55 protein-coding genes (2 of these 55 cut by a window edge) are annotated in these 57,671 nt (G+C 62.5%); 16 read left to right on the forward strand and 39 right to left on the reverse strand.

Going from position 1 to position 57,671, the window contains the following annotated elements:
- Positions 1-1,556 carry the 5' portion of a phosphoglucomutase (alpha-D-glucose-1,6-bisphosphate-dependent) gene (pgm, locus tag YWU_RS0103285; protein ID WP_027019340.1) on the reverse strand. 112 nt of this gene lie to the left of the window's left edge, so 1,556 of the gene's 1,668 nt are visible here — the first part of the coding sequence; it begins with the start codon at positions 1,554-1,556; the stop codon falls past the left edge of the window.
- A 92-nt stretch (positions 1,557-1,648) separates the two neighbouring features.
- Here pgm and YWU_RS14915 point away from each other — a divergent pair, with 92 nt between their 5' ends.
- The 3 genes from YWU_RS14915 to YWU_RS14925 all read left to right on the forward strand — a co-directional run bounded on the left by YWU_RS14915 (position 1,649) and on the right by YWU_RS14925 (position 3,859).
- Complete coding sequence (locus YWU_RS14915) at positions 1,649-2,014, forward strand: fluoride efflux transporter FluC (RefSeq protein WP_051259972.1); 366 nt, start codon at positions 1,649-1,651, stop codon at positions 2,012-2,014.
- Positions 2,014-2,358: a fluoride efflux transporter FluC gene (locus YWU_RS14920; protein ID WP_051259973.1), complete on the forward strand. Its 345-nt coding sequence runs from the start codon at positions 2,014-2,016 to the stop codon at positions 2,356-2,358. The genes YWU_RS14915 and YWU_RS14920 overlap by 1 nt, the downstream gene beginning before the upstream one ends.
- Before the next feature lie 67 nt (positions 2,359-2,425).
- Positions 2,426-3,859 (forward strand): alanine/glycine:cation symporter family protein, encoded by a 1,434-nt coding sequence (locus YWU_RS14925; RefSeq protein ID WP_051259974.1) that lies wholly within the window; start codon positions 2,426-2,428, stop codon positions 3,857-3,859.
- Positions 3,860-4,130: 271 nt separating this feature from the next.
- On the opposite strand, the gene YWU_RS0103310 is transcribed toward YWU_RS14925, so the two are convergent.
- Complete coding sequence (locus tag YWU_RS0103310) at positions 4,131-5,159, reverse strand: YlbL family protein (protein ID WP_027019341.1); 1,029 nt, start codon at positions 5,157-5,159, stop codon at positions 4,131-4,133.
- 159 nt (positions 5,160-5,318) lie between these two features.
- Between YWU_RS0103310 and YWU_RS0103315 the strand changes: the two genes are divergently transcribed.
- The gene (locus YWU_RS0103315) at positions 5,319-6,758 is read left to right on the forward strand and encodes a zinc-dependent metalloprotease (RefSeq protein WP_027019342.1); all 1,440 of its coding nucleotides are present in this window, start codon (positions 5,319-5,321) and stop codon (positions 6,756-6,758) included.
- Between the two features lie 33 nt (positions 6,759-6,791).
- Here YWU_RS0103315 and YWU_RS0103320 read toward each other — a convergent pair whose 3' ends face one another.
- A complete protein-coding gene (locus tag YWU_RS0103320) occupies positions 6,792-7,316 on the reverse strand; it encodes a SprT-like domain-containing protein (RefSeq protein WP_027019343.1) in 525 nt (174 codons plus the stop codon).
- Between the two features lie 87 nt (positions 7,317-7,403).
- On the opposite strand from YWU_RS0103320, the gene YWU_RS0103325 reads away from it, so the two are divergent.
- Positions 7,404-8,285 carry a hypothetical protein gene (locus YWU_RS0103325; protein ID WP_027019344.1) on the forward strand — a complete coding sequence of 294 codons (882 nt, stop codon included), beginning with the start codon at positions 7,404-7,406 and terminating at the stop codon, positions 8,283-8,285.
- A gap of 46 nt (positions 8,286-8,331) precedes the next feature.
- Here YWU_RS0103325 and YWU_RS0103330 read toward each other — a convergent pair whose 3' ends face one another.
- From YWU_RS0103330 to YWU_RS0103365, 8 genes are all read right to left on the reverse strand, one after another.
- Positions 8,332-9,207, reverse strand: a complete 876-nt coding sequence (locus YWU_RS0103330) for a GDSL-type esterase/lipase family protein (protein ID WP_027019345.1) — start codon at positions 9,205-9,207, stop codon at positions 8,332-8,334.
- A gap of 151 nt (positions 9,208-9,358) precedes the next feature.
- Positions 9,359-10,024 (reverse strand): NAD(P)H-binding protein, encoded by a 666-nt coding sequence (locus tag YWU_RS0103335; RefSeq protein ID WP_027019346.1) that lies wholly within the window; start codon positions 10,022-10,024, stop codon positions 9,359-9,361.
- Positions 10,025-10,042: 18 nt separating this feature from the next.
- Positions 10,043-12,151, reverse strand: a complete 2,109-nt coding sequence (locus tag YWU_RS14930; protein ID WP_051260003.1) for an ATP-dependent DNA helicase UvrD2 — start codon at positions 12,149-12,151, stop codon at positions 10,043-10,045.
- Positions 12,152-12,173: 22 nt separating this feature from the next.
- Positions 12,174-15,548, reverse strand: coding sequence for an ATP-dependent helicase (locus YWU_RS0103345; RefSeq protein WP_051259975.1), 3,375 nt, complete (start codon positions 15,546-15,548; stop codon positions 12,174-12,176).
- Positions 15,545-18,739, reverse strand: a complete 3,195-nt coding sequence (locus tag YWU_RS0103350) for an ATP-dependent helicase (protein WP_169718873.1) — start codon at positions 18,737-18,739, stop codon at positions 15,545-15,547. The genes YWU_RS0103345 and YWU_RS0103350 overlap by 4 nt, the downstream gene beginning before the upstream one ends.
- A gap of 90 nt (positions 18,740-18,829) precedes the next feature.
- Positions 18,830-19,672, reverse strand: coding sequence for a TIGR02569 family protein (locus tag YWU_RS0103355; RefSeq protein WP_027019349.1), 843 nt, complete (start codon positions 19,670-19,672; stop codon positions 18,830-18,832).
- Positions 19,673-19,681: 9 nt separating this feature from the next.
- Entirely contained in the window at positions 19,682-20,647 is a 966-nt protein-coding gene (locus YWU_RS0103360) for a DUF3152 domain-containing protein (RefSeq protein ID WP_084141685.1), read from the reverse strand.
- A gap of 44 nt (positions 20,648-20,691) precedes the next feature.
- A complete protein-coding gene (locus tag YWU_RS0103365) occupies positions 20,692-20,913 on the reverse strand; it encodes a DUF3107 domain-containing protein (RefSeq protein ID WP_027019351.1) in 222 nt (73 codons plus the stop codon).
- A gap of 105 nt (positions 20,914-21,018) precedes the next feature.
- Between YWU_RS0103365 and YWU_RS0103370 the strand changes: the two genes are divergently transcribed.
- Positions 21,019-22,338 (forward strand): DEAD/DEAH box helicase, encoded by a 1,320-nt coding sequence (locus tag YWU_RS0103370; RefSeq protein ID WP_027019352.1) that lies wholly within the window; start codon positions 21,019-21,021, stop codon positions 22,336-22,338.
- Positions 22,335-23,546, forward strand: coding sequence for an Rv3212 family protein (locus tag YWU_RS0103375; RefSeq protein ID WP_027019353.1), 1,212 nt, complete (start codon positions 22,335-22,337; stop codon positions 23,544-23,546). The genes YWU_RS0103370 and YWU_RS0103375 overlap by 4 nt, the downstream gene beginning before the upstream one ends.
- 8 nt (positions 23,547-23,554) lie before the next feature.
- Here YWU_RS0103375 and YWU_RS0103380 read toward each other — a convergent pair whose 3' ends face one another.
- The 3 genes from YWU_RS0103380 to YWU_RS0103390 form a co-directional block, all read right to left on the reverse strand.
- Positions 23,555-23,983, reverse strand: a complete 429-nt coding sequence (locus YWU_RS0103380; RefSeq protein ID WP_156892696.1) for a hypothetical protein — start codon at positions 23,981-23,983, stop codon at positions 23,555-23,557.
- Positions 23,984-24,076: 93 nt separating this feature from the next.
- Positions 24,077-24,283 (reverse strand): hypothetical protein, encoded by a 207-nt coding sequence (locus YWU_RS0103385; protein WP_027019355.1) that lies wholly within the window; start codon positions 24,281-24,283, stop codon positions 24,077-24,079.
- The gene (locus YWU_RS0103390) at positions 24,283-24,765 is read right to left on the reverse strand and encodes a hypothetical protein (protein ID WP_240484043.1); all 483 of its coding nucleotides are present in this window, start codon (positions 24,763-24,765) and stop codon (positions 24,283-24,285) included. The genes YWU_RS0103385 and YWU_RS0103390 overlap by 1 nt, the downstream gene beginning before the upstream one ends.
- Before the next feature lie 587 nt (positions 24,766-25,352).
- On the opposite strand from YWU_RS0103390, the gene whcE reads away from it, so the two are divergent.
- Both whcE and YWU_RS18900 read left to right on the forward strand, forming a co-directional pair.
- A complete protein-coding gene (gene whcE / locus YWU_RS0103395) occupies positions 25,353-25,616 on the forward strand; it encodes a WhiB family transcriptional regulator WhcE (protein WP_027019357.1) in 264 nt (87 codons plus the stop codon).
- A gap of 66 nt (positions 25,617-25,682) precedes the next feature.
- A complete protein-coding gene (locus tag YWU_RS18900) occupies positions 25,683-25,757 on the forward strand; it encodes a 50S ribosomal protein bL37 (RefSeq protein WP_374957137.1) in 75 nt (24 codons plus the stop codon).
- 412 nt (positions 25,758-26,169) lie between these two features.
- Here the strand turns inward: YWU_RS18900 and YWU_RS14935 are convergent, their stop codons facing one another.
- Entirely contained in the window at positions 26,170-26,451 is a 282-nt protein-coding gene (locus YWU_RS14935; RefSeq protein ID WP_051259979.1) for a hypothetical protein, read from the reverse strand.
- Positions 26,448-27,080, reverse strand: coding sequence for a sigma-70 family RNA polymerase sigma factor (locus YWU_RS0103405; protein ID WP_027019358.1), 633 nt, complete (start codon positions 27,078-27,080; stop codon positions 26,448-26,450). The genes YWU_RS14935 and YWU_RS0103405 overlap by 4 nt, the downstream gene beginning before the upstream one ends.
- Before the next feature lie 37 nt (positions 27,081-27,117).
- Between YWU_RS0103405 and ybaK the strand changes: the two genes are divergently transcribed.
- Positions 27,118-27,636: a Cys-tRNA(Pro) deacylase gene (gene ybaK / locus YWU_RS0103410; protein WP_027019359.1), complete on the forward strand. Its 519-nt coding sequence runs from the start codon at positions 27,118-27,120 to the stop codon at positions 27,634-27,636.
- A gap of 5 nt (positions 27,637-27,641) precedes the next feature.
- Here ybaK and YWU_RS0103415 read toward each other — a convergent pair whose 3' ends face one another.
- A complete protein-coding gene (locus YWU_RS0103415) occupies positions 27,642-28,352 on the reverse strand; it encodes an SOS response-associated peptidase (protein ID WP_027019360.1) in 711 nt (236 codons plus the stop codon).
- 46 nt (positions 28,353-28,398) lie between these two features.
- Here YWU_RS0103415 and aroA point away from each other — a divergent pair, with 46 nt between their 5' ends.
- Together aroA and rsgA are read left to right on the forward strand one after the other, a co-directional pair.
- Positions 28,399-29,709: a 3-phosphoshikimate 1-carboxyvinyltransferase gene (aroA, locus tag YWU_RS0103420; RefSeq protein WP_027019361.1), complete on the forward strand. Its 1,311-nt coding sequence runs from the start codon at positions 28,399-28,401 to the stop codon at positions 29,707-29,709.
- Complete coding sequence (gene rsgA / locus YWU_RS0103425; protein ID WP_027019362.1) at positions 29,706-30,749, forward strand: ribosome small subunit-dependent GTPase A; 1,044 nt, start codon at positions 29,706-29,708, stop codon at positions 30,747-30,749. Before aroA ends, rsgA begins: the two co-directional genes overlap by 4 nt.
- 99 nt (positions 30,750-30,848) lie before the next feature.
- On the opposite strand, the gene YWU_RS0103430 is transcribed toward rsgA, so the two are convergent.
- The 4 genes from YWU_RS0103430 to YWU_RS0103445 all read right to left on the reverse strand — a co-directional run bounded on the left by YWU_RS0103430 (position 30,849) and on the right by YWU_RS0103445 (position 34,259).
- Positions 30,849-32,138: a fatty acid desaturase family protein gene (locus YWU_RS0103430; RefSeq protein WP_027019363.1), complete on the reverse strand. Its 1,290-nt coding sequence runs from the start codon at positions 32,136-32,138 to the stop codon at positions 30,849-30,851.
- Positions 32,139-32,168: 30 nt separating this feature from the next.
- Complete coding sequence (locus tag YWU_RS0103435; protein ID WP_027019364.1) at positions 32,169-33,215, reverse strand: ferredoxin reductase; 1,047 nt, start codon at positions 33,213-33,215, stop codon at positions 32,169-32,171.
- A gap of 133 nt (positions 33,216-33,348) precedes the next feature.
- Entirely contained in the window at positions 33,349-33,849 is a 501-nt protein-coding gene (locus tag YWU_RS0103440; RefSeq protein ID WP_027019365.1) for a DUF6912 family protein, read from the reverse strand.
- Positions 33,849-34,259, reverse strand: a complete 411-nt coding sequence (locus YWU_RS0103445) for an HAD-IA family hydrolase (protein ID WP_027019366.1) — start codon at positions 34,257-34,259, stop codon at positions 33,849-33,851. Before YWU_RS0103445 ends, YWU_RS0103440 begins: the two co-directional genes overlap by 1 nt.
- Positions 34,260-34,366: 107 nt before the next feature.
- On the opposite strand from YWU_RS0103445, the gene YWU_RS18100 reads away from it, so the two are divergent.
- Positions 34,367-34,828: a PDDEXK family nuclease gene (locus YWU_RS18100; protein ID WP_156892698.1), complete on the forward strand. Its 462-nt coding sequence runs from the start codon at positions 34,367-34,369 to the stop codon at positions 34,826-34,828.
- A gap of 23 nt (positions 34,829-34,851) precedes the next feature.
- Here YWU_RS18100 and secA read toward each other — a convergent pair whose 3' ends face one another.
- From secA to YWU_RS0103495, 9 genes are all read right to left on the reverse strand, one after another.
- Positions 34,852-37,566, reverse strand: coding sequence for a preprotein translocase subunit SecA (gene secA, locus YWU_RS0103455; RefSeq protein WP_027019368.1), 2,715 nt, complete (start codon positions 37,564-37,566; stop codon positions 34,852-34,854).
- A 119-nt stretch (positions 37,567-37,685) separates the two neighbouring features.
- Entirely contained in the window at positions 37,686-38,348 is a 663-nt protein-coding gene (hpf, locus tag YWU_RS0103460) for a ribosome hibernation-promoting factor, HPF/YfiA family (RefSeq protein WP_027019369.1), read from the reverse strand.
- Between the two features lie 151 nt (positions 38,349-38,499).
- On the reverse strand, positions 38,500-39,081 hold the full coding sequence (locus YWU_RS0103465; protein WP_156892699.1) for a ComF family protein: 582 nt from the start codon (positions 39,079-39,081) through the stop codon (positions 38,500-38,502).
- Between the two features lie 126 nt (positions 39,082-39,207).
- Positions 39,208-40,971, reverse strand: a complete 1,764-nt coding sequence (locus YWU_RS14940; protein ID WP_051259982.1) for an LpqB family beta-propeller domain-containing protein — start codon at positions 40,969-40,971, stop codon at positions 39,208-39,210.
- Positions 40,971-42,563 (reverse strand): MtrAB system histidine kinase MtrB, encoded by a 1,593-nt coding sequence (gene mtrB / locus YWU_RS14945; RefSeq protein ID WP_051259983.1) that lies wholly within the window; start codon positions 42,561-42,563, stop codon positions 40,971-40,973. The genes YWU_RS14940 and mtrB overlap by 1 nt, the downstream gene beginning before the upstream one ends.
- Before the next feature lie 3 nt (positions 42,564-42,566).
- Entirely contained in the window at positions 42,567-43,241 is a 675-nt protein-coding gene (gene mtrA, locus YWU_RS0103480) for an MtrAB system response regulator MtrA (protein WP_027019371.1), read from the reverse strand.
- 63 nt (positions 43,242-43,304) lie between these two features.
- Positions 43,305-43,940, reverse strand: a complete 636-nt coding sequence (locus YWU_RS0103485) for a dTMP kinase (protein WP_027019372.1) — start codon at positions 43,938-43,940, stop codon at positions 43,305-43,307.
- A gap of 27 nt (positions 43,941-43,967) precedes the next feature.
- Positions 43,968-45,437, reverse strand: a complete 1,470-nt coding sequence (gene ahcY, locus YWU_RS0103490; RefSeq protein WP_027019373.1) for an adenosylhomocysteinase — start codon at positions 45,435-45,437, stop codon at positions 43,968-43,970.
- A 69-nt stretch (positions 45,438-45,506) separates the two neighbouring features.
- Positions 45,507-45,869: a hypothetical protein gene (locus tag YWU_RS0103495; protein WP_027019374.1), complete on the reverse strand. Its 363-nt coding sequence runs from the start codon at positions 45,867-45,869 to the stop codon at positions 45,507-45,509.
- A 217-nt stretch (positions 45,870-46,086) separates the two neighbouring features.
- Here YWU_RS0103495 and YWU_RS0103500 point away from each other — a divergent pair, with 217 nt between their 5' ends.
- Positions 46,087-46,752 (forward strand): hypothetical protein, encoded by a 666-nt coding sequence (locus YWU_RS0103500; RefSeq protein WP_156892700.1) that lies wholly within the window; start codon positions 46,087-46,089, stop codon positions 46,750-46,752.
- Here the strand turns inward: YWU_RS0103500 and manA are convergent.
- Genes manA through YWU_RS0103520 form a run of 4 tightly spaced genes read right to left on the reverse strand, consistent with a single transcriptional unit; the run spans position 46,749 to position 50,779 of the window.
- Positions 46,749-47,894 (reverse strand): mannose-6-phosphate isomerase, class I, encoded by a 1,146-nt coding sequence (manA, locus tag YWU_RS0103505; RefSeq protein WP_027019376.1) that lies wholly within the window; start codon positions 47,892-47,894, stop codon positions 46,749-46,751. The two genes, YWU_RS0103500 and manA, sit on opposite strands and share 4 nt — an antisense overlap.
- 6 nt (positions 47,895-47,900) lie before the next feature.
- Positions 47,901-48,887, reverse strand: coding sequence for a hypothetical protein (locus YWU_RS14950; RefSeq protein ID WP_156892701.1), 987 nt, complete (start codon positions 48,885-48,887; stop codon positions 47,901-47,903).
- Between the two features lie 38 nt (positions 48,888-48,925).
- Positions 48,926-50,305 (reverse strand): phosphomannomutase/phosphoglucomutase, encoded by a 1,380-nt coding sequence (locus tag YWU_RS0103515; protein WP_027019377.1) that lies wholly within the window; start codon positions 50,303-50,305, stop codon positions 48,926-48,928.
- Positions 50,306-50,362: 57 nt separating this feature from the next.
- Positions 50,363-50,779 (reverse strand): DUF3499 domain-containing protein, encoded by a 417-nt coding sequence (locus YWU_RS0103520; protein ID WP_027019378.1) that lies wholly within the window; start codon positions 50,777-50,779, stop codon positions 50,363-50,365.
- Positions 50,780-50,860: 81 nt separating this feature from the next.
- On the opposite strand from YWU_RS0103520, the gene YWU_RS0103525 reads away from it, so the two are divergent.
- Positions 50,861-51,325 carry a metallopeptidase family protein gene (locus tag YWU_RS0103525; RefSeq protein ID WP_027019379.1) on the forward strand — a complete coding sequence of 155 codons (465 nt, stop codon included), beginning with the start codon at positions 50,861-50,863 and terminating at the stop codon, positions 51,323-51,325.
- Between the two features lie 34 nt (positions 51,326-51,359).
- Here the strand turns inward: YWU_RS0103525 and YWU_RS14955 are convergent, their stop codons facing one another.
- The 4 genes from YWU_RS14955 to rfbD all read right to left on the reverse strand — a co-directional run bounded on the left by YWU_RS14955 (position 51,360) and on the right by rfbD (position 54,852).
- Positions 51,360-51,692 (reverse strand): WhiB family transcriptional regulator, encoded by a 333-nt coding sequence (locus YWU_RS14955; protein ID WP_034646925.1) that lies wholly within the window; start codon positions 51,690-51,692, stop codon positions 51,360-51,362.
- Positions 51,693-51,915: 223 nt separating this feature from the next.
- The gene (gene manB, locus YWU_RS0103535) at positions 51,916-52,998 is read right to left on the reverse strand and encodes a mannose-1-phosphate guanylyltransferase (protein ID WP_027019381.1); all 1,083 of its coding nucleotides are present in this window, start codon (positions 52,996-52,998) and stop codon (positions 51,916-51,918) included.
- 110 nt (positions 52,999-53,108) lie between these two features.
- Entirely contained in the window at positions 53,109-54,011 is a 903-nt protein-coding gene (locus YWU_RS0103540; RefSeq protein ID WP_051259985.1) for a glycosyltransferase family 2 protein, read from the reverse strand.
- A gap of 10 nt (positions 54,012-54,021) precedes the next feature.
- Complete coding sequence (rfbD, locus tag YWU_RS0103545; protein ID WP_027019383.1) at positions 54,022-54,852, reverse strand: dTDP-4-dehydrorhamnose reductase; 831 nt, start codon at positions 54,850-54,852, stop codon at positions 54,022-54,024.
- Positions 54,853-54,944: 92 nt separating this feature from the next.
- Between rfbD and YWU_RS0103550 the strand changes: the two genes are divergently transcribed.
- Positions 54,945-56,543, forward strand: a complete 1,599-nt coding sequence (locus YWU_RS0103550; RefSeq protein WP_034646927.1) for an LCP family protein — start codon at positions 54,945-54,947, stop codon at positions 56,541-56,543.
- Positions 56,544-56,666: 123 nt separating this feature from the next.
- On the opposite strand, the gene YWU_RS0103555 is transcribed toward YWU_RS0103550, so the two are convergent.
- Positions 56,667-57,671, reverse strand: partial view of an acetyl-CoA C-acetyltransferase gene (locus YWU_RS0103555; RefSeq protein ID WP_027019385.1) — the 3' portion only. The gene runs 201 nt beyond the window's last position; the window shows 1,005 of its 1,206 coding nt (coding positions 202-1,206); its start codon lies off the right edge, out of view — the gene reads right to left on this strand; it ends in the stop codon at positions 56,667-56,669.

Consider the following 57,671-nt stretch of genomic DNA (forward strand, 5'->3'; position numbering starts at 1 on the left):
GACGGGCGAATCGCACACCAGGCGTTATCGGTAACGAGCTTCAGCCCGCCGATGGCTGCATCATTGCCCGGCGCGCGGGTCAGCTTCGCGGTAATGGCCTCCCCTGCCAGTGAATCGACCTTCACCTGCTCCGGGGACAGCGCCTTGAGCACAGCGCGCTGTTCGCGGTTCGCCTCCGCGTCAGTCCGTGAGTAGTACGGAGTGCCGAATCGGTCGGTCAGTTCGGCATAGCGCTGCGAGGGGGTCTTACCGCTAGTGGCGAGGATCTCTGCGGCGAGCAGGTCCATGATGATGCCGTCCTTGTCGGTGGACCACACTGTGCCGTCTTTACGTAGGAAGGAGGCACCAGCGGATTCTTCGCCGCCGAAGCCGAGGGATCCGTCGAAAAGCCCATCGACGAACCACTTGAAGCCGACGGGCACCTCCACGAGGCGTCGACCAAGGTCACCAACAACTCGGTCGATCATCGACGAGGACACCAAAGTCTTGCCCACCCCGGTGTCCTGCGCCCAACCCGGACGGTTGCTGAACAGGTGCTCGATCGCCACTGCCAAGTAGTGGTTCGCGTTCATCAGCCCGTGGTCGGGGGTGACGATGCCGTGGCGGTCAGCGTCGGCATCGTTGCCGGTCGCGATGTCGTACATATCGCGCTGCTGCACCAGAGACGCCATCGAATTCGCCGAGGAGCAATCCATACGGATGCGTCCATCGGTGTCGAGGGTCATGAAACGCCAGGTGGCGTCGACAAGCGGGTTCACAACCGTCAGATCTAGGTTGTGCGCGTCCGAGATCGCCCCCCAGTAATCGACCGACGCTCCACCCATCGGGTCTGCGCCGATCCGCACTCCTGCGGAGCGGATCGCGTCAAGGTCCACCACGTTCGGCAGGTCAGCGACGTAGTTGCCCATGTAGTCATGCTTTACGACGCCCCCTTCTCCCCCTCCCGTCACACTCCCAACGGAGTTCCTCTCCACACCAGCGAGTCCGTCCGCGATGTACGCATTGGCTCGTTCTGCAATCCAGTCGGTGGCGCCGGCGTCCGCCGGGCCGCCATTGGGCGGGTTGTACTTGAAGCCGCCGTCACGGGGCGGGTTATGAGACGGGGTGATGACGAGGCCGTCGGCACGCGATTTATCGCCGCCAGTAGGACCTCCCGGAAGCTTCGCGTTGTGGGTAAGGATCGCGTGGCTAACTGCGGGGGTTGGGGTGAAGCGGCCGTCGGCGTCAACAAGCGCGGTGAGGCCATTACCGGTGAGAACCTCCAGTGCGGAGATCATCGCCGGCTCGGACAGCGCGTGCGGATCACGGCCGACATACACCGGCCCCTCGATCCCCTGATTTTTCCGGTAATCAACGATGGCCTGGGTAGTTGCCAGGATGTGGGCCTCATTGAACGAGGTGTCCAGGGAGGAACCACGGTGCCCGGATGTACCGAACACCACTGCCTGATCAGGGTTCTCCACATCCGGAGTCCGGGTGTAATACGCGGTGACCAGTTCTGCGATGTCGATGAGATCGTCGGGAAGCGCGGTCTGTCCTGCACGTTCGTGAGCCATGGTTCCTCCTCGTTCAGCCGGGGCCTGTCGCGCCGGCGCCTGCTACCAGTGTTCCCGGATTTGCCCGACCGCGCAGGGGTAGCCTCTTGCCCATGAAACGAAGTGGTGCGATCGCGCTGGTCGCCATCGGAGGTGCAGCGGGCACGACCGCACGGTTTCTGCTGACTGAAGGCCCGTGGGATGCGGTCTGGGCGACCGTCGCCATCAATCTCATTGGCTGCGCATTGATGGGGGTAGCGGCATCGGCGTTAGCGCCCTCCGGTCCTTGGTGGCCGCTAGTCGGGCCTGGATTCCTCGGCGGTTTCACTACGTTCTCTGCCTTCGAGCTTCATGCCTCCGAGAGCTGGTCGGCGGTCATCGTCACAGTTCTGTTCGCTCCGTTGGTGTACTGCACGATGAAGGTAGCCACTGACAACACACGTGCTCGATCCGGCCCCTCACCGAAGGTGGCCCCCTGATGTCGTGGTCCCTTGTTCTCCTCGTTGCCGTGGCCGGTGCGGTCGGCTCGGTGCTGCGGCTTCTGGTCTCCGGGTGGGGTCGTCCTGGAGTTTTCGCGGCCAACACGGTCGCCTGTCTAGTCGCAGGTCTGGCTACTGGATGGCTTGACTCTGGCTCGGCGCTGACTGTCGTGATCGTGGTCGGTCTGGCGGGCGGTCTATCGACCTGGTCGACGCTCGCAGCTCAAGTCGGCGAGAGTTGGCTAGACCGCAAATACGGGACAGCACTGGGGTATTTGGGGGCAACACTGCTCGCGGGCGTAACCGCCATCACCGTGGGATACACAATCGGAACCGTTCTTTAACCTGAATTTTTCGGGTTTCAGTGGGTTTATTCACGGCGAAATCTCAGGAAGACAGTATGGTTCTCTCATGGCTGAGTTTTTCAACTGGCTCGACGGTTTCGTCTGGAGCCCATTCCTCCTCATTCCGGTGCTGCTCGGCACCGGCCTCTGGCTCACGTTCCGTCTGGGATTCCTCCAGTTCCGGAAGCTGGGCGCTGGTCTGCGTCTGGGGCTGGTCCAGCGCAACGACGACGGTGGCGAGGGTGACATCTCCCAGTATCAGGCGCTCTCGACCGCACTGGCGGCGACCGTAGGCGTCGGCAACATCGTGGGTGTCGCCACCGCCATAGGTATTGGTGGCCCCGGGGCGCTGTTCTGGATGTGGATAACCGGCCTCGTCGGCATGGCTTCCAAGTACGCGGAAGCTTTCCTGGGGGTCAAGTACCGCACCAAGGATGACGCCGGTGAGCAGTCCGGTGGTCCGCAGTACTACTTGAAGAAAGCCATCCCGAACGGCTTCGGCAAGGCACTCGCGCTGATCTTCGCGATCTTCGCCGCCATCGCCGCATTCGGCATCGGCAACATGACTCAGGCGAACGCCGTGGCGACCAACCTGGAATCATCTTTCGGCGTTGATCCGGTCGTATCCGGCATCATCATGTTCGTCGGTGTCGGCGCTGTCCTGCTCGGCGGCATCAAGTCCATCGGCCGCGTCACCGCAGCTTTCGTCCCCATGATGATCGTGCTGTACGTTGGCGCCGCTGTGTGGGTGCTCATCGCCAACGTCGACGCACTTCCTGCCGCCCTTGCCCTCATCTTCACCGACGCCTTCACCGGTAGCGCCGCCACCGGTGGGTTCCTCGGCGCTGGGATCATCCTCGCGATCCAAATGGGTGTCGCCCGCGGTTTGTTCTCCAATGAGTCCGGCATGGGCTCTGCGGCCATCGCCGCCGCCGCCGCGAAGACCACCCACCCGGTGCGTCAAGGCCTGGTCTCCATGACCCAGACGTTCATCGACACCATCATCGTCGTGTCCATGACCGGCCTAGTCATCATCACCACCGGGGCCTGGCGCGAAGGTGCCGAAGACGTCGGCTCGATGACTTCCAATGCATTCTCCAACGGCCTACCAGGCCACTGGGGCGGGTCGATCGTGGCTCTGTCCATCGTGTTCTTCGCCTTCTCTACGATGCTGGGATGGTCCTACTACGGCGAGCGTTCGTTTGAGTCCCTCGTCGGCCGCAGGGGCACCATTCCTTACCGGCTGGTCTTCACCTTCGTTGTCCTCATCGGTGCCACCCTGGAGCTTGAGACCGTCTGGGCGTTCGCCTCCGCATTGAACGGCCTGATGGCGCTGCCGAACCTCATCGGCCTGGTGATCCTCTCCGGACTCATTGCCCGCGAGACGAAGGCCTACCTGTCCTTCGACCCGCAGCTGCGTGCCACCGCCGCTCAGGTCGAAGAGTGGCAGCGCACCCAGATTCTCGTCGGAGACGACATGTCTAAGGCTCCGAAGAAATAGTACTCGGCCAGCTCTTGCGCTCAGCGCAACGAATGCCCTGCGGTTCCATTGGAATCGCGGGGCATTTTCTGTCGTTCAACGTTTGCGCCACACCGGACAGCCCCAGGCTTCCCGGTAGCCCCTGCCATCGGAGGAATCCAGGAATCAGCGACCTGCACAAACGCCGACGAGATTCCTCCCGTCACGGGGTGCACCGATACGGGGTGCACGGCAGAAAGAACTCGCCGCCACTTACAGGTGCTCTCTCACGCCCCTTCGGGCTAGTCCGTGATTATTCGGAGCAGGTCGGTGCCGACTCCGGGTCGTCCAATGCGACGAGTGCCTCGTCGAGGGTGCTGACGTCGTACAGCGTCATGTCACCGGCGTCCGCCGTGGTCGCCTCTGCACAGTTGCCAGAGGGAACCAGGAACATTTCAATGCCAGCGTCCCGGGCAGCGGTGATCTTGTGCGTGATGCCACCGATCTCTCCGACGGAGCCCGAGGCATCAATCGTGCCGGTTCCAGCGACAGCGTTGCCACCGGTGAGGTCGCCTTCGCTAAGCTTGTCGATGACGCCAAGCGTGATGATCAGGCCGGCGCTCGGCCCGCCGATTCCGGTGACGTTGTAGTTAATCTGCATGCCGTCGCCTGGCTGGGTGGACATGCCGATGCCGAGGAAGCCTGCGTCGGAATCGTCAGGGTTCTCCCCCAGAACGATCTCCTTCTGCTCCTCATTGCCATCCCGGTTGATGACGACGGGAAGAGAGTTTCCCGGCGCCATCCCCATCACTCGGTCGCGGACGCTGTCCGGGCCGGTGACATCCTCGTCACCAACACGCACGAGGACGTCGCCTTTTTCTAGCTCCCCTGCTGCCACACCGTCTTCTTGGACGAATGCGACGACAACTTCCATCGGCAGCTGCAAGTGATCCAACGCCGCGGCAGTTGCATTGGCCTCAGAATCGGTGAAGGCCTGCAGGTTGCGTTCTTGCACCTCGTCCTGGCTCATGCCAGACGGGAAGATCGTCTCAATCGGCACGATGCGCTGTTCGGGATCCGCCCATTTCGCGATGGCCGCCGGCAGGTTAAGCCCGTGGGTAACAGCCACGGTAGTCAGGTCGAACTGCCCCTCCGAGGCGATGTCGACCTCTGCGCCGGTGATCTCGATTGCAGGTTCGCCCTCCACGTCTTCCAGCACGTTGACCAGCGGCCCCGGCCCTTCAGAGGCGAACGGAACGGTCCCCAGCGGCGAGGCGATCAGCGCTGCCAGGCCCACTACGGGGACAGCGCCGACGATCAGTGTTTGAAGTCGGCGATTCACACTGGCTAACGATACCGGTTCGCCCCCTGCGCGTCGGTACCCGCCCGTGGTGGCCTGGCGGTGTGTGCGGCCCCAGTCTCAGGGAATTCCCGTGTTCGCCCTTAGCGAGGATTTCCTCTGACTGCCTCTCCCCTCAGCTCGCGCCGGTACCCTTGCGGTATGAGTAACCAGGGTTTCGGATTCTCCTCCAACGACGACGATGACGAGCGCAAGGACGACAACCAGAACAACCCGAACAACCCGTTCGGCATGTTCGGATTTCCCCTGGGCGGCTTCGGCTTCGGCGGCCAGCCCGGCGGCAACGCAGGTAACGGCGACCAGCAGGGTGGGCCGAATGGTCCAGGTGGTCTCGGGGACATCCTCAACCAGTTTGGGCAGATGCTGTCCGGCTTCAGCCAGCAGATGGACAACCCGCAGGGTGGAGCCGTCGATCACGGCGCCGCCGAGCGCATCGCCCTGCAGAAGATCGGCAACCCTGCCCCGATCCGCGAGTCACAGCGAACGGCGCTGACGGATTCTCTCCGTCTGGTCGAACTGTGGCTGGACGATTCCACGGTGCTGCCGGTTGGCGCCGACCGGGCAGAGGGCTGGAACACCCGCCAGTGGCTGGAAAACACCATGCCAACGTGGAAGCGCGTGGTTGATCCGGTGGCCTCGAAGATGAACGATGCTTCGCTCGCAGGCCTGCCAGAAGAAGCCCGTCAGATGATGGGCCCGATGCTGGGGATGCTCAACCGCGTCAACTCCATGAACTTCGGCGCGCAGCTCGGCAACGCTCTGTCAGATTTGGCGAAGTCCTCCCTCACCGGATCGGACCTCGGCCTTCCGCTGACCATGAGCGGTGCCGCTGTACTGCTGCCCACCAACATCACCGCGTTGGCGGAGGAGCTCGAGCAGCCTAACCGCGAGCTGACTGTCTACCTCACCGCCCGCGAGGCCGCCCACCAGCGCCTGTTCCACCGCGTCCCGTGGCTCGCCGAGCGGATGATTGCCGCGATCGAGGAATACGCCAATGGCCTGACCATGGACTTCTCCTCCATCGAAGAGGCTGCCCGCGGATTCGACCTGGAGTCACTGCAGGACCCGTCGAAGATCCAGGAGGCAATGCAGAGCTTCCAGAACATCGACATGACTCCAAAGGTCACCTCCTCTAACCAGCACGCCCGTACTCGTCTGGAGACGATGCTCGCTCTGGTCGAAGGCTGGGTCGATGTGGTTGTCATGGATTCGCTCGGAGAGCGTCTCCCAGACGCCATGCAGATCGACGAAGCCTGGCGTCGCCGCCGCGCCACCGATGGCGCGCAGAAGGCACTGGAGAAGGCCACTGGCATCGACCTGGCTGCCCCGAAGACTCGCGAGGCTGGTGTCCTGTGGCGCCGTCTCACGGACGCGGTTGGCATCGAGCGCCGTGACGCCGTGTGGGATCACCCGGACTTCCTCCCGGTCGCCGACGACCTAGACAACCCGGCTTCCTTCATCGACGGCATTCTCGGCAGCGCCGACAACGATGACTTCGACCCGATCGCAGCGCTAGAAGAGCAGCTGCGCAAGGAAGCCGAAGAAGGCCGCGACGCACCGGATGACGACGACAACAAGTAGCCCCCCGCCGCGGCCGGTTCTTCCCGGTCCGGCCTAGTGCGCACCCCAGCGCTGATAGGCCTCCAGATAGCCCCTCGCCCTTTCGTGGTGAGGGGCTTTTTGCGCCCAGCCCCAGAACTCATCGGAATGGCCGGTGGCGATGAAGGTGTGGACGAGCTCGTGGACGATGACGTCGTCAAGCACGTATTCAGGCACTTCTGCCAGCCGGTGGGATACGCGGATTCGCACGTTGCCCTTCTCCAGGCTCACCGAGGCCCAGCGCCGCGACATATTCTTCACCCACCGAATCGAGTCGAACTGCGGCCGTCCCTCCAGCACAACCCTGGCTAGGCGCCGGGCCTTCTTCTCCAGTGCGGTGTTGTCCAGCGATGTAGTGATTCGGTTGTGGAGTTGCTCCACCATCTGCGCGACCTGGCGTTTTTCGTCCTCGGGATCCATCCCTGCGGGGACCATGATGACCGTCCGGCGCCCTTCGACCCTGGCTTGGAGGGTCTTGCGCCGTCGGTTCGATCGCCGGATCTCGATGTCCGGGCCGTAATCAGGCGTCTGGGCGGTCATACCCCCAGCGTAGACATATAGCCCCGTTCAGGTGGAGCAATCCGAGTGGGTGTGTTTTGCTCAGTTCATCAGCGAACGGGGGTTGCGATGGTGAATTCTGTCCGGTTACTGGCTGGAACGCAGGTGCTCTTGCGTCCGGGCGGGCGCATCCAATTCGGCGTGCACCCGGCACGGGCACTGGTGTTGGAACTGCCGGAGGGGGTGCAGCCTGGTGCAGTGCTCACGCCGCTCCTGGCGGACCTGCGGTCGCCAGAGGAAAAAACATCGCTTTACGACGCCCTGATCCACTCCGGCCTCCCCACCTCCGTCATCACCGACCTGTTGCGTGACCTTGTCGACGCTGGATTCGCAGCAACCCGAAATGGAGCGAAATGGCCGGCTGTCTTGGTGATCGGCAAAGGCGGGGCGATCGCATTGCGCGGAGCTGTCGCCGCCGCATTGAGATCCCGTGGAGGCCGCGTTGCAGAACGGGCAACAGGCCCGCGCACGACCAGATGGGCCACCAAATTGGCTAATGGTGATGTCTCCGAGGCAGCAGAGATTCCGGACCTGGTCATATTGGTGGGAATGGAGATCCCAGACACCGAATTGCTGCGGCTATTGCGTCGGGCGGCGGTGCCGTTTGTGGGCCTACGGATGCGCGATGGCCGGGGTGTGCTCGGGCCGTGGTGTGCTGCGCGTTTTGAGTCACGCTGCCCCAGTTGTGTCGAAGCCGAGAGGATCCGGGCTGATCCGGCACGGGCTGCACTGGCAATTCAATTGCAGTCGACTAACCCGACCGCTTCCCGACCGGTCGTGGACGCGACCATTGCCGTCCTCATGGCGCATGTACCCACAGACGGCCGAGCGCTGGCTGGGGTCGAGGTCGAGATTTGTCCGGAGAGTCTCACCTCTGTGTTCCACCGGATCATCCCGGATGAGAGGTGCCCGGTGTGTCGACTAGCGGCAGCCGAACCTGCCCGAATATGACGAAGACCCCTTCCTGAAGGAAGGGGTCTATCGCAGAGATGAAGACTTAGGCGTCCTTGATCATCTGAGCGATGGCCTGGTTGGCCGTGTGAGTCAGGTGCAGCGGGAACTGTGCGCCGGTGTTGGTGGTGTCGATGACACCGGTGACGTAACGGTCAGCATCCGAGGCACACATGTGGTTGCCCTGAGTCTGTGCAGCGATATTCACGAACTGGCCGCCGGTGTTAGCTGCCGCCCGGGTGAGCATGTCGTTGCTCCAGTTTTCCATGGCGGTTGCTGCAGCGAAGGGGATACGGGTCTGTGCTCCCGGGACAACGTTAGCCGGGCAGATGTTGTCCGTACCCGGCTCGGTGATCTGCGGGTAACCGACAAACTTAACCTCGCCATCAAAACCGGCCTGGCGCAGGGTATTTACGGCGTGCTCAGCTGCACCAACCGATACGGTGGTCTTGCGGCCCCAGTCGGTGGAGGCGGCCGGGTCAGCCAGAGCCACACCCATGTCCATCTCCTTGTAGGAGTCATTGAAGCCGGCCATGATGATGACCTCGGTGGCGTCTGCAATCTGGTTCTCAGCGATAGCGCGGTCGACCTGGGCCTGGATGCTGTTCGGGTGGAACTCAGCGGCCATGACGGCGCCCGGGCAGGAGTAGTCCACGATCGTATTACCGGTGAGCTCGCCCAGGCGCTGCGGGATGCCGTGGGCATCGCGGCCACAGCCCTCGGTGCCAACGTTGTCCGGCAGGTCCATGCCCTCGGTGGCCACCTGCGACAGCAGGTAGGCCGGAATGTCCGGGTTCGCCATGAACGAGTCACCCAGAGCGATGGTCTTGCCCGGGTTGGCAGTCGCGGTGCCAACACCGACGATGCCGACGCCAACCATGAGTGCTGCCGCGGCGGACGCGACGATGGACTTCAAACGCACGAGGAATCTCCTGAAAGTTCGGGTTGTTCTCCGGGCTTACTGAAGCCCTGCCAACACATACGTCTTGTATGTCGGCCCTGACTGCTCAACGTTACAACGAATCCATAACGTTTGTCACCCGAACGTTATGGATTCTCTCAGGTGTCGTGTGTCACTTGGCTGCAGCCTTGACTGCGTCCGCAACATGCTCGTCCCCATCAAGAACACCGAGCTCGGCTGCACTGAAGGAATCGATGTTGTTGACGATCTCTTCGATCACCGCAGCAACCAACTCACGAGCGGTTTCCCGCTTAGTTCCCTCAGGGACCTCAACGTCATCGCTACCGATGAAGACACCAGTCGCGGGCTGCTCGGTGAGCGAGCCAGGCTTAATGATCACGTACTTCAGTCCGGACTCACGAAGATGCTCATCGGCCGCGGCCTTTGCATCGGCGTAGTGGACGAAGGTCTCGGAGTCAGGGATACCGTGATCTGCACGGGAGCCCCAGTAAGAGATCATGATGAACGCTGCGTTCTTCGGGGTCGCGTCCATTGAGGCCTTCGCCCCGATCTCATCAACGGCGCGGGTCCGATCCGGGTTGCCGCCGCCGGCGCCGGCGGCCCAGATGACCACGTCGGCGTCGGAAAGCAAGTCTTTCCAACCAGATGCGTCTAGCCCCTCAATATCAACGGCGATGGGCTCAGCGCCCCGTGCCTCAACATCGAAGGAGTGGTTCGGGTTGCGGAAGATACCAACGACGTCCGCGCCGTTAGCCGTCAACCTCGGTAGGGTCTGCAGGGCAATTTTTCCGTGGGCTCCAATTACGTAGATCTTCATGTCCCCAGGCTAGGGACGTTAGCTGCCCGCGTCCACGTCCGCAGCCCCGCCAGATCCCTGCGAGCCCTTCCAGCTCTGCACCAAACGGGCGATCCCTTCACCGAATCGATTGGCCTTCACCTCTCCGATTCCAGGGACCCGCATAAGTTCACCTGGTGTGCTCGGCTGCATCTCCGCGATGCCCACCAGCGTCGCGTCAGAGAACACCACAAACGCCGGCACCGACATCTCCCGGGCAGTCTCAGATCGCCAGCCGCGCAATGCGTCCACCAGAGCGGGGTCCGCCGTGGACGGGCAGTTCTCGCAGCGACCAATGATCTTCTCCGCGGGGGTGGCCAATGGCTTGCCGCAATTGCGGCAGACGGTCGGTCGTTTCTTGCTGGATCCGGCCGGACGAACCTCTGGCAATCCGACGCCATCTAGGAACCTCGAACGCCTCCGAATTTTCCTGCCCCCTTCCTGCCGTGCCAGGGACCAAGAGAGCTCCAGGTGTTCCCGGGCGCGAGTGACACCGACATACATCAGGCGCCGCTCCTCCTCCACTTCCTCGGAGCTCTCGCCCTTCTTCAGCGCGTGCTGGATAGGAAGAGTGCCGTCGACAAGACCGACGAGGAACACCGCGTCCCACTCCAAACCCTTCGCAGCGTGGAGGCTGGCCAAGGTGACGCCGCGCAATGTCGGCGGCTGCTTGGCGTCCTGGCGGGTGCGCAGTTGCCCAAGAAGTCCATTGACGTCCAAGTCTGGGTTTACATGGACCAGTTCGTCGACCAGGTCAGCCAAGGCACCGAGGGACTGCCAACGCTCGCGGGCTTGGACACCCTCTGGCTCTTCAGCGGTCAGACCCAGCGGGGCGAGGGTCTCGCGGACGGCAACGGCGAGCTGGGCTCCACGGCCCTTTTCTTCCAGATCCCCAGTGCGGGCGAAACGGATGATGGCGGTAATGGCCTCACGAATCTCCCGGCGCTGGTAGAAACCCTCGCCACCGCGAACCTGGTACGGCACTCCCGCCTCGGACAGTGCCTGCTCGAACACAGCCGACTGCGCATTGATGCGGTACAGGACCGCGATCTCCGAGGGCTCCACTCCGCCGTCCATCAGACGGCGAATTCGCTTTGCGACGACATTTGCTTCCGTCGGCTCATCGTCATATTCGGTAAATGTCGGCTCCGGTCCTTCTGGACGCTGTCCGATCAGTGTCAGCCTCGAACCGGCGAGCCGCCCGGTGGCCTGGTCGATGACCTTGTTCGCAAGGTCCACGACCTGAGGAGTCGAGCGGTAGTCCCGCTGAAGTCGCACAACAGTCGCCTCAGGGTACTTCCGAGAGAAATCCAGCAGGTAGCGGGGACTTGCTCCGGTGAAGGAGTAAATCGTCTGGTTGGGATCGCCGACGACGGTGAGGTCATCGCGGTCGCCGAGCCATGCCTCCAAAACCCGCTGCTGCAGCGGGGTGACATCCTGGTACTCGTCGACGACAAAACTGCGGTACTGCGCCCGGAACTCCTCTGAGACAGCACGGGAATTCTCCATCGCACCGGCGGTATGCAGGAGGAGGTCGTCGAAGTCGAGGAGCATGCCCTCCTCGGAGGATTTAGAGCTCTCGTAGGCGCGGTATGCCTTAGAAATCCGCTCCGGCGGGAACGGCGAGGGTCGGCCGCGTTCAGCCACCGCCTGGGCGTAACCGTCCGGGGAGATGAGCATCGCTTTGGCCCATTCGATCTCACCTAGTACATCGCGGACCGCTTCAGTGGAGTTGTCGATCCCCGCGGCGCGGGTAGCCCGGCCAACCAGCGGGAACTTGTTGTCCAATAGCCGCCACTGAAGATCCCCGGCCACTTGTGGCCAGAAGTAGCGCAACTGCCTCAGCGCAGCGGCGTGGAAGGTACGAGCCTGGACACCAGGAGTGCCCATCCGCTGGAGGCGGTCTCGCATCTCACCGGCAGCGCGGGAGGTGAATGTCACCGCCAGAACTTTGTTCTGACTGACGAACCCCTGGTCGATAAGATGATGGATCCGGTGGGTGATCGTGCGGGTCTTACCGGTACCAGCACCGGCGAGAATGCACACCGGTCCCAACGGGGCCGTGGCGGCCTCACGCTGGTCTGCGTCGAGTCCGGCCAAGTCGGCTATCGACATTCCTTCACACCTCTACTCATCTGTTCTGATCATCGCTCCGGTCTCGTGCAGCCCCGACTGCCTCGGGCTCGGTCGGTTCCATCCCAACCTCCTGCAGCGCCTCTGCCAGCGCGTCACGGCTCGGCAGGGACTCTGGTTCAACCGTCTCCCCGGATGCCACGTAATGAAACGCCACCCGCACATCGTCCGGTCCGAGGTTCTCCCCCACCGCCGCACGACGATCCATCCACGCCAACCGGTACACCGCCAACTGCAGTGCCGCCAGTTCAGCGGATCGCCCGGTGGGCTTTCGTCCAGTTTTCCAGTCTACGACGACCCATCGTCCGTCGACCTTGAAGATGGCGTCAATACGCCCGACTACTCGGAGCCCACCGATACCGATGTCGAACGGGACCTCCACAAATTCCGGCACCCGATTAGCCCATTGGCTCTGCTCGAACTTCTCTTTGAGTTTCTCCAGGGGTACGTCTTCCGGAGTGTCCTGGCCGGCCAACATCGCCAGCTCCTCTTCATCGAGGAACATCACCGAATCAACGCGACGCTCCAACCATGCGTGGAAAGCGGTTCCGCGGCGCGCGAATCGGTTCGGCTGGAATGGCACCGGGCGGGCCCGCCTGCGCGCAAATACTTCCGGATCCGCTTGCATCGACTGATATTCACTGGTGGAGAGCTGCACCGGCATCGGCACGTCAAGAGTCTCAGCGATCCGTCGGCGCCTCTCCTCTATCAACAAGTCCACCTCATCTGCCCAGACTCGGGACAGATCACCGGTGATCGGTTCTGCGCCCTCACCGCGGGCGGCCTCTTCCATGAAGGAGACGGCGTCTTCGTACCGGTGGCGTACTCCGGTGAGTGGGTCGGTGGGCCAGGGGACGGAGCCGTCGGGAAGCAGTTCTTCTTGCTTTTCAGGTGCCTCAGGCACCTGCTCCGCCCAGGTGCCAACGGCCTCCGGGAAACGCGTCCCGAGCGCCGTCAGGTGCGCAGATGGCTTCTCCAACGCCTTCTTCGAGGGGTTCAGCACCAAGCAACCAGAGACCAGCAGCCGGCGCGCGGCACGGGTGACTGCGACGTAGAAGAGCCGCTCCGATTCGGCGAGCTCCACTGCCTTGAGGTCGGCCTTGTGCGCCTTGATTGCTGCAGAGAGCTGACCCTGATCCTCTGCTCCGGCAGCATCTAGAATCGGAGAGCCATCGAGCGCTTCATCCTCCTCGCCAATTAATTCCGGCAACAGGCGATCCGGGTTGGTGAGCCAAGTCTTCGACATCGTGGTGTCGTACACCGAATGGGTCACGTGCGGCACCGCCACCACGTCCCACTCCAATCCCTTGGACTTGTGGACGGTGAGGATCTCCACGCGATTGCCGTGGACCCTCACCCGGCCTGGCTCCAGTCCACGGTCCCGAGCCAAGGCGCGCTCGACATAACCAAGGAATCCAGCGAGATCCCCGTCCGAGCGATAGGCGTACTCCGCCGCGACATCCGCTAGGCGGTCCAAGTGAACCGGACCGGCACCTTCTGCGAGACCTTCAGCGACCTGCAATTCGATGCGCAGGCCGAACTCTTCCTCCACGTCAGAAATGATGTCCGGCAGCGGTTTACGCAGGGACCAACGGCGCAGTCGGCGCAGTTTTTCACCGAGTTCCGCGATGCGCTGGGCACCGGTCTCTGAGTAGAGGTCATCGCCAATCGCCGGGTCGGCCACGGCGTATCCGAGGCCGCTCGGAGGGGCGTCGTAGTCCTCAACGAGGCGGTCGAAATCATCGATCAGCGACTGCAGCGCACTGGCCTCTTCCGCTTCGTCATCGATGCCAGCGCGATTCCTGCCGTAGGACTCCAGCTGCCGCGAGCGCCGCGACAACGCCGCGATGTCCTTCGCACCGAGCCGCCACCTAGGACCGGTGAGAATCCGGAGCATCGCCTCATCATCGCCAGGGTCAACGAGGATGCGCAGGTGACAGAGCAGCTCCACCACCTCTGGGATTCGCAACAGTCCTCCGACGCCGATGATCTCGGAACGGACCCCGGCTGCAGTAAGTGCTTCGGCGACCGCCGTGCAGTCAGCATTGCGACGGACAAGGACAGCGGCCGAAAGCTCTCGGCCCTCCTCTTCTGCCGCTGCGAGCTCCTGAGCCATCTGCTGCGCGACCCACAACAGTTCATCTTCACGGGTCGGCAGCATCGCCAGATCGACCTCGCCAGCTGTGGCACCAGGGCGTGGGTCGAGAGGTTCCACGGTCCGCGCTTTGCCGTCGAAGGCTCGGTCAGAGACGTGGTTCGCCACGGCAAGGACCTCAGGTGGGTTACGCCAGGAGGTCGTCAGCTGCAGCGTCGGGGCTGCTTCGCCGTCGTGTGCCCGAAAGTCTTCGGGGAACTGAGTGAGGTTGGTAGCGGTGGCGCCGCGCCAGCCGTAAATGGCCTGCATGGGATCGCCGACTGCGGTGACTGCTGCGCCGGCAAACAGGGAACGCAACAGCAGGCGCTGAGCGTGGGAGGTGTCCTGGTATTCGTCGAGCATGACCACCCGGAATTTCGTGCGCTCGCGTTCGCCGACTTCTTCGACCGTCACCGCGAGCCGAGCAGCCAACGACATCTGGCGTCCGAAGGTGCGCGCATGGGCCTCGTCGAGGCGCTCCTGCAACACCGCGACCAGTGGCAGCAGCTCCAGGCGGTCCTTCTGAGCCTCGACGACCTTCACCAAATCCGAGTGCAGGTCCTTCTTCTGTCTTTTCGACGGCGGAGTCTGGCCCACCAGGTGCAGGAACGATGTTGCCTGTTCGCGCACCTCCACTGGGTCAACGAGGTTGCCGTCCATCTCGTCAGAGAGTCGTAACAGTCGTTCGGTGAGGTCATCCACGCCTCGGCGCGAATCCAGCCCGGCGCGATCGCGGACTACGTCGCGGGCGATGACCCACCGGGTCGCCTCATCGAGGATGTCGACGGCAGGTTCGGCCGGCAGCAGCAGGCCATACTCGGAGACAAGATCCCCTGCATAGGCGTCATAGGTCGACACGGTTGGTGCGATCGCTTCTAGGGCTTCGAGCACTTCGGGGGCGGCTACTCTTCGAAATGCCCTTGCTGAGGCGAGCTGGATAAGCCGGCGTCGGATGCGCTGGCCCAGCTCACGCGCTGCTTTCCTCGTGAAGGTCAGCCCGAGGACTCCCTCTGGGCGCACATGTCCGTTTGCGACGAGCCACACCACGCGAGCAGCCATCGTTTCGGTCTTGCCCGCACCGGCGCCTGCCACCACAAGAAGTGGTCCAGGGGCCGCACCAATAACCGCCGCTTGTTGGGCTGTTGGTGCGAACTTCTGCCCGAGCATCCGGGACAGGGTGATCGGGTCGATCTCCCTGCGTTCGGGCCGCTGTTGCTGGCCCGTCTCCGTCTCGGTCACATCATTCCCTTCGTTGTGGGGCACGCCAGGCGCACCATGCAGTTGTCGCACCAGGTGCCCGGTGTTGCCAGGGCGGTCGGGCCTCGTGATCCTTCGGCGGCAGCGTAAACGGTCTCCCGCCATTCCTCCAGCATCTCTGGAGTTTGTCCGGACTGCTCGCGCGTCTTTGGCGCTCCGGCAGACAGTCGGTCTCTCGGGAACACCAGATGTGCACCGCCAAGTGGCAGGCCGTCACCATCGGCGTCGGAGACAATCCGGACTGTGCCTGAGGCTTCTGTCAGCACCCGGCCCTTCGACAGCGCCAGTTGGTACGTCTTGAGCTGTGCATTGCCATCGGTCTCTTCTGCAGAGGGTGCGGAGGCACCGGTCTTGATGTCGATGATGACGTAGCGGCCATCAGCATCAGTCTGCAATCGGTCCATTCTGCCTCGAACGGTCACCCCATCGGCGACCATGACCTCCACCGGCACCTCGGTGCCGATCACAGTCTGCGCCTGCGCCCATGACCACCACGATTCCAAGGCCTCGGCCCATTCTTCCTGGATCACGGGCATGCGCCAGGCGGGTTCGTCGAGAAGCCGCGGCAATACAGATCGGAGCTCCTCCTCCACGTCTGCGTACCCCACTCCTTCATCAAGTGCCTGTGCTGCGCGGTGGAAGGTGCTGCCGAGCACAAGTGCGTCTCCGCGCGATGACTGTTCCAGCATGGTGCGCAACTGGCACTGCAACATCCTGTCGACGGTGGACGGACTTACGTTGAGCGTGCCCTCCTTGACCGGATCGTCAGTGCTCTGCTCCTCCAGTCCCCACCAGGAATCCGGGTCGGCCCCAGGGAATCCGGCCGCAGCCATCCGCTCGAGCTGAGCTGCAGCCCGGCGTCGTCTGCTTTCACCTGCGGTCGGATCCAAGGAGGCTGCGCGAAGTTCCGCAACGAGGGGTCCGTCGGACAGCACTCGCGGCGCAAGGTCTCGAGTCGCAGGCAGTTCGGGAATCTCCGAGATCTGCTCCACTGACGCAGCGGTGTCCTCGGCCGCATCGGTCACTGCAACCGCCTCGGCGTTCAGCTCCCCCAGGAAACGGCTCGGCTCACCCTCGTCATCCGGTGCGTCAACGGCAGTGACCAAAACGCTTCCCGACGATCTCGTCACCGCCACATAAAACAACCTCCGCTCCTCCGCGAGCCGTGCCGTGGTGTGCGAGACCGGTATGCCCGGAGCGATGTTTCGGTCGAGCAGATCGATCAGTTCTTGCTGACGCACCACAGTTCCGGTCGGAGACGTCGACGGCCACACGTCCTCTTGCACCCCAGCTACTGCCACGGCACGGAAGGTCCTGCCGAGCGAGGCGTGTGCAGAGATCACCGACACCGCGTCCCGGCGCACGCCACGCCGATCACGAGCACCTGTCGGCAGTTCTTGCTCCCGCACCTTCCCGATGAACGTCGGCACCGACATCATTGGTGCTTGCTCCACCAGGTCACCAGCGAAGTCGAAAAGTGTCATCACTGCATCTAAGTCACGGTCCGCAGAGGACCCCGCCGCACCGCCGCGCAACGATTCAGCCATCAGGTGATCCGCCAGGCCGGAGGCCTCCCACATCGCCCAGAGCACCATCTCCACGCCTTCGGGGATCGCCTTCCTCCCTGCGGCTAGGACTTCCAGGGGCCTCTCTAGGACCATGCGTTCGCGCTGGCCGAGCCTGGACAACAGGTCCTCATCGTCCTCGTCGAGACGCACGGCTGACAGCAGCGCGATGATTCGCTCGATTGCTCGGGTTCGTGGCTCCGCACGGCGCACGCCTCGCATCAGGCGCGTCATGGTCACCGGGTCAGCGTCACCAAAGGGTCCGGTCAGCACCGCCTCCCATTCGGATTCCTCCAGCGGTTCGGTGATCGCTCGCATCGCCAGCACCAATGCGGACACCAGGCGCTGCTCGGAGAGGATCACGTCTGTGGGATCAACCTGAACCGGCACTCCCGCACGGGCCAAGGACCGGTGCAAAGGCGAGTCCGCTGCACCAGAGCGCAACAGCACGGCCATCTCGCCCCACGGCACGCCGTCGACCACGTGCGCCCGCCGCAAGAAGTCGGCGACGGCAGCGCGTTCGGCCGTTCCGGTGGAGAACACCTCCACGCTTAACGACGCCCTCTTCTCCCCTTCTCCATCCTCCATCTCAGACCTATGGCGACCGATCGGGTTGCGATGCTCTCGCAGTCCCGGCAGTCGGTCCGCTACACCAGCGACTGCCCGCAGAACGTCACCATCGCACCGCAGCGAACGCCGAAGCAGTACCGTGCGTCCATTCGTGGCGATCGACTCGAGGTAGTCGTCAGTAGCGCCACGGAATCCTAGTACCGACTGATCCTGGTCACCGGAGACCACTGTCACACGGGCGCGGTCCGACACCGCGGTAAGCAGCCGGGCCGACTGTGGATCCAAGTGCTCAGCATCGTCGACCAACAAGACCTCGACTGCAAGGCGTTCGATCAGGCCGGGGTCACGGTCAATCTCTGCCAGTGCGGCGCTAACAAGTTCGGCAGCATTGAGGTCATTGTTGTGGGTCAGGCGAACTGCCTGCTGATAGCGGTTGAGGAATCGACCAACTGCGGTCCACTCCGGGACACGCTCGCTTTCGCCGAGTTCGGTCAGTTCGACCGCTCCAAGTCCTCGCTCCTGCGCACGCAAAATGAGGTCCCTGACCTGACGGGCAAAACCACGCATCCCAACGGCCGGGCGCAGCCGATCCGGCCACTCCTCCACGTCATCCTCGTTCTCACCCTCCAGCAGGGTCTGAATCCACGAGTCTTGCCGAGCACCAGGCATCAACTGTGGCTCGGGCTCACCTCGGCGTACCCGTGATTCACGGACCAATGCGAACGCCAACGAGTGCACCGCGCGCACCATGCCGCCAGCGCCGGCTGCCTCTTCCGGCAATCGTGCCGCCAGATCATCCCGGATCCGACCGGCAGACTCCTTCGACGGTGCGATGAACAGGACGCCGTCCGCAGGAGTACCGGCCGCCACATGTGCGATCGCAAGGTCAGTGAGCAGTGATGTTTTGCCCGTTCCCGGGCCGCCGAGCACCGCCCAGGGCGATCCCTCAAGATCAAGGCGACCATCGCCTGGAAACAGTGCTGCCGCAGGTCCGTCCCACTGCCTTGGTACGGGAGATCCCGCGGGTACCAACCGCACCCGCGGCATTCTTCGGCCGTCAGCAACATTCATGGGGCAATAATCGCACACGGGTACGACATTCCAGAGCCTGACTGGCCTCCGCCCGAATTACTCGAAGCGTGACCGGATCAGCTCCGCTGCGCGAGCGAGCCCCGCCCAGGATCCCTCGTCGGCGTCTGGGTGCACTGCATGCACGAACAACCTATACAGAACCGCGCGAACAAGAAGCTGGTTCCAGTTACGCAGATGGTCGAAACGATTCGGGAGGTCTTCGTCGGAGAGTCCCCAGGCGAGCGAATCCACCGTCGCCAGAGCTGGGGTCCAGCCCGCTGGAGCCCAGCGCGGCACGATGTCGGTGACCACTGGGGCGGCCGAGCCGTCGAAAAGCATCGTTGCTATCGGGTCACCGTGACAGACCTGCCAGTGGGTGTCCTCCAGAAGTTCACCACGCAACCGCGTGAGCTGTGCGGCCATCGACAACGACTCCGCCGCATGGGAAGTAGGCACAGACGTCATGTCCAGCACTCGCTCCAGCTCAGAGGCCGGATCCTCGGCCCACACTGCCCGATCGCAAATTCCGAACGGCTCATCAGCCGAGCGACTAAGGAAACGGGGCCGCTCCAAGCCTGCCAGTTCCTCCTCCAACCGAATGGAGGCGACAACAGCCTCATCGGCCCGAGCACTCACCACACCGGGTGTCCACTGACGTGCCTGCCAGCCACCGAGCACATGACGGCCGTCGCTGGTGCGCACCGGCTTTGCGACGGTCACTCCATACCCACCGAGCACCTCACGCACCTTCGCAGACCACGCCGCACGCTGGGCATCAGCCACCTGCGAAACCACCACATCTCCGTAGCGCACCCCGTCATCCCACACTGGGCCCGTTGGCTCCGGCTCCCCGTAGGCGCCGAAGCCTTCAACTACACGGTCTGGTGGGTGATTAGTCATACGGATAATCTACCCGGCCAAGCCCATCGGGTACGGCCACGAGTTCGCGATACAGACCGCGTCATCGTCCGGATACACCTCATTGGGATTCATCTCGTAAATCTCAGCATTCGACAGGCCGAGGGTCTGCTGCATCATCAGCGGTGCCAACACGCCATTCTCAGGGCAAGCTTCATGTTCGGCGAAGCCCAGGCGGTGGCCCATCTCGTGGTTCACCAGGTACTGGCGGTACATCCCCAGATCGCCCTGGAATGGCACCGCACCTCGAACCCAACGGGCAATATTGAGCACTACCTGGTCTGGCTCCGAGGCAGACGAGGAGGACAACCTGCAGCTGACCTCCATTTGGAACTGCTCAGCACCGCAGAGCTCACGGGCGGTGTCGGTAGAGACAAGACGGATCACAGTGTCTGGATCATCGTCCTCAGCGACGTGCTTGAAGGCGAAGGCGTCGCTGGCGGTCCATCCCCTGGGATCACCGAGCGTCGCATCAATCATCGAGGAGAACGCATCACCGCCACCGAAGGTCGAGGTGTCCACCACGTCTTCGATTTCGACGGTGTACCGAACGAAAATATCGTCACCGACGCCTACCTGTTCACCAGGAACACCGACGGTGTCAAAGTTGCCGGAGCCTTCCACAGCGAACTCAGGCCCCGGCGGCAAATCCACCAACTCCGGATCAAAGGACCCTGACGGGATCGGTGTGCCAGAAGACTGCGTCTGGGAAGTGCCGTTGACCGTAGTCGGGCCCTCCCCCCTAAACACGTCAACCAGCATCCATGCCGTAACTACGAGCAGCAAGGGCACGACGTAGGCACGCCAGCTGAGCCTCTTCAGTAGCCGGATAAATCCTGACTCCTGGCGAGGCTCTTGGTAGCTACTCCGGCGCCCACCGGCTCCACGCGTGCCGGATCCGCCGCGTGAGGATCGGTCCCCACCAGAAGGGCGGCGATGGCTGGAGTGCTGAGGCATGTCGACTATCCGAAGTTGGGGGTGACGGTCCGGCGATCCGGTTGTTAGGCGATGAAGCCAACCTTGCGCGGTGCGCTCTCGCCGAGCTGCACGTAGGCAATGTTCTCAACACGAGCGAGGTAGGTGCGGCCAGTGCCGTCGACAAGCTTGAGGACGCCAGCGCCCGACTCCAGCGCAGAAGTGATGTGTTCAGCGATGCCGTCATCCTCAACGTTGTTGATAGTGAGCTCGCGGGAAACGTCAACGAAACCAATGGTGATGTCCATGCGTGCAACTATAACCATTGGTGCAACCGGCCCGGGCACGCCTTGCGGTCTGCCCCCGGTAGAATTCGCCTGTACGCCGAAGAACCAACCGAACGGAGACTCTTCGTGGCAACGACATCGGGACCTTCATTTGCAGAATTGGGTGTGGCAGAGGAGATTTGCGACGCCCTGGACGCCCGGGGGATCCACCGCACGTTCGCCATCCAGGAGTTAACACTTCCCTTGGCGCTCGACGGCACAGACATCATCGGACAGGCCCGCACAGGTATGGGCAAAACCTTCGGTTTCGGAGTGCCTTTGTTGGATCGAGTCTTCGATGATTCGAGGGTCCCTGAGCCGGACGGCACACCCCGTGCCCTGGTGGTCGTTCCGACCCGTGAACTTGCCGGCCAGGTGCGCGAGGACCTAGAGCCAATTGCCACCGCACTGGGTCTTCGCACCGCAGTGATTTACGGCGGCCGACCGTACGACGAGCAGATCGAGACCCTGCAGAAGGGCGTCGACGTCATTGTTGGCACCCCGGGCCGCATCATCGACCTGCATCAGCGCGGCGACTTGGACCTGTCGCAGGTCGCGATCATGGTGCTCGATGAGGCGGACGAGATGCTCGATCTCGGCTTCTTGCCAGACATCGAGAAGATCCTCCTGGCAGTTCCTGACGACCGACAGACGATGCTGTTCTCCGCCACCATGCCGGGCCCGATCCTTACCCTCGCCCGCACCTTCATGAACCGGCCGATCCACATCCGTGCCGAGGCCGGAGACTCGGAGGCAGAGGTCCACGAGACCACCCGGCAGGTTGTCTTCCAGTCACATCAAATGGACAAGATCCCGGTTCTGGCCCGGATCCTTCAGGCCAAGGACCGCGGCCGGACGATCATCTTCACCCGCACTAAGCGCTCTACCGCTGCGGTCGCAGAGCAACTCGGCGAGAAGGGCTTCCTCGTCACCGCCGTTCATGGCGACATGGGCCAGCCCGCCCGTGAGCGGTCTCTCGCCGCGTTCCGAGAGGGAACGGTCGACGTGCTCGTGGCCACCGACGTTGCCGCTCGCGGCATCGACATCGATGACGTGACCCACGTAATCAACCACCAGGTTCCCGAAGATGAAATGACCTACGTGCACCGCATCGGCCGTACCGGCCGCGCTGGACATTCTGGCACCGCAGTGACATTGGTCGGCTGGGATGAACTGCCCAAGTGGCAGATGGTGAACTCCGCACTGAACCTCGGATTCCCCGAGCCGCCACAGTGGTTCTCCACCTCCCCGGAATTCCTCGAGGCACTCGATATTCCCGAAGACGCGCCAGAGACGGTCGGCCAGGCACGACCCGTGTTCGGCGCCCGCCCGCCGCGCAGCCGTGGCCCCCGCGGGGAGGGCTCCTCCCCCGCCACCCGGAAGTCCCGTCCGCCGCGCAAGCGATGAATCGCAATGTCGTAGCGGCCACCGCGGTCACGGCCGTCACCGCCCTGGTGATCGGCGTGACCTGGTACGACGCGCCCGCACGACACACCGACCAGGTGTCCACGGACCATGCGCTGCCTAAGCTGGGGCAGGCAGGTGTCTCCGATGAGGGTGCGGTCACCGGCCCTCCCGAATTGCTTAACGACGTATGGTCCACCACCGACGCCGGCCTTATTCCCCCGGCCACCGGCAATACTGCGGTGGTCGTCACGGACCAAGACGGGATCCGCGGAGTAGACCCCGCGACCGGCGAGACCGCCTGGTCGTATCACCGAGACCTCCCGTTGTGCACCGCAATGGTGTCCGAAGACCAGGCCATAGCAGTGTTCCTCGGCCAATCCGGCTGTGCTGAGACGACCTCAGTGCGTCTCTCTGACGGCGAGTACAACGCGACACGCAGGTCGCTGGCACCCACTGAGGTTTTGCCGTTGGTCTCGGACCGCCGCGCCGGTATTCATTCCCTGCGGATGCTCGAACTGTGGCGCGGTGACCTGGTGCGGACCATCGAGTTCGGGGAGGTGGAGTCCTCTGCTGAGACGGACCATCAGGCATACCTCCACTGCGCGATCACCGACGCCGCCACCCGCGGCGAAACTCTTGCCAGCATCGTCGAGTGCCCGGGCGACGAAGAGTCGATCCTGATCATTCAGGACAGCGACCCCGACAGCGCCGTCGAGCCAGAGATCACTGCCGAAACTCCGGTACCTCATGGGTCCCGGCTCACCTCCGTGGGCGATTCGGTCGCGGGGTACGTCTCTGACGGCGAACTCTGGGTAGCCGGGTCGGAAGGCTCTGCGCATCGTTTGCTCGAGGGAGTTGACCAACCCCCGGCTGCCACACCCCGTGGGGACCGCACGGAGCTGGACCTGCACACCCTTTGGTTCAACGGCTCCGAACTCATCGCACTGACTCAGCCCTCTCTGCATGAGCGGTTTCGTGTCCCTGATGCGATCGGCACCGGCGATACCTGGGGCGACCGCGTTCTGGTCCCCGTACCGGAGGGCATAGCGGTCGTGGACTGGCAAGGCGAGACCGAGCGAGTCATCCCCGTGAACCGCGAAAACCCGGACGATCAGCCAGATCAGTCCGGGCGAGTCGACATCCGAGTTATTGGGGACACGGTCGTCGAATGGCGTGACGGCGCGGTCGTCGCACTGCGACAGGCTTAAGCGAAGAATTAGCGGCCGGCGTTGTAGTCGTCTTCCGCCCAGTTCATCGACTTGGTGTTGAGCATCATGTACAACTGCGTCGCTGCTACCGCAGCGGTGACGGCGCCTAACTGCCAGGCTCCGGAGGAGAACATGTAGAACGCCACACCCAACAGACTGATGTTGAAAGCAACGGTGATTCCTCGACCCATCCGTCGGCCCTTCAGAACCGAGATCGCTGCAGCCAGGATCATGCCGAACAGCAGGAAGAACATCAGTCCGGTTCCCCACCCGGAAATCGCCGCCAGCTGATCCTGGAAGCCCAGGATGTCGTGAATGACGAGGTACACACCCACGCCGAGACCAAGGACCGCCTCCACGACGGCGATCCACCCTCCGATAAGAAGGGACCTCGGCGCGGAGGGAAGCGGTTCTGTGCGGTTACTGGCTGTGCTCACAGTGCTCAAGCCTAACGCGGGTCAACCCGTCGATCACGATCAGGCTCCCGCCACATTCACCCTTTCGGGCGTGGGCGGGGCGTGAACGGCAGATCAGAAGAAGACGAGCCAGCAACCCGCGCCGACGAGAAGGAAGACGGCACCGAACAACAGTGATGCCTTTTCCTGCGGTGTGCGCTCCTGAGGTGCGTACTGACCTTCCTCAGCCATCTGCTCGCCTTCGGTCAGATCGGCCTGATCCTCAACGTGGGCATCGGCGGGATTGATCTCACCGGCCGGGTGGTTGTCAGTTGCACTCATTAATTCACTCCGAGATTCGAAAATTCATGGACGAGAGTCACCGCGAGGATGACAAAGACGAACGCAATGAACCAGGTGTACAGCCACTTGCCGCGGTGGTCCGTCTTCCAGAATCGACGCAGGCTCATCACGCCGTTCACAAACGCGAACAGGCACAGAGCCACACTAATCGGTGTTGCGAGCACACCCATGAAGCTGATGAGGGGGACCAAGATCGGGATCGCCACATAGGAAATGATGCAGCGGACTGCGGTGAACACCAACGCCAATCGGAAAGCCCGGTGCGCACCGAGCACTTCCTTCTCATCCAGTTTATCCACCTTCTTGATGCGCAACAGACGAAGCATGAAACGGTCTGCCGGCTTCACTGCCGTTGCAGACCCCTTGGCAGCACTAGTGGCAGTGGAGGATGCGTCACGGCCAACTGCCGCATTTTCAGCGGCAGCATCAACGGTCGAGGCACCTGGGCTGGTTGACGTCATACAGCAGAAATTACCACCGACGGCACCCCAGATGAACTCCCCAGGACCAAGGGCGGCCCACCCGGAGGAGCATTGGAAGGAGTGGGGTGCGACTGCGAACTGGCATCAGATTTGGAGCCTGAACACACAAGAGACGCTCTAAAAGCGCCCTATAGCGCACCAAGTGGCACAGCTCCAAAAAAGATTTGCCACCAAGACTGCCGGAAATTCACCACCGCCGGCACGGCGGCTCCACCCAAAGGGGGCGATTTGACAACTGCCCGGATAGTGTCATTACGCAGGACTTATTTGGATACCCTTAGCCGCTCGTCTGCGAAAAACCCCTTTCACCTGCAGAGGTAACCTCCCGTTCACCCCGATGTGACCTCTCGCACTTTTTCCAAAATACCTCTTCCCAAAGAGTCTCGGACATGTCATCATTCCTTCAGACCGCAAGGGACGCCCTGAAGTTTGGGTCCGAGATAACGGACCTTTGAACTCTGCAGCTCGCCCCTAGCCACCCCCACACCACCCCTCCGGATTCACGCGCGTTAGTGCAAGGATCACGGAAATTTGTCATGCACTACCCAGACTATGAAGGAGTTTCCATGGATTGGCGCCACGAAGCTATCTGCCGCGAAGAGGATCCCGAGCTGTTCTTCCCGGTCGGCAACTCCGGCCCGGCACTGGCCCAGATCGCAAAAGCCAAGGTTGTCTGCAACCGTTGCCCCGTTACCTCCCAGTGCCTCGCATGGGCTCTGGAGACCGGCCAGGATGCTGGCGTGTGGGGCGGAATGTCCGAGGACGAGCGTCGCGCGCTGAAGCGTCGTCGTAACCGCGGCCGCACCCGTCGTACCCGCACCACTGTTTAATTCCCCACCGATGACCCGGTAATATCCGTTCAGTTACACCTGTCCGACTATTACTAGGAGGCTCTCATGAGCAAGCGTGGCCGCAAGCGCAAGGATCGCCGCAAGAAGAAGGCAAACCACGGTCGTCGTCCCAACGCTTAAGCGATTGGACGCGCACCCAGGTGCATTGCCCACAGCGTGGGCGAACAGTTAACCCGGAGTCAGGAAATAATCCTGCTCCGGGTTTTCTGTGCGCTCAGGCACCGCACGGGTTAAGAGACAAAATGTGGTGGGAGCAGTGACCTCTGAGCGTGCGCCGAACACCCTCCAGTCGTTGCGGTATCCGAGTTCGCTGTGCAACATCTACAGGGGATTCGGGCTATGCAGATGGGTGCCTGTGGCAGGTGATCAGCGAGCGCCCGCTTGTCGTAGGCGGCGGTACTGCGCACTTTTGGGTGTGTGTGCAGTTCAGCTAGTGCTTTGAGACCGTCTTTCCAACAGTCTCTGCCTGCTAACCACGTGGCAAACCAGAGGGTAGTCACCGCTTCGGGTGAGCCCCCACCAGCCTTTCAGGCTAGTTAATGCGGTACTGCGTACGCGTGTACGTCACCCGGATCTCCGAGGTGATGCGAGCGCGGAGGGTATCCGGAGCCTCTTCGCAGCAACAGCGGCGCAAAGCATTGCGCAGAACCCGGTCGGACCGGAACTCGTCCATACATTCGGGACAGGACTCGAGGATCGCCTCGACTTCACAGCTGGCGTCGGCAGTACAGTCCCGGCTCAGCAGGACTAGTAGTCGCTGGCGCATGTCCTCACAGGACTCCTCATGAGTGCAGTTTCCGCTCTGGTGGTTCACTTCGGCTCCTCATCCGGCGTCTGGTTCTGCTGACGAAGGAATCCTCGATCCTCCGCCACTGAAGTCAACGACTCCCGGAGCTTTTTTCTTCCACGATGCAGCCGAGACATCACGGTTCCGATGGGAGTGTCCATGATTTCGGCGATCTCCTTATAGGGCAAACCCTCCACATCGGCGTAGTACACCACCATGCGGTAGTCCTCGGAGAGGTCCATCAGTGCGGTGCGGATCTCGTCGTCGGGAAGCAGATCGAGTGCTTCCACCTCCGCAGAGCGCAGTCCCGTGGACTGGTGGGAGGCTGTCTCGGCGATCTGGTAGTCCGTGATCTCCTCGGTGGCGTACTCGGCCGGGCGGCGCTGAGCCTTGCGGTAATCGTTGATGTACGCGTTGGTGAGAATCCGGTACAGCCATGCCTTGAGGTTGGTGCCCGGCCGGTAGGAACGGAAGCCCTGATAGGCCTTCACGTACGCCTCCTGCACCAGATCCTCGGCATCCGCAGGATTGCGGGTCATCCGCAACGCGGCACCGTACAACTGGTCCAGTAGGGGCAGGGCGTCCCGCTCGAAACGCTCGGCGAGATCCTGGTCGGTCTCGTCGGTGCGGGGTGTCCCGGAGGTGTCCGTGGTCATGGCAGCTGAGTCTACCGGTAGGGGTACAACTGGTTGCATGGCCAAGAAGCGAAAGTCCGGCGGGGCTGCCGCCACTCCCGCCATCGCCGCGTGTGCGGAGGCTGGGATTAGACATGAGGTGCACACATTCGACGCCGGCACCGATCATTTCGGTGACCATGCAGCAGAGGCGTTGGCGCATCAAAGCGTGGTGCCAGAGCAGATCTTTAAGACACTGGTCGTGGAAATCCACGGCGGTGCGATGGCACGGCCGCAGCTCGCTGTCGCAATACTGCCGGTGCCCCATCGTCTATCGCTGAAGAAGGTCGCCTCGGCACTGGGCGCAGCCAAGGCTGAGATGGCAGATCCTGGCAAAGCCGAGCGAAGTTCTGGGTACGTCACCGGGGGGATCTCCCCGATCGGACAGAAGAAGGCGCTGCCTACGGTGATGGATGCCTCGGCACTTGAGCACCCGACTGTGTTCGTGTCTGGTGGCAGGCGCGGACTGGATATCGAACTCAGTGCTGCGGACTTGGCCACGCTGACAGGTGCAGTCTCCGCGCAGATCATCGCTTAGTCGTTTTAGACGGGGCCGTTCAGCAGTTCCGGTCCGTCATTGCGGATGTTGCCAACTGCTGGGTCGACTTCGCGGACTTCCAGTGGCTCCAACACCGCATTGTCGACCGGTTCCCGAAGCGCTGACACCTCCTCTGGATCGCCCCATAACCAGCTTGCGCAGTCCTCTGGCGCGAGGATTCGTGGCATTCGGTCATGCAGCCACTCAATCGGAGAGCCCTCCGAGGCGGTCGTCACGATGGTGCAGGAATACATGTCTTCCCACGCAGTCCAGAGTCCGGCAAAGAACACTGGCCGGTCAGAGAACGATGCGTAGTACGGAACCTTCTTCCCTTCTGCATTGATATTCCACTCGTACCAACCATCAGCAGGCACCAGGCACCGACTGCGCTTATACGCGTCGCGGAACGCAGGCTTGGAGTTCACCGTCTCACCGCGCGCATTGAACCATGGCGCCTTAGGGACCTCCTTGGCCCAATGCGGGATGAGTCCCCACCGGGCGCCGATGAGGGAGGTGCGGGAGTCGGAAACGGGGGCGTCAGGAAGCTGCTCTTGGAGCTTTTCGGTCGGCACAATGATCTGCACCGGCTGCGTCGGGCCGACGTTAAAACGAGGCGGCGCCTCAGCCCGGACCTCAACGGGGCGAAGGCCCGGCACCTCCGCGACCTCCACGGCGAGTTCCTCACCGACGGTAAATGACACGAATCGTCCACACATGACCCCATGATCCCCGGAAAATCGGTTTTGGGGGACAATGGCACCTGTGAACTCCACCAGCTCCTCCGTGTACTGGCCCGCGCCTCTCGCAGACGGCCCTGTCGAAGCAACCGTCACCGTCCCCGGGTCGAAGTCGATCACCAACCGCGCGCTGATTATCGCAGCGTTGGCGACAAGTCCCTCGACGGTCCACGGCGCCCTCAGATCTCGTGATTCGGATCTGATGATCGCCGGACTGCAGTCAATGGGCGTCGTGGTCGAGGAGGTCGTGGAACCTTCCGGTGAACGTGTCCTGTCAATCACCCCGGGTCCGCTGCACGGCGGTTCGGTTGACTGCGGTCTGGCCGGTACTGTCATGCGCTTCGTCCCGCCGGTCGCGGCGACGGCGTCTGGTCCGGTGTTCTTCGACGGTGACGAAGAAGCTCGGATTCGTCCGATGGGCGCGGTGCTTTCGGCGCTGCGGGACCTGGGAGCGGACGTTGACGCAGATAGCCTGCCGTTCACTGTCACCCCCTCCGACCAGGTCGGCGGTGAAGTCGAGGTAGATGCCTCAGCATCCTCGCAGTTCCTGTCTGGTCTTCTGCTCTCCGGCGCGCGCTTCCCGAAGGGACTTGTCCTGAAGCAGAAGGGCACGGTGCCTTCGCGCCCGCACATCGACATGACCGTCGACATGCTCCGTGAGGCCGGCGTTGTGGTCACGGAGGATGTGCCCGGAGAGTTCGTCATCGCCAACCAGACCTTCAGCGGTCGCGACTGGCGGATCGAACCGGATCTGTCCAACGCCACGCCGTTCCTGGCTGCCGCGGCGGTCACCGGTGGCACTGTGATCGTGCCGAACTGGCCGGTGTCTACCGCTCAGCCTGGTGACGATATTCGTGGAATTCTCGCGGACATGGGCTGCACTGTCGAGATGCTCCCGCGCGCCGACACCGAGGAGACCGTCGACCTCAAGGTCACCGGCCCTGCCGAACTGACTGGCGTCACCATCGACATGGGCGATATCGGCGAGCTGACGCCCACCGTCGCTGCGCTGGCCGCACTGGCCACCACTTCCAGCCGTCTCACCGGTATCGCGCATCTGCGTGGACACGAGACCGATCGCCTTGCGGCGCTCGTCGCGGAGATCAACCGCTTGGGAGGAAATGCAGAAGAGCTTCCCGACGGCCTCGTCATCACCCCCTCACCCCTCAGCGGAGGAGCCTGGCTTTCATACGCAGACCACCGTATGGCCACCGCTGGGGCAATCATCGGCCTGGTGGTGCCCGGCGTCGAGGTTGAGAACATCGCTACCACTGCCAAGACCCTGCCTGGTTTCGAGAACCACTGGGCAACGATGCTGGGCGGTGAGCAGTCCTGAGTCGCAGGGAATACGACGAATCCGACGTCCGCGTCCGCCCGAGCAAAGGCTCGCGACCACGGACAAAGGACCGACCAAAGCACCGCGATGCGGTGTGGGGAATGGTCGTCACCAAAGACCGCGGCCGTTGGGGCGTGGTCCTGGACGACGCGGCTGAATCCGCCCCCGCTGGCGGCGAACCTGTCGTGTGCATGCGCGCGAAGGAAATGGGTCGGACGAACATCGTCGTTGGCGATCGCGTCGGCGTTGTCGGTGACACCACCGGTGCCGAGGGAACACTCGCCCGCATCGTGAAACTGGCGGACCGCACCTCAGTGCTGCGGCGTACTGCGGACGACTCTGATCCGTACGAACGGATCGTCGTTGCCAACGCCGACCTCCTGCTGATCGTCTGTGCGGTCGCCGATCCCCCGCCACGCACTGGTTTCGTGGAGCGAGCATTAGTCGCCGCCTACGCCGGCGGCGTGACCCCGGTGCTGTGCCTGACCAAGTCCGACTTGGCTGACCCCGCCGAATTCGCGGCTGAGTTCGAAGCACTCGACGTGCCAGTGATTGTCTGTGGTGTCGACGACTCCCTCGATGAGCTCCATTCCTTGATCGACGGCAAACGCTCAGCGCTGGTCGGGCACTCCGGCGTCGGCAAGTCCACCCTGGTGAATCGACTAGTTCCCGACGCCAACCGCGCCACCGGTGTGGTCTCCGGCGTCGGCAAGGGACGACACACCTCCACTCAGTCGGTGGCACTGGAATTGCCTGATGGCGATGGCTGGCACGCCGGCTGGATTATCGACACCCCAGGCATTCGCTCCTTCGGCCTGGCGCACATCACCCCAGAGACGGTCCTCTCCGCGTTCCCGGACCTGGAAGAGGTCCTGTCGGACTGCACCCGCGGTTGCACCCACCAGGGCCCACCTGCGGACCCGGAATGCGCTCTGGACAACCTAGAGGGTGCCTCACACCGTCGTGCGATGGCGGTGCGCGACCTGTTGGCCGCGATTTCCTCCAACGAGGACTGGGAACTCGGCATCGACCGAGACTGACAGATTGCGGCCACTCCCGCGCCGCACACACAGAAGCGCCGCACGTCCTCCCGGATCGGGTGGAGGTGCGGCGCTCTTGGCGTCGGGAAGCGAAGTCCTTTAGACCAGTTCCTTCTTCTTGCCGGCCTTCTTGTTGCCGATGACCATCTTCAGCGCCTGAGCTGCGTTCGGACGGAGCTTCTTCAGCATGTTCAGGCCAGTCTTCAGGCCACGACGCGGGGTGCCGTCAGCGGAAAGCTCAGCCTCAACCTGCGGGTTCTTCATGAACGCAGCCTCCGAGCGGACCTCCGGAGCGTTGTCCGGGTCAGCCACGAGGAAGCGGTTCGGCAGCGAGAGCTTCCACAGTGTGCGCTGGACCTCCAGCAGCTGCTTCGGGAAGGAGCCGGTGTTGTACGGCAGGTCGTACTCTTGGCAGATCTCGCGGACCTTCTTGGACGCCTGAACCAGGCGGTTCGACGGCAGGTCCGGGAACAGGTGGTGCTCGATCTGGTAGTTCAGATTGCCGGAGAGAACCGACAGGATGAAACCACCGTGGAAGTTCGCCGATCCGAGCATCTGACGCAGGTACCACTCGTTGTGGTTCTCAGTCTTGTACTGCTCCTTGGTGAAGGTCTCTGCGTCATCCGGGAAGTGACCGCAGAAGATCACCGCGTACGCCCACACCGAGCGCACAACGTTGGCGACCATGTTCGCCTTCGCGACCTCCTTGTAGCGGGTGCCTGCCAGCGCCGGGAAGAGGACGTAGTCCTTCGCAGCCTGACGAGCGACCTTGCCGAGGACCTCCAGGACCTCTTCGCGAGCGTCTTCCCACTTCTTGGTGCCATTGAGAACGCGACCGAGCTCAACGTCGTAGAAAGCAACAGCCCACTCAAACAGCAGTGCCAGAACCGTGTTGGTCAGCGGCTGCGCGAGGTACTGCGGGGACCACTTACGGTCACGGGTCACGCGCAGGATGCCGTATCCCACGTCGTTGTCCATGCCGATGACGTTGGTGTACTTGTGGTGCACGAAGTTGTGACTGTGCTTCCAACCGGAGGACGGGCAGGTGTTGTCCCATTCCCAGGTGGCGGAGTGGATCTCCGGGTCGTTCATCCAGTCCCACTGGCCGTGCATGGTGTTGTGGCCGATCTCGAGGTTCTCGAGGATCTTCGACAGGGACAGCGCACCGATGCCGCCCCACATTGCGATCTTCGAGCGCGGGATCATCATCGCCAGGCGACCACCTACCTCCAGGCCACGCTGAACGCGGATGAGATTACGGATGTAGCGTGCGTCCTTCGGTCCGAGGGAGGCACGGATATCGGCCTCGATCTGGTCCATCCGGGCACCGATATCTGCGATGTCGGCGTCGCTCAGGTGCGCATACGACGCGATGTTCTTGATTGCCATGTGCTTCCTCTGTTCTTTCGGTGGGCTGGATCAGGGTTCGAGTTCAATGTCGCCGGCAGCGACGCATACACATGTACGGATGCGCTCGCCCTCGACGTGGGTGGCACCGGTGCGCAGATCTCGAGCGATACCGGCTGCAAGTTGCTGCGTACAGGTCGCACAGATGCCCATCCGGCAGCCGTACGGCAGCTGGACGTCGATCTGCTCGCCAGCTTCCAGGATCGTGGTGGCGCCGTCCACCTCAACGGAACCGCGTCCAGGGAAGGTGATGAGGCCACCTTCTGCGTTTGTTGATCCGCGGTCCAGGTTGAACCGTTCGGTACGAACGTCCGGGAACTGCTCTTCGATCTCGTCGAGCATCGCCGAGGGACCACAGGCGTAGACGGTCCGCTGGTCAGCGTCCGGCACAATCTGCCGCAGCGTGTTCGCGTCCAGTCGGCCCTGCTCCGAGGTAACCCGCAGTTCAAAACGGAACCAGGGGTAGGTGGACTGCATCGCTTCCAACTCTTCAGCGAAAAGCAGATCCTCGCGATTGCGAACCGAGTGCACGTGAACGACATCCGGCGTGGTCTTCCCATCGCGTGAGCGCAGGTCGCGCAGCATCGAGATCACCGGAGTGATGCCCGAGCCCGCGGTGACGAACAGCAGCTCGCTCGGAATCGGATCGGTGAGGTGGAAGTCTCCAGCGGGGGCTGCCAGGCGAACGACAGTGCCCTCGGCGACGTTCTCCACCAGGTGCCGGGAAAGACGGCCGTCCTTGTGCTCCTTCACCGTGACGGTGAGGTACCCATCTTTTGAGCGGGGCGCGCTGGTCAGCGAGTAGGAACGCCAAATGAATCGGCCGTCAACGCGCACACCAAGTCCGATGTACTGCCCAGCCTTGAAGTCCGCGGGAACTCCCCATCCGCGGCGGATCACCAGTTCAGCGGTGTCCTCGGTTGGCCGGTTTACCCGAACGATGCGGCCACGCAGTTCACGTGCGGACCACAGCGGGTTCACGAGCCGCGTGTAGTCATCCGGCAACAGCGGCGTGGAGAAGCCCTCGAACGCCAGCTTCAGACGATCAACAATCGACACCAAATTTCCTTCCCATTGCTTACGCAACCGTAGGTTACGTACACGTAGGAAAAAGGTCAAGTGTTGGTAACGAAAACAGATCGGGTGCGGACCCCGCAACACCCCCGGTTCCAGGGTCCGCTCGACTAGTCGATCAGAGCAGCTCCACCAACATCGACAACTCGCCTGGCGCATACCAGGCCAGCTCGATCTCGAGTGCATCGCCGACCGTCAGCTCAGCGTCCTCGTCGCCCATATCTGCGGCGTCAACCAGAGGGATAGCCTTCTCAACGAGAGTCTCTGCCTGCTCCAGGTCCACGTGCACGGCGGCGATATCAGCCATCGCAACGGAGCCGGTGATAGCAACAACGTCATCGCCCATTTCCGGGTCTGCGTTGGCTACCGAATCGTCAACGTCTGCGGCGACGACCACCCGGCGATGCGGGAAACGGCCACCTCCATCGGTCAGCAGTCGTAGTGATGCCCGGGCTGCGTCCGTGAACGCCACGTCGGCCAATTCATCCTCATCGCCCTCAGTGAAGAATTCCCTCAGTGCGGGGGTCACCGCGAAGGCCCAACCGCGCAGCGGGGTGAGTTCGCCGTTGTCTCGCAGCGACTCCAGCATGTCGAAGGTCGCCGGGATGAACACGCGCATCAGAAGTCACCCTCAAGCCCGAACAGTCCAGTGATCTCCACGACGGAACGGTCGAACTGCTGGTAAAACACACCGACCATGCCTTTTTCGACAGCGCCATGGATGTTCTCGATCGAATCATCGACCATGACGCAGTCGCGCGGGCTGAGCCCGAGCCGCTCTGCAGCGATCTCGAAAGCACGACCCTCCGGCTTGTCGGCGCCGATCTCACCGGACAGAATCACCGAGTCCACCAAGCCACTGGTCTCGAATTCCCTGATCGGGTCAGCACCCGGTCCCCCCGGGTCGTTCGACAGCACCGCAGTGGCGACACCGTTCTCGTTCACGGCCTTCAGCAGTTCCCGCCACCGCTTCGCCTCATCGTCGGTTCCGTTCAGAACTCCGTAGTAATCCACAATAAGTCCACGCATGCACACAAACATAGTCGCCTCCACATGCGGATGCCGTGGCGACCTGCCACAATCAGTCCCGGGGAATGCGTCCACTAGGACATGCATCACTTTCGGGGGATTCAGCAATGCTTAATGACACCACACGTCTACTGCCTGTCGAGGGGTTTCGAGTGCTTCGCAAACTCGTCCCTGCCGTGGAGCAGGCTCCATCGCCACCACCTGTCGATGACCAAGCACCAGCACCGACAACATCCAGGATTATCTGTTCCAGGGAAGAGATCCGCACTGATCTCACGCGACTGATGGCAATCACATTCGATGTCCTGGCTGGGCGCCGGCCGGACTCGATGCTGCGCCACCTCAATGTCGCCGACCGGGTACGCACCGGCCTGGCAACTCGGCTGCGACGCGGTGGCGAGAAGGGTGCATGTGTCATGTCCCTACACCCAGACGTGCGCTCGTGTGGAAACGAAGTCCACTTCGTAGGCTCCTGGAGCAGCGACCGCGGGATCCGCGCTTTCGCCGGACGTGCCGACAGGAAAAGCGGTGACGGACCGTGGTCCATCACCGCTCTTCGACTGTTGTAGCCGGTGTCGCCGGGTAGCTCCTGCTACTTACGACGGCGACGTCGGCGGGCCTCGCGGTTTCCGGTATCCGCAGCGTTGGACTTCGCCTCTGCGGAGCCGTCTTCACCCGGGCCGGACAGCGTCATCTGACGCGGGCGGGACTCGCGCTTAACGAAGTCGGTGGCGAGATCCTTCTCGTCCACAACACCGTCATTGTTCAGGTCCGCGTTCTGCTGTTCACGGGCCTGCTGCACCTGCTGGCGCACGAGGAACATCTGGCGGATGGTCTCCTCCTTGATGCCCTCCATCATTCCGGTGAACATGTCGAAGCCCTCGCGCTGGTACTCAACCAGCGGATCGGCCTGTGCCATGGCACGCAGTCCGATTCCCTCCTTGAGGTAGTCCATCTCGTAGAGGTGCTCGCGCCACTTACGGTCCATCACGTTGAGGATGGTGAACCGCTCCATCTGACGCATCTGGCTAGCACCACTGATCTCGGAGACATCTGCCTCCAGCTGGTCGTACTGACCAAGGATGTCCTCGGAGAGAACCTTCTCCAGGTTTTTCGCCGACAGATCACCCGGGGAGTCATACTCCGAGCCCTGGACCAGCTCGCGCCAGTTCACCGACGGGCCGTACAGGGAATCAAGCGCTGCCCACAGCTCCTCGAAGTTCCAGTCCTCCGCGTAGCCGTCCGACGTCGCACCGACGACATATGCGGAGATGACATCACCCATCATGCTGCGCATCTGCTCCTGAAGGTCTTCACCCTCCAGGATGCGGTAACGCTGCGCGTAGATGACCTTTCGCTGCTGGTTAAGGACCTCGTCATACTTCAGGACGTTCTTACGCATCTCGAAGTTCTGACCCTCGACCTGTGCCTGAACGCTCTTGATCGAATTGGAGACAATCTTCGAGTCGATCGGGACGTCGTCAGGCACGTTCAATGTGTTCATCATCGATTCCATGCGCTGACCGTTGAATCGGACCATCAGGTCGTCACGCATGGAGAGGTAGAACCGGGTCTCACCCGGGTCACCCTGGCGGCCCGAACGACCACGGAGCTGGTTGTCGATACGGCGGGACTCATGACGCTCAGTGCCCAGCACGTACAGGCCACCGAGCTCGCGGACCTCGTCGGCTTCCTTCTCAGCGGCAGCACGAGCCGAACGAATCTCGTCGTCCCATGCAGCCTCGTACTCCTCCGGGTTCTCCACCGGATCGAAGCCACGGGAGCGGAGGTTGATGTCCGCGATGATGTCCGGGTTTCCACCCAGCACGATGTCGGTACCACGACCGGCCATGTTGGTGGCGACCGTGATGGAGCCGCGCCGACCAGCCGTCGCGACGATCTCAGCTTCCTGCTCGTGGTGCTTGGCGTTCAACACGTTGTGCTTAATGCCCTCGCGCTGCAGGAGCTTCGACATCAGTTCGGAGGTCTCCACCGAGCCGGTACCAACCAGGACTGGCTGGCCGGCGCTGACGCGGTCACGGATGTCCTCCGCCACGGCGTAGAACTTCGCTTCCTGAGTCTTGTAAATCAGATCCGGCTGATCGACACGCAGGTTGCCACGGTTCGGCGGGATCTGGACCACGTTGAGCTTGTAGGTCTGGTGCAGCTCGGCTGCCTCAGTCTCAGCGGTACCGGTCATACCGGCGAGCTTGTCGTACAGACGGAAGTAGTTCTGCAGAGTGACCGTTGCGAGGGTCTGGTTTTCCTTCTTGATCTCGACCTTTTCCTTGGCCTCGATCGCTTGGTGCATGCCTTCGTTGAAACGACGGCCGGCCAGGACACGTCCGGTGAACTCATCGACGATGTGGACCTCACCATTGCGAATGATGTAGTCGCGGTCGCGGACGAATAGCTCCTTGGCCTTGATGGCGTTGTTCAGGTAGCTGATCAGCTGCGAGTTCTCCGGGGCATACAGGTTGTCGATGCCGAGCTGGTCCTCGACGAAGGAAACACCCTCTTCGCGCAGACCGATCGTGCGCTTGCGCTCGTCGATCTCGTAGTGGATGTCCTTTTTCATGCCCGGAACAATCCGAGAGAAAGCCAAATACCACTGCGGGTCGCCATCGGCGGGGCCGGAGATGATCAGCGGAGTACGAGCCTCATCGATGAGGATCGAGTCGACCTCATCCACGATCGCGAAGTTGTGGCCGCGCTGGACCAATGCGTCCAGGCTGTGGGCCATGTTGTCGCGCAGGTAATCGAAGCCGAACTCGTTGTTCGTGCCGTAGGTGATGTCAGCGCGGTACGCAGCGGCACGCTCAGGCGGGCGCTGGCCCGAAAGGATGACGTCGGTCTCCAGACCGAGGAAGCGGTGGACACGACCCATCCACTCCGCGTCACGCTTAGCCAGGTAGTCGTTGACGGTCACCACGTGCACGCCCTTGCCGGACAGTGCATTGAGGTATGCCGGCAGCACACAGGTCAGGGTCTTACCCTCACCGGTTTTCATCTCGGCGACGTTGCCGAAGTGCAGGGCCAAACCGCCCATGACCTGAACTTCGTAGTGCTTCTGGCCGAGGACGCGCCACGATGCTTCGCGGGCGGTGGCGAACGCTTCCAGGAGGATGTCGTCCATCGACTCACCTGCTTCGAGCCGCCGCTTGAACTCGGCGGTCTTCGCCTGGAGCGCCTCATCGGACAGCGCGGAGTACTCACCGTCGAGCGCGAGAACCTCACCCGCGTAAGACTTCAGACGCTTGACGGTCCGACCTTCGCCGAATCGGAGAAGTTTGGAAAAAGAGAACACGGCCACGGGTGGCGACCCCTTCCGAAGTACAGATGGTTTACAAGTGCTCCAGTATAGGGCGGAGCCCCCGTGGAGTGGACTCCACGGGGGCTCTTTCCTTCACACGGACTGTGCGGGCACTACTCCGCAGCGTTGTCATCCAGTGCGATCAGACCGTAATCGTATGCGTGGCGGCGGTACACCACGGACGGACGACCGGTCGCCTCATCGACGAAGAGGTAGAAGTCGTGTCCAACGAGCTCCATCTCGCTCAGCGCCTCATCGACGCTGATCGGGGTGGCGGAGTGCTCCTTGGTACGCACGACCTTGCCGAGCTGTGCCTCTTCGACCTGATCCTCATACGGATCAGCCTTCGGCTGGGAGTTCGCGTCATTGGCCTCCTCCACCAGAGTGGCGGTGGCCTCTCCGACGGAGATCGGGGCGCGGTGGCCGGAACGGCTGATCCGGCGGCGTGCCTTGACCTTGCGCAGTGAGCGCTCCATCTTGCTCAGAGCGGACTCGAGAGCGGCGTAGAAGCTGTCTTCCTTTGCCTCGGCGCGGGCCAGGTGGCCCTTACCGGTGGCGGTGATCTGGATCCTGTCCGAACTACCGGCGCGGCGCGGGTTCGGCTCATGCTGCAGCTCAACGTGGAAGAACGTCAGGGTCGGGTCAAGTCGCTCGATCTTCGCAAGCTTGGACTTAACGCGATCGGCAAAATGCTCCGGGACCTCGACATTGCGGCCGGTGATGGTCACCTGGGCGTTGGGGCTGAGAACCTCGTTCGTGTCAGCAGGTGTGGTCACTGCTTCCTACCTCCCGGTTGGGTCGCCCTGCGGAAAAAGTCGGATTACCTTCTCCGTCTTCGACGACGTTCTTACACCTTCAGAATACAGACACCACGGCATCGCCCGCCAAGAAGGTTCCGTTTTCGGGGGCACTCGGTGAACACCGTTGTCACGCATGCGAAAACACCAGGACACATCCCACATTCAGGCCCGTAGAGGCCAAGACCAGAACGCTTCCAGAGGCCGTCGCTCCGGTAGTTAAAACGTCGTCTACGAGCACCGCGTTGTCGTATTTTCCCCGAACAACACCGTCCACCGGGACAATCTTGCCGGCGAGATTTTGTCGTCTGGCGGCAGCCCCTAGGCGTGCCGAGTCTTTTACCTGCGGCAATGTCCGGACCGCCTGAATGGCGGTCACAGACTCAAGATGCTTCCCGACGGTCACGCATGCGGACATCATCGGATCTCCCCCTCGGCGGCGCGAGGAGATGTCTCTGGTGGGCGCGGGAATGATCGCCGTTACCCCTAAACGGGGGTCAGCAATTCGCCCCTCGGCACCCAAGCGCAAAAGGGCCGCGGCGAAAACGTTCCCGATGATGCGCCGGGCGACCGGATTGCCTCGTTCCTTTGCCTCGAGAACTAGGCGACGACGCACCTCGGTGTAGGCCCCACACGACCACACCGGCGCAGCGACCGGAACCTGCGGGGTGATGCGCTCTGGCGCGACCGCCAAAGCTCGTCGGCATCGCAAACACGGCACCCGTCGGTCGGCGGAGCGCCCACATCCAGGACACTCCGCTGGGACCAGCAAGTCGGCTAAGTCAGCGAACACCCTCCCCCGTGTCCCTTCCCCAGCGTGGTGGTCTTCTCAGTCCCGCTATTCCACCACGATCGGGGCGGCTCTGCCCGGCACCTCGGGCACCGCACGCCAGAACTGCTGATCGCCTTCGTCAGAGACCAACTCCATCAGCGCGAACTCGTCTAGTGCGTAAACGGTGTACGACGTCGATGCGACCTGTGCGATCGGCGCCGTCAGATTCACCCGCGGCAGCGCGTAGCTAGAGGAGCCGTCTGACTGCACTCGCCACACCGGTGACTCGTCTCCGTAATCGCCGACCATCAGCGCCGAATCCGGATTCCAGGTCAGCGACACCGGGGTCACCCCTTCCGGCAAGGTGATCGCACGAGGTTCAACCAGAGCCCATGGGGCTGCGTCACTCTGAACCACAGTGGCAACGACCAGTTGTCCGCCCTTGAGCATCGCGGCCTGAGTGCCGGACGGGTCGATCCGGAACTCAGAGATTGCTCCAGGAAGTGACTCCAGTTCTGCGATGTTCACCTCTTCAGTGGACACCGATCCCTGCTCCTCTGACCACATGGCTCGGTGTACGACCTCACCGTCAGCGACCGTCCACACCGAAGACGCCCCCGGTGACCAGCTCGGCCTGGTGAGCGTCTGCGCGTTGACGGCAGTCTGCGTCTGCAGGCCTGGGCGTCCAACGATGAGGCTGGCCGAAGTATCGGTGCCAGAGCCACGGTTCTGCACGCCCGCGTAGACAGTCTCTCCTTCAGTGTCGAGACCAATCGCGGCGTATCCCAGATCGGAGCCCGCAGAGCCCCAGATGCCGTCAGCGACTTCCGCACCCTCGTCATGGAGGGTGTAGATCGCACCGTTGTAGACCACGCGCAGCGGCTCGGAATCACCCGGACTAATGGCCGGGTTAAGTGCTGCGATCTCGGGAGCGTCGCGGGTCCATGCGGCCGACGAGCGCTCGATCAGGGGAGCTCCGTCTGCGTCCAAGAGCCACGGTCCACGCAGTCCGGCTTCGCCGAGAGTCCACACGGTCTGAGCCGCAATAAGCGTCCGTATGTCATCGCTGATGTCCCCGGCACCTTCAAAATTGATGCCGGTTCCAGTCTGCTCGGGCAGATCAAACGTCGACACCTCGATCGAGGGACGCAGCGCCGTGGTCACGCCCTGACCAAGTTCAATCCTGGGACCTGCGCGCAGCAACTGCATCAGACGGGCCACCTGATCTGGCTCACCTCGGTACAGCCAACGGCGGTCCGGAACGAGGCGTTGACCGGTCGGGTCCACAAAGTAGATGTTGTGCGGCACATAGGACTCCATGAAGGTGGAGCGCTCCAAATAGATGCCGTCAGGCAATTCAGAGATAAGCCACTGTCCATCGGAGTCGCGGTCCATCCGGAACTCTTCCATCCAGCTGCCCTGGGACTGCTGGTAGGCGCCGTTAGTGGTCAGACTTCCGACCACTTCAGAGCGCACCTCATAGGTGTCTCCGGTACGGGACTGCCCGTCCACGCCACTGATGATGTTCACGTCTGTGAGCACCAGCATCTCCCGCTGCGGGATCCAGTTCTCAGCGGCGTCTTCGGTGAGGAATTTCCGGGCGGCCTCGAAGTCATCCGTCGGGTGAGCCATCGCCGTGAAGAAGTCACGGAGAATCACATCCTGAGCGACGCCATTGCGTGGCTCGGGAATCTCCATTACCTCACCTGGTGCGGAGTAGGGACGGACAACTTCCGGACTGGAGTCAGAAGGCAGGCTCGCGCAGGAGGCCAACACCAGCGCGGTGCCGGCAACGACCGCGGTCAATGCCCTACGGCGACGTACGCTCATCAGCTCTGCTCCTTCCATCCAGCGGGGACCTGTGCAATATCCAATGGCAACGGGATTGATCTGATCTGGGTCTCCGGGGTCACCGGCACTACCAATCGGAAACACGAGCCCTCACCCGGTTCACCGTAGGCGGCCAATTGTCCGCCGTGAAGAAGTGCATCTTCCCGTGCGATCGCCAGGCCGAGGCCGGTGCCTCCGGTCCGTCGTTCGCGAGATGGGTCCGCTCGCCAGAATCGGTTGAACACCAAGTCGAACTGTCCCGGGGACAAACCCACGCCGTGGTCAGTGACAGTGAATGCCACCGCAGTCTCCCCTGCCTCGACCCTGATGTCCACGGGTCGACCCTCGGAGTGGTCGATCGCGTTGGCAATCAGGTTGCGAAGCACTCGCTCGACGCGTCGGGAATCGACCTCCGCCATCACTGGGGTGTCGGGTTGGAAACGGCGGATCTCCACATCGGCTTCTTCTGCGACGACGGTCAACGGAGTGAGTGCCGCATCGATGCACTGACGAACGTCGATGTTGGCGGCTGACAGCTCCGCGACACCGGCGTCGTGACGCGAAATTTCCAGCAGGTCCGACAGCAACATCTCGAAGCGATCGAGCTCATCGGTCATCAATTCAGAGGCACGACGGGTCATCGGGTCGAGGTCTTCTGCATCGGCGATGAGGTCAGCAGCCATGCGCACGGTCGTCAGCGGGGTACGCAGTTCATGCGAAACATCCGAGGTGAACTGACGCTGCAATGAGCCGTATTCCTCGAGCTGTTTAATCTGGTCCGATAGTGATTCGGCCATCGCGTTAAAACTCACCGCGAGTCTGGCCATCTCATCTTCGCCGTCAACGGTCATACGTTCTCGCAGGTTGCCTTCGGCGAATTGCTCCGCGATCCGGGCCGCTTGGCGCACTGGTGCCGTGACCTGGTTAGAGAACAACCACACGATGAGGATCAACAGCAGCACCACGACCACCGAAGCTGCTGCGAACAATGTCTGCACCAGCGACAGTGTCGACTCTTCGGAGCTGAGCGAGACAATGAGATAGAGCTCTAGACCTGGGATATACGTCGATGTCGGGGTGCCGATGACTAGGACCGAATGTCTGCCATCTCCGTCGTCAAGCGAGGCATATTGCTGACTGACCTGGCCTTGTTGCACGAACGAGCGCAGCGACTCCGGGATGCCCGGATCAGTTGGCGAGGAGGCAAACTCGTCGCCGATACCGGTCGGCACAATCAACACCGGAGCGAAGGACGCATTGGAACCGGTCTCACCAGGACCATTGCGGTCGAGCAATGCGTCCCTGGCAATATTCAGCCGGGCCTGCAAAGTCTCCGAGGATCTGGTGGAGAGCTCCTGCTCAACCACCACCCGGGCGCGTTCAATTTCATCGCTGGCGACCTGCTGCTTTTCGTCAAGAAGCCGTTGGGCAACGATCGAGACGAGCGCAAAGCCCAGCACACCAACGACGACCACGGACACCACGAGCACCGAGGTGATCACCCGAGCCTGCAACGACGTGCGCCACAGGTTTGAGATCTTCAGGCCCTGCTCGACGAACCAATCGCCTATGGACCGAATCAGCCGGTCCACAGGTTAATCTCCGGTCTTGTATCCGACCCCGCGGACGGTGAGGACGATCTGGGGTTCTTCGGAGTCGAGCTCGATCTTCGAGCGCAGACGCTGGATGTGCACGTTCACCAGGCGGGTGTCGGAGGAGTGCCGGTAGCCCCAGACCTTCTCCAGCAACTCCTCACGGGTGAAGACCTGCCGGGGCTTGGACGCGAGAGTCTTCAGCAGTTCGAATTCGAGCGGGGTCAGCTGAATCTCGCGGCCACCACGAGACACGGCGTGCCCGGGAATGTCGATGTGCAGGTCGCCGATGGTCACTGCCTCGGATCCCTCATCGTCATTGCGGCGCAGGCGTGCGCGAACGCGGGCGACGAGCTCCTTCGGCTTGAAGGGCTTCGGCACATAGTCGTCCGCACCAGACTCCAGACCGAGGACAACGTCCACGGTGTCCGTCTTCGCGGTAAGCATGATAATCGGGACCGAGGACTTCTCTCGGACCGCACGGCACACATCGACGCCACCGAGACCCGGCAGCATCAGGTCGAGGAGGATCAGGTCCGGCTCCTCAGCCTCAGCTGCCCGTACCGCCTCGAGGCCGTCGCCAACCACAACGCATTCAAAACCTTCACGGTCCAGAACCATGGTCAGCATTTCCGCGATGGCGGGGTCATCATCTACGACGAGGATCTTCGGACTCATGTCGTTAAGCCTATATCCATTTGCGCCGGGAACCACCCCCGGGTTGGTGCGGGGCTAAGTGAACTACGCCACGTGGGCGTCGAAAGCCTGCAGAACCCGGGATACGGATTCTTCCGCTGGAGCGTCTGCATCCACGATGACCCACTGTCCGCCGAATCCCTCCTGCGCCAGGCGAAGGTACGCATCGGCGGTGCGCTGCTGGAGTCCACCGTCGCGTTCGTAGGCGTCTCGGGTGCGGGTGTCGTCGGAGGCTTCCCGGCTCTGTGCCCTGCTTGCAGCAAGGTGAACCGGCGCCTGCAAATAGACCGTCAGATCCGGCTCCGGCAGCGCGAACCGCCCAAACTCGGTCTGACGAATCCATTCCACGATTTCCGGGTCACCAGTTCTGGCCAGGGAGTACGCCGCGTTGGACGCCACGTACCGGTCCAGCAGGAGGACACTGTCGCTCTCGACTGGCTCAGAGGCAAAAAGATCCCTCCGGTCCAGCGCGAAGAGCAGAGCCATCGCCCACGCTGAATCGACGGTATCGCCGAGGCGTCCGTGGAGAGCGTCGTCCGCGAAGTCCGCAAAATCCGTCCGGCCATAGGCCGGAAAACCACGCTTCACGACGTCCACTCCACGCCCCCGCAGCTCCTCAGCCACTCCTCCAGTCAGAGTCGCCTTGCCGGCGCCATCTATGCCTTCGATCGCGATGATCATGCTTTGGTCGACTCTCCGGTGGGCGGCTTAGTAGCGGTAGTGCTCGGGCTTGTACGGCCCGTTGACGTCAACACCGATGTACTCGGCCTGCTCCTTGGACATCTCGGTGAGCGAACCGCCGAGAGCCTCAACGTGGATCCGGGCGACCTTCTCGTCCAGGATCTTCGGTAGTAGGTGCACGCCGGTGGCGTACTTGTCGGACTTGGTGAACAGCTCGATCTGCGCGATGGTCTGATCTGCGAAGGACGTGGACATCACGAAGGACGGGTGTCCGGTGGCGTTGCCCAGGTTCAGCAGGCGCCCCTCAGACAGAACGATCAGGGAGCGCTCGACTCCATCAGCGTGCGGGAAGCGGTACTCGGTGACCTGCGGCTTGATCTCCGTCGCGGTGACGTCATCGCGGCGGTGCAGGGAGGCCATGTCGATCTCGTTGTCGAAGTGACCGATGTTGCCGAGAACTGCGTGGTCCTTCATCATCTGCATGTTTGCGAAGGTGATGATGTCCTTGTTGCCGGTGGCGGTGATGACAATGTCAGCCTCCGGGATGCCTTCTTCGACGGTGACGACGGGGAATCCGTCCATCAGAGCCTGCAGAGCGTTGATCGGGTCTGCCTCGGTGACCTTGACGCGAGCGCCCTGACCGGCCAGTGCCTCAGCGCAGCCCTTGCCCACATCGCCGTAGCCGCAGACCAGCGCAGCCTTACCGCCGATGAGCATGTCGGTGCCGCGGTTCAGGCCATCCAGGAGGCTGTGGCGGGTTCCGTACTTGTTGTCGAACTTCGACTTGGTGACCGCGTCATTGACGTTGATCGCCGGGAAGGGCAGAACGCCTTCTTCGTGGAAGTGGTACAGGCGGTGCACGCCGGTGGTGGTCTCCTCGGTGACACCGCGGATTTCCTCGGCGCAGCGACCCCACAGACCCGGGTTGGATTCTGCGACGCGGCGCAGCATCTCCAGGAAGTAGCCGTACTCTTCCGGGTCGTTGTCGTCAGCGTCCGGGATGACGCCGGAGTCTTCGAACTGGCGGCCACGGATGACGGCCATGGTGGCGTCGCCACCGTCGTCGAGGATCATGTTCGGCAGCTCATCGCCCCAGTCGAAGATGCGCTCCAGGCACCACCAGTACTCCTCCAGGGTTTCGCCCTTCCATGCGAAAACCGGGACACCGTTGGGGTTCTCTGGGGTGCCATCACCAACCACGATGGCCGCAGCGGCCTCGTCCTGCGTGGAGTAGATGTTGCAGGAAGCCCAGCGGACCTTTGCGCCAAGAGCGGTCAGGGTCTCAATCAACACGGCGGTCTGCACCGTCATGTGGATCGAACCGGCGATGCGCGCACCGGCGAGCGGCTGCTCCTCCCGGTACTCGTCACGCAGTGCCATCAGGCCCGGCATCTCGTGCTCCGCCAGACGAATCTGGTGGCGGCCCGATTCGGCCAGGGACAGATCGGCGACCTTGTAATCAATCACGCTTAACTCCGTTCGACATGTGTTCAACATGTGGGGCTGTACATCTTCTCGTGCGGCCTCTCAGGCTACTTGACCGCCGCCTACGTGCCGGACTTCGGCCTATTCAACGGCTTCGGCGAACTCCGCTGCTGACTCTTCGTTCTCTCCGATGCCATCGGCCAGTTCCGCGAACACCTCGGCGGCTGACTCGCGCAGTTCATCTCCGATCTGGCCGATGCCCTTGCGGATGAAGGTGTAGTCCTCCACTGCCGCTGCTGCCGTGTACGGAGCTCCGCTCCAGATAGCTGCGACAGTTGCGGCTCCAAGTCCCGCCCGCTGGTCGTCGTCACTACTGGAATTCAACGCCAACTGACATGCATCCAGGAGTGCACCTTCTTGTTCGCCGTCATCCAACGCCGAAATTTCCTCGAGGAAGTCGACCACCACCTCGTCGGTGAAAATTTCCTCGTCCCAACCACTCATCGAAAACCCTCCCTGGTTCTTATACCTGCAATATCGGGTCGATTCGGAATGGTTCCGGCTCTGCCCGTCATGACTATGTTTTAACCCACCGCGGGCATTTCCACTAGCCTCCGTCCGGTTAGCCCCTTCCATAATCGTGACAGAATCGTTATCTTGGGTGTACAAGTTGTTACCGGACCGGAATCTGGCCGGTATCTAATCCACGGAAGGATCTGAGATGAGCAGTCGCACGAGGACGCGGCACCTAGCGGTGGTCGCACTGTCAGCGGCGCTGCTCCTTGGTGCCTGCGACGACTCGGGCGAAGATGTCGCATCTCTGAATCTCACTTCTCCGGAAGAGCACACTGAGGGCAACACCTCGCACACTCCCAAGGAGCCGGAGGAGCCGAGTCTGACGTCGATCCCCCATGTTGAAGAAGACCAGACGGTCGACCGGTATCTGCCGCCGAATGCGGTGCTCCCAGACGCAGGCAACTCGGCGAATCCGCCAGCTGGGACAACCTCTAGCCCGGACAACGGCGGCGAGAATAACTCCGAGGACGACGGTTTCCCGACCGCCACTCCGACAGATGTTGAGACCACCCCATCTGAGCCATCAGAGCGCCCGGAATCTTCACGCCCGTCCGGCGAGTCTTCGAAGCCGTCTACTCCGACCCTGCCGTCGCTGCCGGCCCTGCCCGATCGAGGTGTAGAGCTGCCGTCAGGAGCTAATTCGTCGACTGAGGCCACTCCGGAGGCGCCCACCTCCACAGAGGCTCCGGGGGCCTCCGAAATTACCGAGAAAGCACCGTCCGGTGAACCGGACGAAGAAAACGGTGACTCCAGTGTGGAGTCCGCACCGACTCGCTCGTGGGTGCCGGTCGAACCCGCTGAAGAAGACTAAGACCTGGGAATAGTCGCCACGAACACCGTGGTGGCCAGAGAATCGGGGCCACGGCGAACCACAGTCGGTCGATTCGCGGGGATCCATGCGGCGGTGCCTGGTGGGAGGCTCTGACCGTCGATAAGCGAGGTCCCTTCGGTCACCAACACCATCGCCGGCCCCTGAACCTCATGCCCGGCGTCGCCGAGCTCGACGGAACGGAGGGCGAACTCGTCCACCGGCACGTCATAGGCCGTGACACCGTCAATAGCCTGCGGAGAGAGCACCGGATCAGCGGTTGTCGCAAACTGCAGAACTGTCAGCAGATTAGGCACATCCACGTGCTTCGAGGTGAGGCCTCCACGCAGGACGTTGTCGGAGCTGGCCATGATTTCCACGCCCAGCCCGGACAAGTAGGCATGCAGATGACCAGCACCAATGAAGATCCCTTGGCCCGGCTCCAGGCGAATCCGGTTGAGAAGCATCGACGCCAACACACCGGGATCTCCTGGGTACCGCTCCGCGAGGTCGATGGTGGTCTCCGCGACAGGGCCCATCCAACCCGACAGTCCTGCCGAGCACGCCTGAGTGACCGACTGAATCCGAGAGTCGATGTCCTCGGAGTCCATTGTCAACCACGTAGTGAGAACCTTCTTCAGGTCGGTCTCACTGCCCAATGGAGAAACATCCTCGAGCAGCGATGACACGCCTAGAGCCTCGAATAGTTCCCGTGTCTGCGCTATCGGACGGAAGCCAGCGAGCGCATGAAACTCGGTCAGGGCGACAATGAGCTCAGGCTTGTGATTGTCGTCGCGGTAGTTGCGCACCGGCGAGTCCAAAGGCACCCCGGCTGCGTTCTCCTCAGCGAAACCACGCACAGCCTGGTCCTTTGTCGGGTGTGCCTGCAAAGACAGCGGACTGCCGGCGGCAAGCACCTTCAAGAGAAAGGGAAGCTCATAGATATCACCGAGCTGCGCGGTCCGGTCCGAGGCGAAAACCTCGTCCAGTGGCGCTCCCCGCACCGTCGACGGAGCCGACGGGTGGGCACCGAACCACAGTTCGGCCTGCGGCGCCTCCGTGGGGTAGTCCTCTCCCCGGAGCTGGGCGATCAAAGTCCGTGAACCCCAGGCGTACTCCTGAATCACCGGATCGACGAGATCCATCCGCTGCTAGTCCTCCTCAGTCACAAATACCGCTGCCGCGGCCATCCGCGCAGCCGTGACGCACACGTGAACCAGCGGATGGTCAACCTGCCCCTCGAGCGCGGGGCACTCAACCCTCATCCAGGGAAGGAACTCCGCCTGCGACTCGACGCTGCTGAATCGAGCAGGGGAGGTCAGAACAATTGTCCCCAACGGTAGCACTCCGCTGGACCCCACTGGATCATCGAACATCGGGTCATGGAAGATATCCGGCGCCGCCGAGGTGAGTGCGGGTCCGGCTCTGAGGACGTCGGAGAGTTCCGTCGCTAGCGCCGCACGGCCGCAATCCAGCAGCCACGCCGTGCAGAGTTCAGCAATCGGGGCCCAGCTTCCGCCGTCACCGGCGATAATTACCGACCTGTCTCGCATCCAGCGAGAGAGTTCCCACGCCGGATTAACAGTGCGATCTCGTTCGGGAGAACACGCGACAGACTCTAATTCGACGGTGTCTGCGACATCCGACAACACTCTGGCCGGGGCAATACTTGAAACTCCTGCGCAGGTCAGAGCAGCCAAGCATGTTCCGAGGTATCCACTGAATGATCCGACTTCGCTCATCGCGGGGCGTGGCACCAGCACGGTGTCGTAGGACATCGCAGCTCGGACCGGACCGTCACCGGGATCCACCAAGACGGTCGATGCTCCCCTACGGCCGGCCTCCGCCAGAGCGAAACCGCAATACTCATCGCCAGGATCGTCGGTCAGCACGATCACTAGATCTAGCGTTCCCACGAAGCTCGGCAACGACCGGGCCACAGTGATCGGTGCACGGGCATCGGTGGCCAAAGACACAGTTGCCCGAGCGGCAATTCGGGCGCGCGCCTCGTTGACGACGATGACGACACTGCGCGGCATCGGCAGTTCATCGAACATGCCCTCTGATGCGGCAGTCGCAGCCGCGCGCAAGTTAGGTCCTTCCGCCGCGGCTAGGAGGTGGAGGCTTCGAGTGTCCATGGGGGCAATTCTGCCTGCACCTCGCGACGGAGGTGTGATCAGGCCCGGATGATGGCGAGGATCTCGTCGGTAAGCGCCGTGACCTCTTCTTCGGTGGGAGCCTCAACGTTGAGACGCAGCAGCGGCTCGGTGTTAGAAGCACGTACGTTGAACCAGGCGGGGCTGTCGCACACCCCGATGGTCAGACCATCCAGGCGGTCCGCGGCTCGGGTACGGCCGGCGAATGCGTTCGCAACGGCTTCCTGGCGGTCCTGCTGAGCTGCCTCGTTGGCCAGTCGGGAGTTGATCTCGCCGGACTGTGCGTAGGTGTCATACTTGGCCATCAGATCGCTGAGCGGACCATCGGTCTCTGCCAACGCATCGAGCACGTGCAGCGCGGCGAGCATTCCCGAGTCTGCGTTCCAGAACTCACGGAAGTAGTAATGGGCAGAGTGCTCACCGCCGAAGACTGCCTGGGTGTCTGCCATACGCTGCTTAATGAATGAGTGGCCGACTCGCGTGCGCACGGCGATTCCGCCCATGTCCTGCACTAGTTCCGGCACAGCCGCAGAGGTGATGAGGTTGTGGATGATCGTGGCGCCCGGCTCTTCTTCCAAGTAGCGCTCGGCGATCAATGCACAAATAGCGGACGGGCTGACCGGCTTGCCCTTCTCATCAACGACGAAGCAACGGTCTGCATCACCATCAAAGGCAATACCAAGGTCAGCACCCTGCTCGACGGTGAACTTCTGCAGGTCCACCAGGTTCGACGGCTCCAGGGGGTTCGCCTCGTGGTTCGGGAAGGATCCGTCCAATTCGAAGTACAGCGGACGCAGGTCAACCAGGTCTTCCAACACAGCCGGTGCGGTCAATCCACCCATGCCGTTGCCTGCGTCAACTGCCACGACAAGGTCGCGGGTCGGTGCAATGTCCACCAGCGACAGCAAAAATGCGGCGTATGCGCCCAGCATGTCTGCCTCGGTGATATCTCCGGTAGGACCTGCATACTCCGGGACTCCGTCGACAAGCATGTCCTTGATGTCGGCAAGGCCGGTGTCCTGGCCAATCGGACGGGCCTCATTGCGGCACATCTTGATGCCGTTGTACTCGGCCGGGTTGTGGCTCGCGGTGAACATCGCGCCAGGGGCGTCCAGCACGCCAGAGGCGTAGTAGAGCTCGTCAGTGGAGGCTAGTCCGATGAACGTGACGTTCAGCCCCTGGGCCGCTGCACCTTCGGAGAACGCCCTAGCGAGCTCCGGAGAGGAGTCCCTCATGTCATGTCCCACGACCGCGGAGGAGGCTCCCTCCTCACGCATGATGCTTCCGAATGCTGCACCGGTGTCCCGCATCAGCTCGGCATCGATGCCGTCGCCGACTACTCCCCGAACGTCGTAGGCCTTAATGACCTTGTCGATGGCGGCGCGATCACGCTTCGTCATTCACTGCTCCCGGAAATCTTGGGGGTCCACTGCGAACCCCGGCAACGTCCGGGAATCTTACTCGGTCAAGGGCTCGTCAGGGTCCGGTACGACATGAAGATGGTGTCGCCCGGTTCGACGGTGCCGGCCCGGAGCCGGTCGATGCGCCGATGGGTGGCGTGCAGCATCCGGCTCGGCGGGCCCCTCATCCCGCAGAACCAGGCCCGTAGCGTTGCGTCCGGCCTCGCGGACGGCCTCCGCCAGCGCGGTCAGGTCTTCATCATCGCCAGCGACAGGAAGGTCGTAACGGACCAGTTCCCATCCCCATGGAGCGGTGATGCGGTGGGCGTGGTTTTCGCACAGATCCCAGCTGTGCGGCTCCGCAGCAGCAGCAAGGGGACCTACGACCGCGGTCTGATCCGCGTAAGCATAGGTCAGCGTGGCGACGGCAGGCTTGCCGCAACCGGGACGGGAGCATCGACGAAATTGACTCACGCCCGAAAGTCTAGACCGACACTTGAACCTTTGGCACCCCAGGGCCGACAATGCCCGGTCGGGTGCCCTAGAGTTCGAAGAATGAACCCTTCACGCCGCGCCGACCGACGCGGCCGCGGTATGCGCGGCCCACTGCTGCCCCCGGAGACACCCCGGTGGAGTAGCCGGTCCGAGGCCTTCGACCAGGCAGTTCTGGACGCGTACGCACCCATCGAGGAACAGTTCCACTCGAGGTTGACCCACCTGGATATTGCAGTGGATACCGTCCCTCGGATGCGGCTGCGCCCGGGGGATCTACTCCCCCCAGAGATCGCTGCCGATGGCCCAGTAGCCCTGGGCCGGCTCATTCCCGCAGGTGTTGACCGTGCAGGTCAGCCGACTCGGCCGCGTTTAGTCGTTTTCCGCCGTCCGATCGAACAGCGAGCTAGTACCGCGACCGACACCGATGAGCTGCTCACCCACGTGCTGACTCAGTTGGTGGCCGCTCATTTGAACATCAATCCTCGGGATATCGATTCCACCTGGGATCCTGAAACTTTCGGATAGTGCAGCCCTGGCCTTCGCGGCCACGGGCCCTGCACTAACCGAGCTTCTTCTTCAGGCGCCTGCGCTCACGCTCAGACAGACCGCCCCAGATTCCGAAGCGCTCATCATTAGACAAGGCGAATTCCAGGCATTCATCGCGGACACCGCAGGCACGACAAATCCGCTTGGCCTCACGTGTTGACCCGCCTTTCTCCGGAAAGAAGGCTTCTGGGTCAGTCTGCGCGCACAGCGCCTGCTCCTGCCAATCCTGGTCCACGGCGTCAAACAATCCCGGTAGGTCCCCTGCCCAATCGGCCAAGGGTCGAATGTGTTCACCAGCGCCGGAGCCGTTGCCGACATCTCGGCCGTACACGCTGGAGTCATCCATGCACTTGGCCTCCTGTCAGTTCAGTCCTATGGCAATCGGCCCCGGAGCCAACCTCCAGCGTACGGAAGTTGGCCACAGTCAGGGTGGAGCCGGAATGACCTCCACCAGACCTCAAATTACATAGTTGTAATTAGACACGCGCAGGGCTCCCCGGTCAAGCGGCAATTAAAGTTTGCTACACCTATTCCGGGTGACAATTCCTAGTGATCAATCAGGATGATGCTCACACATCAGTGGAGAATCGAATTCCGCCATCCGGAATAACTACTCCCGGCCAGACTCGGGCGCCACTAACGAATTCGCAGCGTGCGCCGATATCTGCACCTTCGCCGATAACTGCATCTCGGATTACTGCACGGGGCCCAATGGTCACGCCTTCGGCGATAATGGACCGCTCGATGACGGCGCCGGCTCCGATCTTTACACCGTCAAAAAGAACTGTCGTATCCAGGCGCGCACCAGCCCCAACTTCGACTCCTCGCCCGACAACGGTTCCGCCGTAGAGCAGTGCTCCACCTCCAACAGAGGCGGATTCATCCACGAGAGACTCGCCATGTGCGCCCTCCAGCAGAGGAGAAGGTGCGATGCCACGGACCAGATCAGAGGAACCGCGGACGAAATCTGCCGGGGTGCCCATGTCACGCCAGTAGGCATTGTCCACGTGACCGAACACATCCGCACCACGCTTGAGCAGTTCCGGGAAAACTTCCCGCTCGACGCTGACCGGCCGTCCCTCCGGAATGGCTTCGATGATCTCGCGACGGAAGACGTAGCAACCGGCGTTGATCTGATCGGTCGGCGGGTCCTGAGTCTTCTCTAGGAACTCGAGCACTCGTCCGTCGGCATCAGTGGGAACGCAGCCGAAGGCGCGCGGGTCCGGAACACGGACCAGGTGCAACGTCACGTCCGCCTCAGAGGACTCGTGCGTCTGCAGGATTCCGCCGAGATCGGTGCCACCGAGGACGTCGCCGTTGAACACCATGATGTTCTCGTGGCGCAGCTTCGGCAGGACGTTGCGGATGCCACCACCGGTGCCCAGCGGCTCTTCCTCGAAGACGTACTCAATCTCGAGTCCCAGATCGGATCCGTCCCCGAATTCGTGCTCGAATTCCTCGGCCCGGAATGACGTACCGAGCACCACGTGAGTGATTCCGGCTGCCTTGATTCGGCCTAGCAGGTGCTTGAGGAACGGCGCACCTGCCGTAGGAAGCATCGGCTTCGGTGTATGCACCGTCAGAGGGCGAAGGCGGGTGCCTTTTCCTCCGACGAGGATCACCGCGTCCGTGCGGCCTGCGAGATCACTCATGTTTACCTCCGGGTCATGCTCGGTGTGTCCGCGGCGTTCCGCGGCTTTTCCACTTGCCGCGGAAAGTCGCGGATCGGTGGCATTAACGGGTCAACCTTAGCTAGATGGGATCAGCGGGTGGACCGCAGAGTCCCGATTGCCAAGATCAATCGGACGCGGAGCCACAGCCCCGCCTTAAGCGCCCAGCGCACCGGTGCACGTCCGGGACCTGGCAGCCGGTCGGACATGAAACGGTAGGCAGATTCGTGGTGTGCCATCAGCGTGCGCTTGCGGTACTGCTTCGCTGAATGGCCCTGATCGTGGCGAATCACCGATGTTGGGCAGTAGACATTCCGCCATCCGGCGCGGCCAAGCCGGTCACCGAGATCAACGTCTTCCATGTACATGAAGTACCTGCTGTCGAACCCGCCGACGGAGTCGAAAGCCTGCCGGTCTAAGAGCAGGCACGAGCCGGAGAGCCAGCCAGCGTCGCGCTCACGGTCCATGTCGGAGTCGTCACGGTAGCGGCGTGAAAACGGGTTCTTCGGCCAGATGTCCGCAAGCAAGGCATGGCCGGTTCCGCTGACAAGTTCTGGGACTGCTCGAGCTGAGGGGTACGTTGACCCGTCCGGCTCTTCGATGCGCGGGCCCACTGACCCGGCGCGAGGTATCCGGCCAGCGCAATCCAGGAGCGCTTCGATCGCTCCGGGGTCAAAGGTCACGTCAGGATTCACCAGCAGCACGTAGTCGTCGCGCACTTCCCCGCGCTCGCCCATGCGTGCCAGTTCAGCGATGCCTCGATTGGCGGCGCCGCCATACCCGATGTTGCCTCCGGTCGGCACGAGGATTACCCGGTCATCGGACGCGGCAACCTCTTCGGGTACTCCGTCGACGGAGCCATTGTCCGCAAGGATCAGCACGACGTTGTCCGGCAGCGACTCCACCAGCGCCGGTAGATGCCGTCCCGGTGAGTACGTCACCGTGACGATGCCGAGGGGAAGCTCCCCGTTGTCTTTCCCAGTCCCTCTGTTCACCCGGGACAGCCTAGGCCAATCCGCGGCGCAGGCTGCTCCGCCACTCCGGAAGTGGGGTAAAACCGGCGTCTACCCATGCTGAGGCATCCAGCACTGACCATGCAGGTCGCGGTGCCGGGGTTGGGTAGTCCGCGGTTGTGCACGGCAGGACCCGGCCCGGATCGGCTCCGACGACCTCGAATACTTCCTGGGCGAAGTCGAACCACGTCGCCGCCCCGGTTCCGGTCAAGTGGAACGTTCCTGGGATCGGTCGTGTGGAGAACTCCATAAGTCCATCGGCTAGGTCGCTGACCCACGTCGGGTTTCCCCACTGGTCGTCGACCACGTTGAGGGTGTCGCGTTCGCGTTCTAGGCGCAGCATCGTAGAGACGAAGTCTTTCTCGTGTCCGTTCCACACCCACGCAGTCCGCACGATTGCGGCGTCCGCACTCGACTGACGTACCGCCTGCTCCCCGGCAAGTTTCGACCGTCCGTAGACGGTCTCAGGGTCGGTGGGGTCGTCAACGTGCCACGCTTCCCGACGCGCCCCTCCCCCGAACACATAATCCGTCGACAGGTGCACGAGGAATGTTCCCGAGCGGGCACATGCCTCCGCGAGGTTGGCTGCTCCTTCCTCATTCACAGCGAAAGCACCCTCGGGATCAGACTCGGCGGCGTCTACTGCGGTGTAGGCTGCGCAGTTGATAAGAACGTCTGCTGCTGCGATTTTTTCGTCGGCGAGGACTGCATGCCGATCCGTGATGTCGAGGTCCCGGCGCGTGAATCCGGACACTCCCCGGGCTGCCAGAGCCTGCCCGAGCTGCCCCGATGCTCCGACCGAGACAACGGCGGGATGCGACATGTTGCACTTCCTTCACTAAAATCGATGAGATAGCTACAGGTATCACAGATCAGGTGTGCCTTTTAACCGTCATTCCTAGGAGGTCACCTGCAGTGAGCGAGTCGCCACAACGGTCCCGCCAGACGCGACCGGCAGCGCAGCGGCAACCCCGCCGACCAGCCCTCACGCAGGCACTTCCGGTGCCGCTGCGAGGTGCGATCATCCTCGTCTCGGCCCTGTGCCTCATCATCGGTGCAATTGGTTGGAACACCGTCGGACGAGTGGCCGGTGGGCTCAGCACCGGCGGTGAGTTCTCCCTTGGTGGGGACAACCAAGACGGCGCTACCGACATTCTGCTCGTCGGATCGGACTCTCGCGCGGACGCGCAGGGTAACCCGTTGGCGCAGGAGGAGATCGACATGCTCCGCGCCGGCGAGGAAGACGTCACGAACACCGACACGATCATGGTGATCCGTGTTCCCAATGACGGCTCGTCGGCCACGGCCATCTCCATTCCTCGTGACACGTATGTCTCCTACCCCACTCTGGGGAACACGAAGATCAACGGTGTCTACGGCGCGGTGAAGCTCGATGCTGCCGAGCGACTGGAGTCCGAAGGGTTCCCGGAGAACGAGGTGGAGACGCTCTCGACTCAGGAAGGCCGCCAGGCGCTGATCGACACCGTCGCGGAACTGACTGGCGTCGAGGTCGACCACTACGCTGAGGTCGGACTGCTGGGATTCGTGCTGCTGACCGATGCCATCGGCGGCGTCGACGTGTGCCTTAATGACGCCGTTTACGACGAATTGTCCGGTGCCGACTTCGACGCAGGCGAGCAGACTCTCAACGGTCCAAATGCGCTGTCCTTCGTCCGCCAGCGATACGGTCTTCCCCGTGGTGACTTGGATCGAATTACCCGTCAGCAGGTATTCATGGCGTCCTTCGCCAACAAGATGCTGTCGGCAGGCACTCTTTCCAGCCCTGCGCGACTCAACGAGCTAGGTGGCGCCGTTCAGCGTTCGGTGACCCTTGACTCTGACTGGGATGTCATGGGCTTCGCGACCCAGATGCAGGGCCTGACCGGCGGAAATGTCACCTTCGACACCATTCCAGTGACGAGCATCGACGGCGTCGGCGATTTGGGTGAGTCTGTCGTAACGGTCGATCGCGGCCAGGTGCACAAGTACTTCGAAGATCTCGTTGCCGAGGAAGAGGACGAAATTCCGGCTGAGGACGAAGAGCATGAGGCACCGAACGGCGAGAGCTTCAACCCCTCTGAGACCACCGTCAGCGTGTTCAACGCAACGTTCAATGATGGTCTGGCAAGTCGAGTCTCGGACGTGATCACCGCTGAAGGCTTCGGTGTCGGCGATGTCACCAACGCTGAGTACTCCGGTGTCAGCATGAGCCAGGTCAACGCCTCTGACGTTGATGACCCCGCTGCCCAGGCTATCGCTGAACAGCTCGGCGGACTTACCGTGATTTACGATCCGTCGCTTCCCGACGGCTCAGTCTCCGTCACCCTCGCCGGTGACTACAACGGGCCGGGCCTTTGGGAGGGCTACGACCCGAACGCTGAGTTCGTCGAGGAAGAAACTCCAGTCGACTCCGGCGGAACCGGTGAGATCGTCGGCCAGGAAGGCATGGCGATTGAGGAGCCGGTCACCGAACAGATCGATGCTGGCGGCGATGGACCGCGCTGTGTGAACTAGCCCGCTTGCGGCCCAGCCGCACTCCGGTCTGGTCGCACACCAGATAAGAGCAAAGACCCCGATCACCGAGTAACTCGGTGATCGGGGTCTTTGTGACGCTTGGGGGCGTCGAGAGGCGATTCTTTATGCGCGGTACAGCAGCAGGGCGTCGCCCTGTCCGCCGCCACCGCAGAGGCTGACTCCCGCGCGGCCGGAGCCACGACGAGCCAGTTCCATGGCGGCGGTGAGGGTCAGGCGGGCGCCGGAGCAACCAACCGGGTGGCCGAGGGCGATGGCGCCGCCGTGGATGTTGCAACGGTCTGCCGGGTAGTCGAGCTCGCGCAGCGACTTGATGGCGACTGCGGCGAAGGCCTCGTTGATCTCGATGAAGTCGAGGTCTGAGGCCTTCCAGTCAGCGCGGGACAGCGCGGCGTTCAGCGAGTCGGACGGCTGTGCGTGCAGGGAGTTGTCCGGGCCGGCGACCTGTCCGGAAGCACCGACGACGGCGAGGAACTCCAGGCCGCGCTCCTCGGCGTAACGACGGGTGGTGAGGACCAGCGCGGCGGCGCCATCAGAGATCGGCGATGCGTTCGCTGCCGTGATGGAGCCGTCCTTGACGAAGACCGGGCGAAGCTTGCCCAGGGACTCCGCGGTGGTGTCCGGGCGGATGCCCTGGTCGGTGTCGACGACGATCGGCTCACCACGGCGCTGCGGGATCTCGATGGGGGCAATCTCCTGAGCGAAGATGCCGTCTTCCTGAGCCTTGGCTGCGCGCTGGTGGGATGCGGCGGCAACTTCGTCCTGCTCGGCGCGGTCAATGCCGTAGTCACCCAGGGGGCGCTCGGTCAGCTCGCCCATGGTGCAAGCATCGAAGGAGTCGACGAGTCCGTCGCGGTTGAGGGAATCCTCCAGCTCCAGGGAGCCGTAGGCCTTGCCCTGGCGCACGCCGCGAGCGACGTGTGCCGCGTTGGTCATGGACTCCATGCCGCCGGCGACAACAACCTCAGCGTCACCCAGACGCAGCATGCGCGAGCCCTGGATGACAGCGGTCAGACCGGAGAGGCAGACCTTGTTGACGATTTCTGCGGTGGTTGCCCACGGCAGTCCTGCCTTGATGCTGGCCTGACGAGCCGGGTTCTGACCGGCGCC

The organism is Corynebacterium sputi DSM 45148 (genome assembly GCF_000427865.1).
GTDB lineage: Bacteria > Actinomycetota > Actinomycetes > Mycobacteriales > Mycobacteriaceae > Corynebacterium > Corynebacterium sputi.

Excerpts from the sequence above, each read along its gene's own strand:
- YWU_RS0103440 (WP_027019365.1), bottom strand. The coding sequence starts at position 33,849 with ATGCGCGTGTTCATCCCGGCGACCTTCGACATGCTGGAGTCGCTGCGA.
- YWU_RS0103365 (WP_027019351.1), bottom strand. The coding sequence starts at position 20,913 with ATGGACATCACCATTGGTTTCGTTGACGTTTCCCGCGAGCTCACTATC.
- rfbD (WP_027019383.1), bottom strand. The coding sequence starts at position 54,852 with ATGTCGCATCCCGCCGTTGTCTCGGTCGGAGCATCGGGGCAGCTCGGG.
- YWU_RS0103325 (WP_027019344.1), top strand. The coding sequence starts at position 7,404 with ATGGTGAATTCTGTCCGGTTACTGGCTGGAACGCAGGTGCTCTTGCGT.
- ybaK (WP_027019359.1), top strand. The coding sequence starts at position 27,118 with ATGGCCAAGAAGCGAAAGTCCGGCGGGGCTGCCGCCACTCCCGCCATC.
- YWU_RS0103415 (WP_027019360.1), bottom strand. The coding sequence starts at position 28,352 with ATGTGTGGACGATTCGTGTCATTTACCGTCGGTGAGGAACTCGCCGTG.
- YWU_RS14920 (WP_051259973.1), top strand. The coding sequence starts at position 2,014 with ATGTCGTGGTCCCTTGTTCTCCTCGTTGCCGTGGCCGGTGCGGTCGGC.
- YWU_RS0103525 (WP_027019379.1), top strand. The coding sequence starts at position 50,861 with ATGAACCCTTCACGCCGCGCCGACCGACGCGGCCGCGGTATGCGCGGC.
- YWU_RS0103500 (WP_156892700.1), top strand. The coding sequence starts at position 46,087 with ATGAGCAGTCGCACGAGGACGCGGCACCTAGCGGTGGTCGCACTGTCA.
- YWU_RS0103485 (WP_027019372.1), bottom strand. The coding sequence starts at position 43,940 with ATGATCATCGCGATCGAAGGCATAGATGGCGCCGGCAAGGCGACTCTG.
- YWU_RS0103355 (WP_027019349.1), bottom strand. The coding sequence starts at position 19,672 with ATGACTAATCACCCACCAGACCGTGTAGTTGAAGGCTTCGGCGCCTAC.
- YWU_RS14940 (WP_051259982.1), bottom strand. The coding sequence starts at position 40,971 with ATGAGCGTACGTCGCCGTAGGGCATTGACCGCGGTCGTTGCCGGCACC.
- YWU_RS0103390 (WP_240484043.1), bottom strand. The coding sequence starts at position 24,765 with ATGACGTCAACCAGCCCAGGTGCCTCGACCGTTGATGCTGCCGCTGAA.
- YWU_RS0103315 (WP_027019342.1), top strand. The coding sequence starts at position 5,319 with ATGAGTAACCAGGGTTTCGGATTCTCCTCCAACGACGACGATGACGAG.
- manA (WP_027019376.1), bottom strand. The coding sequence starts at position 47,894 with ATGGATCTCGTCGATCCGGTGATTCAGGAGTACGCCTGGGGTTCACGG.
- YWU_RS0103360 (WP_084141685.1), bottom strand. The coding sequence starts at position 20,647 with ATGCCTCAGCACTCCAGCCATCGCCGCCCTTCTGGTGGGGACCGATCC.
- YWU_RS14925 (WP_051259974.1), top strand. The coding sequence starts at position 2,426 with ATGGCTGAGTTTTTCAACTGGCTCGACGGTTTCGTCTGGAGCCCATTC.
- manB (WP_027019381.1), bottom strand. The coding sequence starts at position 52,998 with ATGAGTGATCTCGCAGGCCGCACGGACGCGGTGATCCTCGTCGGAGGA.
- YWU_RS0103495 (WP_027019374.1), bottom strand. The coding sequence starts at position 45,869 with ATGAGTGGTTGGGACGAGGAAATTTTCACCGACGAGGTGGTGGTCGAC.
- YWU_RS0103515 (WP_027019377.1), bottom strand. The coding sequence starts at position 50,305 with ATGACGAAGCGTGATCGCGCCGCCATCGACAAGGTCATTAAGGCCTAC.
- YWU_RS0103430 (WP_027019363.1), bottom strand. The coding sequence starts at position 32,138 with ATGGCAATCAAGAACATCGCGTCGTATGCGCACCTGAGCGACGCCGAC.
- ahcY (WP_027019373.1), bottom strand. The coding sequence starts at position 45,437 with ATGTTGAACACATGTCGAACGGAGTTAAGCGTGATTGATTACAAGGTC.
- YWU_RS0103405 (WP_027019358.1), bottom strand. The coding sequence starts at position 27,080 with ATGACCACGGACACCTCCGGGACACCCCGCACCGACGAGACCGACCAG.
- YWU_RS14955 (WP_034646925.1), bottom strand. The coding sequence starts at position 51,692 with ATGGATGACTCCAGCGTGTACGGCCGAGATGTCGGCAACGGCTCCGGC.
- YWU_RS18100 (WP_156892698.1), top strand. The coding sequence starts at position 34,367 with ATGCTTAATGACACCACACGTCTACTGCCTGTCGAGGGGTTTCGAGTG.
- YWU_RS14915 (WP_051259972.1), top strand. The coding sequence starts at position 1,649 with ATGAAACGAAGTGGTGCGATCGCGCTGGTCGCCATCGGAGGTGCAGCG.
- YWU_RS0103320 (WP_027019343.1), bottom strand. The coding sequence starts at position 7,316 with ATGACCGCCCAGACGCCTGATTACGGCCCGGACATCGAGATCCGGCGA.
- YWU_RS0103375 (WP_027019353.1), top strand. The coding sequence starts at position 22,335 with ATGAATCGCAATGTCGTAGCGGCCACCGCGGTCACGGCCGTCACCGCC.
- YWU_RS0103385 (WP_027019355.1), bottom strand. The coding sequence starts at position 24,283 with ATGAGTGCAACTGACAACCACCCGGCCGGTGAGATCAATCCCGCCGAT.
- mtrA (WP_027019371.1), bottom strand. The coding sequence starts at position 43,241 with ATGAGTCCGAAGATCCTCGTCGTAGATGATGACCCCGCCATCGCGGAA.
- YWU_RS0103335 (WP_027019346.1), bottom strand. The coding sequence starts at position 10,024 with ATGAAGATCTACGTAATTGGAGCCCACGGAAAAATTGCCCTGCAGACC.
- whcE (WP_027019357.1), top strand. The coding sequence starts at position 25,353 with ATGGATTGGCGCCACGAAGCTATCTGCCGCGAAGAGGATCCCGAGCTG.
- YWU_RS14950 (WP_156892701.1), bottom strand. The coding sequence starts at position 48,887 with ATGGACACTCGAAGCCTCCACCTCCTAGCCGCGGCGGAAGGACCTAAC.
- YWU_RS0103445 (WP_027019366.1), bottom strand. The coding sequence starts at position 34,259 with ATGCGTGGACTTATTGTGGATTACTACGGAGTTCTGAACGGAACCGAC.